The 57,671-nt window shown below is 52.6% G+C and carries 44 protein-coding genes (1 of these 44 running past the window's edge); 21 read left to right on the top strand and 23 right to left on the bottom strand.

Annotated elements, in window-relative coordinates; all coding sequences use genetic code 11:
• The 3 genes from GJJ30_RS17795 to GJJ30_RS17785 form a co-directional block, all read left to right on the top strand.
• A protein-coding gene (locus GJJ30_RS17795) for a sensor histidine kinase (RefSeq protein WP_154176534.1) crosses the window boundary here: on the top strand, positions 1 to 1,099 show its 3' portion. The gene continues 641 nt to the left of window position 1, outside the view; the window shows 1,099 of its 1,740 coding nt (coding positions 642-1,740); its start codon lies beyond the left edge, outside the window; the stop codon is at positions 1,097 to 1,099.
• Between the two features lie 45 nt (positions 1,100 to 1,144).
• The gene (locus GJJ30_RS17790) at positions 1,145 to 1,738 is read left to right on the top strand and encodes an SGNH/GDSL hydrolase family protein (protein ID WP_154176533.1); all 594 of its coding nucleotides are present in this window, start codon (positions 1,145 to 1,147) and stop codon (positions 1,736 to 1,738) included.
• Positions 1,739 to 1,857: 119 nt separating this feature from the next.
• Positions 1,858 to 2,538 (top strand): esterase family protein, encoded by a 681-nt coding sequence (locus GJJ30_RS17785; RefSeq protein ID WP_310588326.1) that lies wholly within the window; start codon positions 1,858 to 1,860, stop codon positions 2,536 to 2,538.
• On the opposite strand, the gene GJJ30_RS17780 is transcribed toward GJJ30_RS17785, so the two are convergent.
• From GJJ30_RS17780 to GJJ30_RS17740, 9 genes are all read right to left on the bottom strand, one after another.
• On the bottom strand, positions 2,533 to 3,471 hold the full coding sequence (locus tag GJJ30_RS17780; RefSeq protein WP_154176531.1) for a ring-cleaving dioxygenase: 939 nt from the start codon (positions 3,469 to 3,471) through the stop codon (positions 2,533 to 2,535). The genes GJJ30_RS17785 and GJJ30_RS17780 overlap by 6 nt on opposite strands.
• Positions 3,472 to 3,559: 88 nt before the next feature.
• On the bottom strand, positions 3,560 to 5,053 hold the full coding sequence (locus tag GJJ30_RS17775) for a serine hydrolase domain-containing protein (RefSeq protein ID WP_154176530.1): 1,494 nt from the start codon (positions 5,051 to 5,053) through the stop codon (positions 3,560 to 3,562).
• 184 nt (positions 5,054 to 5,237) lie between these two features.
• The gene (locus tag GJJ30_RS17770; RefSeq protein ID WP_154176529.1) at positions 5,238 to 5,717 is read right to left on the bottom strand and encodes a DUF6252 domain-containing protein; all 480 of its coding nucleotides are present in this window, start codon (positions 5,715 to 5,717) and stop codon (positions 5,238 to 5,240) included.
• A 333-nt stretch (positions 5,718 to 6,050) separates the two neighbouring features.
• Positions 6,051 to 6,776 carry an RpnC/YadD family protein gene (locus GJJ30_RS17765; RefSeq protein WP_229313214.1) on the bottom strand — a complete coding sequence of 242 codons (726 nt, stop codon included), beginning with the start codon at positions 6,774 to 6,776 and terminating at the stop codon, positions 6,051 to 6,053.
• A 177-nt stretch (positions 6,777 to 6,953) separates the two neighbouring features.
• Positions 6,954 to 7,760, bottom strand: a complete 807-nt coding sequence (locus tag GJJ30_RS17760) for a LytR/AlgR family response regulator transcription factor (protein WP_154176527.1) — start codon at positions 7,758 to 7,760, stop codon at positions 6,954 to 6,956.
• A gap of 3 nt (positions 7,761 to 7,763) precedes the next feature.
• The gene (locus tag GJJ30_RS17755) at positions 7,764 to 10,781 is read right to left on the bottom strand and encodes a sensor histidine kinase (protein WP_154176526.1); all 3,018 of its coding nucleotides are present in this window, start codon (positions 10,779 to 10,781) and stop codon (positions 7,764 to 7,766) included.
• A 73-nt stretch (positions 10,782 to 10,854) separates the two neighbouring features.
• Positions 10,855 to 11,286: a hypothetical protein gene (locus GJJ30_RS17750; protein WP_154176525.1), complete on the bottom strand. Its 432-nt coding sequence runs from the start codon at positions 11,284 to 11,286 to the stop codon at positions 10,855 to 10,857.
• Positions 11,287 to 11,733: 447 nt separating this feature from the next.
• Complete coding sequence (locus GJJ30_RS17745; RefSeq protein WP_154176524.1) at positions 11,734 to 13,098, bottom strand: enolase C-terminal domain-like protein; 1,365 nt, start codon at positions 13,096 to 13,098, stop codon at positions 11,734 to 11,736.
• Positions 13,099 to 13,240: 142 nt separating this feature from the next.
• Positions 13,241 to 15,448: an outer membrane protein assembly factor BamB family protein gene (locus tag GJJ30_RS17740; protein ID WP_154176523.1), complete on the bottom strand. Its 2,208-nt coding sequence runs from the start codon at positions 15,446 to 15,448 to the stop codon at positions 13,241 to 13,243.
• 532 nt (positions 15,449 to 15,980) lie between these two features.
• Here GJJ30_RS17740 and GJJ30_RS17735 point away from each other — a divergent pair.
• A complete protein-coding gene (locus GJJ30_RS17735; protein ID WP_154176522.1) occupies positions 15,981 to 16,211 on the top strand; it encodes a hypothetical protein in 231 nt (76 codons plus the stop codon).
• A gap of 60 nt (positions 16,212 to 16,271) precedes the next feature.
• Here the strand turns inward: GJJ30_RS17735 and GJJ30_RS17730 are convergent, their stop codons facing one another.
• From GJJ30_RS17730 to nirB, 7 genes are all read right to left on the bottom strand, one after another.
• The gene (locus GJJ30_RS17730; protein ID WP_154176521.1) at positions 16,272 to 17,681 is read right to left on the bottom strand and encodes a GDSL-type esterase/lipase family protein; all 1,410 of its coding nucleotides are present in this window, start codon (positions 17,679 to 17,681) and stop codon (positions 16,272 to 16,274) included.
• 41 nt (positions 17,682 to 17,722) lie between these two features.
• A complete protein-coding gene (locus GJJ30_RS17725) occupies positions 17,723 to 19,879 on the bottom strand; it encodes a glycoside hydrolase family 31 protein (RefSeq protein WP_154176520.1) in 2,157 nt (718 codons plus the stop codon).
• A 3-nt stretch (positions 19,880 to 19,882) separates the two neighbouring features.
• Positions 19,883 to 22,720, bottom strand: coding sequence for a hypothetical protein (locus tag GJJ30_RS17720; RefSeq protein WP_154176519.1), 2,838 nt, complete (start codon positions 22,718 to 22,720; stop codon positions 19,883 to 19,885).
• Positions 22,721 to 22,849: 129 nt separating this feature from the next.
• Positions 22,850 to 23,536 carry a response regulator transcription factor gene (locus GJJ30_RS17715; RefSeq protein ID WP_154176518.1) on the bottom strand — a complete coding sequence of 229 codons (687 nt, stop codon included), beginning with the start codon at positions 23,534 to 23,536 and terminating at the stop codon, positions 22,850 to 22,852.
• 2 nt (positions 23,537 to 23,538) lie between these two features.
• The gene (locus GJJ30_RS17710; RefSeq protein ID WP_154176517.1) at positions 23,539 to 24,996 is read right to left on the bottom strand and encodes an ATP-binding protein; all 1,458 of its coding nucleotides are present in this window, start codon (positions 24,994 to 24,996) and stop codon (positions 23,539 to 23,541) included.
• A 7-nt stretch (positions 24,997 to 25,003) separates the two neighbouring features.
• A complete protein-coding gene (gene nirD / locus GJJ30_RS17705) occupies positions 25,004 to 25,360 on the bottom strand; it encodes a nitrite reductase small subunit NirD (protein WP_154176516.1) in 357 nt (118 codons plus the stop codon).
• 99 nt (positions 25,361 to 25,459) lie between these two features.
• Positions 25,460 to 27,994, bottom strand: a complete 2,535-nt coding sequence (gene nirB / locus GJJ30_RS17700; RefSeq protein ID WP_154176515.1) for a nitrite reductase large subunit NirB — start codon at positions 27,992 to 27,994, stop codon at positions 25,460 to 25,462.
• A gap of 277 nt (positions 27,995 to 28,271) precedes the next feature.
• Here nirB and cobA point away from each other — a divergent pair, with 277 nt between their 5' ends.
• From cobA to GJJ30_RS17670, 6 genes are all read left to right on the top strand, one after another.
• Positions 28,272 to 29,027: a uroporphyrinogen-III C-methyltransferase gene (gene cobA, locus GJJ30_RS17695; protein ID WP_154176514.1), complete on the top strand. Its 756-nt coding sequence runs from the start codon at positions 28,272 to 28,274 to the stop codon at positions 29,025 to 29,027.
• 365 nt (positions 29,028 to 29,392) lie between these two features.
• A complete protein-coding gene (locus GJJ30_RS17690) occupies positions 29,393 to 30,916 on the top strand; it encodes an alginate export family protein (RefSeq protein ID WP_154176513.1) in 1,524 nt (507 codons plus the stop codon).
• Positions 30,917 to 30,991: 75 nt separating this feature from the next.
• Positions 30,992 to 32,293 (top strand): NarK family nitrate/nitrite MFS transporter, encoded by a 1,302-nt coding sequence (locus tag GJJ30_RS17685; RefSeq protein ID WP_154176512.1) that lies wholly within the window; start codon positions 30,992 to 30,994, stop codon positions 32,291 to 32,293.
• Between the two features lie 93 nt (positions 32,294 to 32,386).
• Positions 32,387 to 36,001: a nitrate reductase gene (locus GJJ30_RS17680; protein ID WP_154176511.1), complete on the top strand. Its 3,615-nt coding sequence runs from the start codon at positions 32,387 to 32,389 to the stop codon at positions 35,999 to 36,001.
• A gap of 85 nt (positions 36,002 to 36,086) precedes the next feature.
• The gene (locus GJJ30_RS17675; RefSeq protein ID WP_154176510.1) at positions 36,087 to 37,550 is read left to right on the top strand and encodes a rubredoxin domain-containing protein; all 1,464 of its coding nucleotides are present in this window, start codon (positions 36,087 to 36,089) and stop codon (positions 37,548 to 37,550) included.
• 35 nt (positions 37,551 to 37,585) lie between these two features.
• On the top strand, positions 37,586 to 38,086 hold the full coding sequence (locus tag GJJ30_RS17670) for a nitrate reductase associated protein (RefSeq protein ID WP_154176509.1): 501 nt from the start codon (positions 37,586 to 37,588) through the stop codon (positions 38,084 to 38,086).
• Here the strand turns inward: GJJ30_RS17670 and GJJ30_RS17665 are convergent.
• On the bottom strand, positions 38,065 to 38,610 hold the full coding sequence (locus GJJ30_RS17665; protein ID WP_154176508.1) for a DUF4833 domain-containing protein: 546 nt from the start codon (positions 38,608 to 38,610) through the stop codon (positions 38,065 to 38,067). The genes GJJ30_RS17670 and GJJ30_RS17665 overlap by 22 nt on opposite strands.
• A gap of 162 nt (positions 38,611 to 38,772) precedes the next feature.
• On the opposite strand from GJJ30_RS17665, the gene gldG reads away from it, so the two are divergent.
• The 3 genes from gldG (at position 38,773) to GJJ30_RS17650 (ending at position 45,044) form a co-directional block, all read left to right on the top strand.
• Positions 38,773 to 40,428, top strand: a complete 1,656-nt coding sequence (gene gldG / locus GJJ30_RS17660) for a gliding motility-associated ABC transporter substrate-binding protein GldG (RefSeq protein ID WP_154176507.1) — start codon at positions 38,773 to 38,775, stop codon at positions 40,426 to 40,428.
• Positions 40,429 to 40,608: 180 nt separating this feature from the next.
• Positions 40,609 to 41,745 carry a DNA polymerase III subunit beta gene (gene dnaN / locus GJJ30_RS17655; protein WP_154176506.1) on the top strand — a complete coding sequence of 379 codons (1,137 nt, stop codon included), beginning with the start codon at positions 40,609 to 40,611 and terminating at the stop codon, positions 41,743 to 41,745.
• Between the two features lie 287 nt (positions 41,746 to 42,032).
• A complete protein-coding gene (locus GJJ30_RS17650) occupies positions 42,033 to 45,044 on the top strand; it encodes a DEAD/DEAH box helicase (protein WP_154176505.1) in 3,012 nt (1,003 codons plus the stop codon).
• Between the two features lie 5 nt (positions 45,045 to 45,049).
• On the opposite strand, the gene GJJ30_RS17645 is transcribed toward GJJ30_RS17650, so the two are convergent.
• Positions 45,050 to 45,538: a GtrA family protein gene (locus GJJ30_RS17645; protein WP_154176504.1), complete on the bottom strand. Its 489-nt coding sequence runs from the start codon at positions 45,536 to 45,538 to the stop codon at positions 45,050 to 45,052.
• 360 nt (positions 45,539 to 45,898) lie between these two features.
• Here GJJ30_RS17645 and GJJ30_RS17640 point away from each other — a divergent pair, with 360 nt between their 5' ends.
• The 6 genes from GJJ30_RS17640 to GJJ30_RS17615 all read left to right on the top strand — a co-directional run bounded on the left by GJJ30_RS17640 (position 45,899) and on the right by GJJ30_RS17615 (position 50,030).
• The gene (locus tag GJJ30_RS17640; protein ID WP_154176503.1) at positions 45,899 to 46,342 is read left to right on the top strand and encodes an Xre family toxin-antitoxin system antitoxin; all 444 of its coding nucleotides are present in this window, start codon (positions 45,899 to 45,901) and stop codon (positions 46,340 to 46,342) included.
• Positions 46,342 to 46,854 (top strand): RES family NAD+ phosphorylase, encoded by a 513-nt coding sequence (locus GJJ30_RS17635; RefSeq protein WP_154176502.1) that lies wholly within the window; start codon positions 46,342 to 46,344, stop codon positions 46,852 to 46,854. Before GJJ30_RS17640 ends, GJJ30_RS17635 begins: the two co-directional genes overlap by 1 nt.
• Positions 46,855 to 46,936: 82 nt before the next feature.
• Positions 46,937 to 48,088: a 5-(carboxyamino)imidazole ribonucleotide synthase gene (locus tag GJJ30_RS17630; protein WP_154176501.1), complete on the top strand. Its 1,152-nt coding sequence runs from the start codon at positions 46,937 to 46,939 to the stop codon at positions 48,086 to 48,088.
• Positions 48,089 to 48,191: 103 nt separating this feature from the next.
• Positions 48,192 to 48,674: a 5-(carboxyamino)imidazole ribonucleotide mutase gene (purE, locus tag GJJ30_RS17625; protein WP_154176500.1), complete on the top strand. Its 483-nt coding sequence runs from the start codon at positions 48,192 to 48,194 to the stop codon at positions 48,672 to 48,674.
• Between the two features lie 76 nt (positions 48,675 to 48,750).
• Positions 48,751 to 49,569: a LysM peptidoglycan-binding domain-containing protein gene (locus tag GJJ30_RS17620; RefSeq protein WP_229313212.1), complete on the top strand. Its 819-nt coding sequence runs from the start codon at positions 48,751 to 48,753 to the stop codon at positions 49,567 to 49,569.
• Positions 49,570 to 49,679: 110 nt separating this feature from the next.
• The gene (locus GJJ30_RS17615; protein ID WP_438821605.1) at positions 49,680 to 50,030 is read left to right on the top strand and encodes a Dabb family protein; all 351 of its coding nucleotides are present in this window, start codon (positions 49,680 to 49,682) and stop codon (positions 50,028 to 50,030) included.
• A 78-nt stretch (positions 50,031 to 50,108) separates the two neighbouring features.
• Here the strand turns inward: GJJ30_RS17615 and GJJ30_RS17610 are convergent, their stop codons facing one another.
• Complete coding sequence (locus GJJ30_RS17610) at positions 50,109 to 50,678, bottom strand: YcxB family protein (protein WP_154176498.1); 570 nt, start codon at positions 50,676 to 50,678, stop codon at positions 50,109 to 50,111.
• 180 nt (positions 50,679 to 50,858) lie between these two features.
• Here GJJ30_RS17610 and GJJ30_RS17605 point away from each other — a divergent pair, with 180 nt between their 5' ends.
• Positions 50,859 to 51,368, top strand: coding sequence for a phosphoribosyltransferase family protein (locus GJJ30_RS17605; RefSeq protein WP_154176497.1), 510 nt, complete (start codon positions 50,859 to 50,861; stop codon positions 51,366 to 51,368).
• A 47-nt stretch (positions 51,369 to 51,415) separates the two neighbouring features.
• Here the strand turns inward: GJJ30_RS17605 and GJJ30_RS17600 are convergent, their stop codons facing one another.
• On the bottom strand, positions 51,416 to 52,063 hold the full coding sequence (locus GJJ30_RS17600) for a hypothetical protein (RefSeq protein WP_154176496.1): 648 nt from the start codon (positions 52,061 to 52,063) through the stop codon (positions 51,416 to 51,418).
• 229 nt (positions 52,064 to 52,292) lie between these two features.
• Entirely contained in the window at positions 52,293 to 52,640 is a 348-nt protein-coding gene (locus GJJ30_RS17595; protein ID WP_154176495.1) for a carboxymuconolactone decarboxylase family protein, read from the bottom strand.
• Between the two features lie 251 nt (positions 52,641 to 52,891).
• On the opposite strand from GJJ30_RS17595, the gene GJJ30_RS17590 reads away from it, so the two are divergent.
• Complete coding sequence (locus tag GJJ30_RS17590; protein ID WP_154176494.1) at positions 52,892 to 53,947, top strand: ligand-binding sensor domain-containing protein; 1,056 nt, start codon at positions 52,892 to 52,894, stop codon at positions 53,945 to 53,947.
• A gap of 42 nt (positions 53,948 to 53,989) precedes the next feature.
• Here GJJ30_RS17590 and GJJ30_RS17585 read toward each other — a convergent pair whose 3' ends face one another.
• Together GJJ30_RS17585 and GJJ30_RS17580 are read right to left on the bottom strand one after the other, a co-directional pair.
• Positions 53,990 to 55,723: a M14 family metallopeptidase gene (locus tag GJJ30_RS17585; RefSeq protein ID WP_154176493.1), complete on the bottom strand. Its 1,734-nt coding sequence runs from the start codon at positions 55,721 to 55,723 to the stop codon at positions 53,990 to 53,992.
• Positions 55,724 to 55,827: 104 nt separating this feature from the next.
• Positions 55,828 to 57,507, bottom strand: coding sequence for a M14 family metallopeptidase (locus GJJ30_RS17580; RefSeq protein WP_229313210.1), 1,680 nt, complete (start codon positions 57,505 to 57,507; stop codon positions 55,828 to 55,830).
• Between the last annotated feature and the right edge of the window lie 164 nt (positions 57,508 to 57,671).

The following is a 57,671-nucleotide window of genomic DNA, read 5'->3' as shown; positions in this document are numbered from 1 at the left end:
CGATGAATACGAGCACACCAAACTGGCCGATGTGCTGTTCGAGAAAAAACGCATCGATACGCTGATTCAGTTGATGGACAACGGGATTATCGGTCTGGATGAGAAGAAAAAAATCCGGTTTGCCAACCCTGTTGCCTGCCGGTTGCTGGGCGTTCAGGAGGCCGAGGTGGTGGGCCGGTACGCACCGGATGTGGCCCTGACCAACGATTTGCTGCGGACGCTGATTCAGAACCTGATGGAAAAACCGTCGGAAGCTGCTGCCGACCGGAAATTTCTGAAAATTTTTGACGAAGGAAAAGAGAGCTATTTTAACCGGCAGACGCACGAGGTGACGCTGACGCGCACCGGCGAAGAGCAGCCCATTGCCGCCGGTTGGGTAATAGTTCTCGAAAATATCACCGCCTACCAGGAGCGCGACCTGGCCAAAACCAACTTCATCGCCACGGTTTCGCACGAATTGAAAACGCCCATTTCGGCCATTAAAATGAGCCTGAAACTGCTGGACGATCAACGCGTTGGTGCCTTGAACGAAGAGCAGAAACAACTGGTCGATCACGTTCGCAACGACGCCGACCGCCTGCTGAACATCACTGGCGAACTCCTGAACATGGCCCAGGTCGAATCGGGCCAGATTCAGTTGACAATCCGGTCTGTTGATCCGGGCGATCTGGTTCATTACGCGACCCGGGCGCTGGAAGTGGCTGCCAGTCAGCGACATATACGGTTTGCGGTTGCCGATCCGACCAACCTGCCCGCTATCAAAGCCGATCCGGACAAAGCTACCTGGGTGCTGGTTAATCTGTTGTCGAACGCCATTCGGCACAGTCCGGAAGAGAACGCGGTTGATATCTCGGTTCGGCAGATGGGCAAGGAAGTGGAGTTTACGGTTCGGGATTTTGGACCCGGTTTGCGCCCCGAACATCGCTCCAAAGTGTTCGACCGGTATTTCCGCGCACCCGGTCAGAACGGGCAGGTCAGCGGAACGGGCCTCGGGCTGGCCATTTCCAAGGAGTTTATTCAATCGATGGGTGGGGAGATTGGGCTGAAAGAAGGCGTTGAACCGGGCGCGGCCTTTTATTTCCGATTGCCCGTGGCCTAAAGTCCGTGGGTACGCGTACTTTTGTCGGAACCATTCCCGAAACCCATGATCTGGTACGAAGACGAAGTCCATCAACTCGAAAAAAAGGTCCGATCCACCGCCGAAGTCACCAACCGCACGGTTTTTTACGGCAGTTCCTCCATTCGGTTGTGGAACACGCTCGATCAGGATTTTTCCGGAAAACCGGTGTTGAACATCGGGTTCGGTGGTTCGACGCTGGCGGCTTGTGGCTGGTTTTTCGAACGACTGGTGGTGCCGGTTCAGCCGCGCTCGATCGTGTTCTACGCCGGTGACAACGACCTGGGCGACGGCCGCCATGCGGAGGAGGTCTACCTGTTTTTCTGCGCGCTGACGGCTAAAATGCAGCGCCATTTGCCCGAAGTGCCGTTTTCATTTGTCGCCATTAAACCGAGCCCGGCGCGCTGGCACCTCATCAACACCATCCGGTTTGCCAATCAGCTCATCCGGCAGAAAATCGAACGAATGCCCGGTTATCATTATGTGGACATTTTCACGCCCATGCTCGACAACAGCGGTCGCCCCCGCTGGGAATTGTTCGAATCGGACGGTTTGCACCTGAGCCGGAAAGGGTACGCGCTTTGGCAACAGGTTATGTTACAGCATCCCGAGATTTTTTAACAAATTCTTTAAGAAAAAATCTGTTCGGTAACTGAAAATCTGTGCAAATTGCTTATTGAACAGGGGCAGTTATGCATCGGGAATACCACAAATGGTTCAGTCCTCGATTGAATCGCGATATGGAGTTACTGGTTTTCGGCCATGCCGGTGCGCGGGTGCTGGTTTTCCCGACCCGACGCGGGCGGTTTTTCGATTTTGAAGACTTTGGTCTGGTCGATGCGCTGTCTGATAAACTGGACAATGGCAACCTGCAACTGTTCTGCGTTGACAGCGTCGACGCCGAGAGTTTGTACAGCCGCTGGATTCCCCCGCACGAACGCGTTTCCCGGCATTTGCAGTACGAGCAGTATATTCTGGAGGAAGTGCTGCCGTTTACCCGCCAGAAAAATCCGCAACCGTTCATGATCTCGTTTGGCTGTAGTTTTGGTGCCTACCACGCCGTAAACATTGCCCTTCGGCATCCTCAGTGGTTCGGTAAAGTGGTGGCACTCAGCGGTCGATACGATTTATCAAAACCGGTCGACTGTTTTCGGGGATTGTTCGACACCTATTACGACGAAACGATTTACTTCAACACGCCCACGCATTTTCTGCCCAATCTGCACGACGAATGCACGCTGGCCCTGCTCCGCCGGATGCATTTCCTGATCGCCATCGGGCAGGACGATCCGTTTATCGACAATAACCGCGAATTGAGTTCATCGCTGGGTGAAAAGCAGATCCCGCACGATCTGTATGTCTGGGAAGGCCGCGCCCACAAGGCCGAATACTGGCAGCAAATGGTGAAAGTGTATTTATAGCAAAACCGGTAAATGACGCTCAATCTCAGCGCGCCGGGGCTCGTATTGAGCGGGTAACTTCAGGTGCGTTCCCAATTCGCTGACGGATTCATCGGCGGTAAAACCGGGGTTGTCGGTGGCAATTTCAAACAACACCCCGCCCGGTTCCCGGAAATAAATCGAATGAAAATAATTCCGGTCGATCTGTTCGGTGACTTCAAATCCTTTGTCGGCGATCCGCTCCTGAAAAACTTTCTGAACCGCTTCATCCTTGACCCGGAAAGCCACGTGATGAATGGTTCCGCCCGCAACGTGTCCCTGGTTTTCGCCCGGAACTTCCACCAGATCGACCAGCGACGCATTTTCGACCGCGCTGGTCGCAAACCGGTAGCGATTAACGTGTTGGTCAATGAGCTGATAACCAAAAAGTTCGGTCAGAACATCGGCCGTGTCTCTGATATTTCGCAGCGTTAATGTTACATTGTGAAACCCTTTCGTCGCCACCTCCGCTTTGACGTCGCTCGTCTCCCAGGGCGTCCGGTTGTCGGCGGTTTTGGAAACAATCAATTCCAGTTTCAGCCCGTCGGGGTCCAGAAAAGGCAGGTAGGTTTCGCCAAACCGCTGCGTGGGTTTGTTGTAAATGACGTTGTGATCCGCAAACCGCTTCTGCCAGAACTCGAGGCTGCCCGCCGGAACCGAATAGCCGATTTCGGTAGCCATGCCGGTTCCGCGTCGGCCCGGCTGAACGGCACTGCCCCACGGGAAAAACGTCAGAATGGTGCCTGGTGAACCGCCTTCGTCGCCAAAGTAAAAGTGGTACGTATGCGGATCATCGAAGTTGACGGTTTTTTTGATAAACCGCAGCCCCAGCACTTTGGTGTAAAAATTGACATTTTTCTGGGCATTTCCGGCAATGGCCGTAATGTGGTGAAGACCTAAAATCTGATTTTCCATACGTGAGAAATTTTCCAGACGGAGAAACGTGGCCCGCAATATAGCTCATCGGGCTGGAAGTAATACAACAAAACCGAGGCAGTTTTCCTCACTTTTCCCGGGTAAATACATCACCGTACACTTTTATCGCCTTCACGTCGGTGTTGTTTTCATAGATCATATCCAGTCGATATTGCCCGTCGCGGTCCAGGAAACGGGTTCGGTTTTCGGGAATGATCTCCATGACGGCTTTGTCCCAATGCGGTTGCAGGTAAAGTTTTCCGTTGGTCTGAACAATATCAAACGTGTAATCGGGCATGCTGTATTTACCGACGATTCGATGGATCTGTTCCGCGCTCAGGTTGTGTTTTCTGACGACGGTCGGTTTATAAAAATTCCAGCCATCCCCCTTCGGATTGTAAAAATTCCAGCCGTAAGCCTTCGAAACGCTTCGCAGAAGTTCGTAGATAATCGTAAAACCGTTGTCGGAATTGGTCATGATCACCACGCCATTGCCGTGGTAGACCTGCGCTGCGTACAGGCTGCGAAAACCGTTGTTGGTTCCGCCGTGAATAAACAGCATGGAATCGCCCTCGTTTTGCATCATGGGGCCAAGACCGTACTGATCCAAATGTTTGGTCATCATTTGATCTGCCATCTTTTTGGAAATCAATCGGTTGGATTTACCTTGAACGGATTTTTGAATTTCGATCACGTAACGCGCCAGATCCGACGGGGTTGTCCACAATCCTGCGGCTGCCATTTCGGGATACGTATGCCAGTTGCCGCTAATCGCCTGTCCGTTCAGTTGATAACCCGTGGCCGCGAACGGCCGAAACCGATCGGACAGTGGTTGTTCGTAGCTGCTGTGCGGCATTCCGATTTTTGAAAAAACGGTTTCCTGCATCAGAACCGGGAACGGCTGGTTAAGCTGATCGACCAAAGCTTTTTGTAAAACCGTATAACCACCACCCGAATACCGGAAAACAGAGCCAGGAACCGTATCCGGAACTACCGCCGGTGAATTGGCAGGTTTTTCCCCATTCAATAGTTGAAGAAGTGACGGTATTTCTTCGCCGTTGGCATACCCCCGAAAACCGTGTACGGTTAGCCCGGCCGTGTGGCTCATGATCCGACGGAGTGTTACCTTTTCACTGGTAGTGTATTTATTTTCAGGTAGTTGCCAGTCTTTCAGGTACGTATTAACCGGTTGATCCAAGGAAAATCGCCCTTTTTCAACCCAGTGTAAAGCCGCCAATGCGGCCACTGGTTTACTGATCGAAGCCGCCTGAAACATCGTGTTTTCATTGACCGGGCGGTTTTCCTCCCGATTGGCAAAACCGTATCCTTTCGTCCATTCCACTTTCCCATTTTTGATAACCGCAATGCTGAGCCCGGCAACCTTGAGTTGCTTCATCCGATCGGTCAGATTAAATGGCTGTTCACCTTCGACGACGATGGCGGGTAAAAGGTTGTTTTCAACCTGCCGGATTTTGTCCGATAAAGCAGTTTGTGCCAGCGTAATTTGACACCAGCCAGCAAGCCATAAAAACAGAGAATGATAAACCCGATTAGGGCGGAGAGAAAGGTTCAGAATCAGCATAATAGAATAAAGTTTTCTGAAATATATAATTAAATTATATATATGATTGTTTATTTGATTTTGTATTCGGAATTTTTTCGGTCTGATCAATAAATTCGCCAGTCAATTGGGCAGGAAATAAAAAAAGCCAGTCTTGCGGACTGGCTTTGTGGATATGGCCGGGACAGTAAATCAGGCGGTTTTTTTACCGGAATGCCACGTTGAAACTTCCTTCCGTTAATGCCTTTTTCTGGGCACCAGCGGGGTCGTAGGCCGTAAAGCTGAAGGTTCCGGCCACATTCGTTGCGGTTTTTGTCGTAATTGTAATGGTTCCTGTTCCGCCGTTGATGGTCGAAAAATTTTGTTGGCCGAGATTCATCACTCCAAATGTAACATTACTGATTTCGTGGGTTCCTACCCCAGCGGTATTGGGCAGCGCAATCGCTACCACATCGTTGGTTTTGCTGTCCAGGCCGTAAATGGCGTAGTATTTGTCATTGCCCGGAAAATTAGTCAGGGCGTACGAAAAATCCGGAGCGTAGCTTTTGCCGTCAATTTTGACCCGGAAACCGGCGGTACCTGTTGCGGCTTCCTGCGGAGATACATCGTCCGATTTTTTACTGCAGGAACTGAAACCGACGAAAGCAATGATGGTGAGGAGAGCGAAAAATTTTGACGTTTTCATGACTGAGAGAGTTGTTGTTAAGAGTTTGAATCGGGCGTTTGCAAGGAAAATTTATTTGTTGTGCTGTCCTTGTTTCCCTTTGATGATTCAAAACTACAACCTGTGGGAGGGGCAGAAATGAAGACTATGCAGGAGGAGGGTTTGGCTTTAAACGCGGAGGAAATTGCCCTACAATTGGCTGGAGATAAAATGGAATGCTTGTCTGATAATAGCGCCAGATTGTTGGAGGATCGGCAAATTATAAGCAAGAAAAATACGGCCTTTTAGAAAAAAGCAGAGCGGAAAACAGATGCCGGAGCGGATTTTGAAAACGGCATGTGAACCTCAAAACCGCTATTTACTACCAATTTTCTGTTGAATTGCTTTGACAAAATCAATGGATACATCAGTAATTTCGGCAATTCGTTCTACTGAAAAATCAGTTTTTAAAAGCAAATTAGTTACAAACTTAGTTTGTGTCTGCTTTTTTGCTTTCTCCTCGCCTTTGTCAAGCCCGCGCAGATAAAGAACATCCCTTTCTTCGCTGATGAATTTTTCAATACTGTCCATGGCTTCTTTGAATGTTAGTTCCAAATTACGCAACTGCGCCAAAACGCGCAACTGGTTGAAATATCTTTTTAACGCGAGATCCCCGGTTGTCGTTTCTTCGATCCGATGAATAATCTGTTGCAAGGCTTTGTCGGGAGCTTCGCCTTGAAAATCAGCCAGGATGCTTAAAACGATTTCTTCCGGGTGGGTTGATTTGAGAAAAATGTGGTAGTCGAGACTGGCCAGTGAAATCAGCGGAAAGTCAAATATCAGGCGTTTGCGGGCCAACTGCGTAGGCATTTGCGGTTTGGGCGGACCCAAGAAAATGACAAACTGTTCAATCGGTAACTCATACTTTCTTTCCAGCATGATGTAATATTCAGCCATTCGATACACCATTTTCGGTTCGTCGGCAACCTGAAATTCAATCTGTAAAATGAAGGTGTTGCCTTGAATGTCGGTGATTTTCTTCAACACGTCCGGTTTTCGCTCTTTCGTGTGCTGAATATCATCAGGCAACTCTTCGGACAAAACCGCAATGATTCCCAGGACGTTTTGCATCAAACTAGGTATGACGGCTTCTATATTTTCCCGAAAAATCTTGTCATACTGATTTGATTGTTTGCTCATGCAGTAAAAATAGGAAAAAGAACGAATATGTATTGATTCTGAAACAACTGGCTCACTCTGATAGCAATGGAACCGGTTTTACTTCAACTTCCCCGAATTCACGTAAAAATCCGATAGCAGCGACAGGAACTCATCCTTGCGCCGACGCGATACTTCGATTTCGGTGTTGTCGCTCATCCAGACCTGACCGCCATCGCCCTTGACGTACCGCTTGATGTGTTCGAGGTTGATGATGTTCGACTGATGGACGCGGAAAAAATAATAGTTGTCCAGAATCTCTTCGTACTCCTTCAACAACCGCGACACGACAATCGCCGGGCCTTTAACGAGGTGAAATTTGGTGTACGACCCCAGCGATTCGCACTGAATAATTTCGGTCATCTGCACAAAATGAATGCCTTCGGCGGTGGGCAGGGCAATGCGCTGATTGTCGTTTTTCTTGCGCTGAACCAGCCGCAGACTGGGCGAGGTTTCGATCTGTTCCTGCAAAATCTGCAACTGCTGCGGATTGACGCTGCTTACTTTCGATTTAAACCGCTCAACCGCCGTCTGCAATTCGTCCGGATCGATCGGTTTGAGCAGGTAATCGATCGCGCTGAACCGGAACGCGCGAATGGCGTATTCCTGATACGCCGTGGTGAAAATCACGCCAAAATTCACGTTTCCGAAACTCGACAGCATTTCGAAACCGGATTTCCCCGGCATCTGAATGTCGAGAAAAATCAGGTTCGGACGCTCTTTTTTGATTAGTTCGATGCCCAGATCGGCATTTTTGGCTTCTCCACAGATTTCAACTTCCGGGCAGATCAGTTTGAGCAGGTTGGTGAGTGCTTCGCGGGCGTTGGTTTCGTCGTCAATAATAACCGCACGGAGTTGTTGGCTCATAAGTTATACGTTTTCAATGGGAATGACCATGTTCACCCGCGTTCCGGCGGGCCTGTTATCGGCATCGAACAGGTCGATCAGTTCAATTCTGGCTTCGCTGTCTTTCCGGCGCAGGGACTCGAAAATACCCCGGGTCATTTCCTGACCGCGCGAAATATGGCCTTCGGCGCGGGGGGCAAACGTCCGCCCGACGCCGTTGTCCTCGATGGTGCAAACGATGTGGCGGTTCTGAATCCGGGCCGTAATCGTTAGTTTCTTTTCGCCTTCTTTCGGCATTAAACCGTGCCAGATGGCGTTCTCGACGTAGGGCTGAAGGAGCATCGGCGGCAGTTGCGCATCAAGCAATGTTTCGTTATCCTCAATGTCGAATGCATAGCTAAACTCGTGATTGAAACGGAACGATTCGATTTCAACGTACATGCGCAGCGTGTCGATGATCTGCTCGAACGAAAGGTACGGATGGTTCGAATTTTCCATGATCCGGCGTACCAGCTTGGAAAACTTCGACAGGTATTTGGCACCCTCGACACCGCGATTCGTCAGCAGATAGTTCTGGACGGAATTGAGCGAATTGAACAGAAAATGCGGATTCATCTGCGATTGCAGTGCCTTCAGCCGCCACTCCGTAATTTGCAAATCCAGCCGGTTTCGTTCGGCAAGCGTGTTTACCCGCCAGCGCATCATCCCGACGATCAGGCCCGCGATGGTGAGACCGATGAGCGTTCGGAAAAACCAGGTGTTGATAAAATACGGTTTTATCGTAAAGTGAATCACCAGCGGTTTCTGGCTTGTAATCCCAAAACTGTTGCTGCTGCGGACGCGCAACGTATACGATTTGGCGGGCAGGTTGCTGAACGAAACCGTGTGCTGCGTGCCCAGATCGACCCAGTTTGGCTCCAGCCCTTCCAGTTGGTAGCTGAACAAATTGCGGGATGTGGGTTCGAAATCGAGGGTCGAAAAATTGAGCGTAATGGCGTTCTCGTCCGGCTGAATAACGATCTCCCGCGTCAGGTTCTGATGAATCATTTTCCCCTTCACCTCCACCGAACTGATGGCGATGCGTGGAACGGCCTTCGCCTGATTCAGGGTGATCATATTCAGCATATTGACCGTATTGAGGTGGCCGAGAATCAACTGATTGTCCGGGGTTTTCAGAAAACCGACCGGATAATTGCTGTACAATCCGTCGATGGTAGACAGGTACTTGATCTTCCGGGTTTTCGGATCGGCAATGTGAATGCCTTCGTTCGAACTGAACCAGAGGTTGCCGGCCTTGTCTTCGCAGATGTTGGAACAGTACGTGTCGCTGAGGTTATCGTGCTGGTAATCAAACGAAACCAGAATCTGACCCGTCGGCGAAATCTTGTTGACACCGCCCCAACTGGCCACTAAAACCGCCCCGCCGGAGCCAAGTTGCAAGGCATTGATGCACAAACCGCTCAGTCTCCTGTTCCGGTTGGCGGGCAACGTATGAATATTGACAAACCGCCCGCCGGGTTCATCAAAGTAGTACAGACCGTTGGGGCAGGTCGCCACCCAGATTTTGCCGTCGGCCGCTTCGATGAGCGTTCGAATGTAATTTTTGTGGCTCAACTCCTGACCTACTTCCGCCGACCAGAGTTTGATTTCGATATTCGTTTGAGGGTCAATGACTTTTAACCCTTCCGTCAGGCTGGCGATCCAGAACCGCCCTTTCCGATCCTGAAGACCATCCCGAAACTCCGTGGATTTGAACAACTGCTGGGCTTTCGACAAAACCGAAAATGGTTCACCAGCCGCATTTCCGGCGAATAAACCTTTGTCCGTAAAGGCCACCGGGCGGTTTTGAATCAGCCGAAGCCGGTAGGTATAGGCGCTGACGGGATAGGAGCTCAGGCGAAATTGATTCGTGGAAGGCTGCCAGGCCAGGGCGCCGGTGTGTGAAAGTCCCAGCCAAAAATTTCCATCGGCAATCCGGAGTGCGCTGGTCATTTCCACCGGCAACCGGACTACGCTGGCCGGAATATTAACGGTTTGAATGCCCAGATTGCGGTACCGGTATTTGAAGATTCCCTCGCGCGTACCAATCCACAGAATCCCGTTGTCTTTGTCGTTGTAGGTATCTTTGACGTGAATTCCCTTGTCGTAAAATTCGGGCAGGTTATACAGCTTGTCCTGATCGGGATAATAGAGACTGGCGCCTTTTTCGGTCCCGATGAACAACACTCTCCGACCATTCTCATCGACGGTTTCCTGACCGCAGATGACGTTCTGATTCTCAAGTCCTTTCGTGATAAACTGAAAAGACGAATCGGCGGGCGAAAACCGGATCAGACCCGAGTCGTAGCCGCCCATCCAGATCGTTCCACTGGCATCTTCAAACGCTTTTTCGAGCCGGACCGGTTTTTTGTTGGCGGGCAGCCGGGCTTCGCTGCCCAGCAAACACGTCAGCCGGTCGTTTCGCCGGTCGTAGCCGTACAAACCAATCTCCGAAATGATCCAGAGCCGGTGTTTGCTGTCTTCAAAAAAAGTAGCATCGTGATGAACATTCGCTGCGGAAGTCAGGGCGTAGCGCCGGAGTTTTTTGCGGGCCGGGTCATACCGTTTCACCGCCGTGTAATCGCTCATCCAAACCTGCTGGTGCGAATCAACAAACACCCGGTCGTGCGTGTCGTTGGTCGGATCGCTGTCGTCGAAATTGTTGCGAAGGATGTTTTCAACCGTTAAGGTTCCGGGATCGATCCGGCATAAACCGCCGGTTGCGATGGAAGCGTAGACGTTACCCGACGAGTCGGAAGCGATACCGGAGCAATAACCCAGCTTCAGACTGTCGAGCCGAAGGAACGTGTAGCCGTCATAGCGGCAGATGTTCCGGCCCGTGCCCACCCACAAAAAGCCCTGCTTGTCTTTGTTTAAACACCAGATGTCGTTGGATGGCAGACCTTCTTTGGTGGTCAGGAGTTCGAGGGTTAGGGTTGGTGTTTGGGCGTTTGATTGCCAGCAGGCAATAAAAACCAGCAAAAGACCCCAAGTAAACCGCATAAACCGACGCCTGATTGATACGCTGTAATAGTAGTGGATAAAAACCGCATTTTCGTAACCGAATTCTCACTCCTTACCGAACCTCATCGACCGAAAAAGGTCGCAGTTTCCCGTTGCTGGCGTTCGACCAAACCCCGGATAACCGCAGGCTGCTTTCGTCTTCCTCCAGCATGCCCTTAAACGCTCCGGTGGTTTTCCCGTTCGCGGATTCAATCAAGATCAGTTCGTGCTGGTTGCTCACCGCGCCAACCAGTTCAACGTCAATCTCCGAATGCGCCAGCCGGTACGACCCTTTGATAAAACTATCGGTGATCCGGAGCTGCATCTGGAAGGTTGAAACGCTTGCGAAACTGCCGTTTGGTTGAAACCGCCCCGTAAAATACCGGATGCTGTCGGCGGGCGGCAACTGCCGGTTCGTGCCGGTGTATTTCGTTTGAGCGGTAACAAAAATCGAACCGGTTAGAAACAAGATACTCAGTGTCAGGTAGGTAAAGAATGGTTTCATAACCGGCGTTGGGTGTGGAAGCGTTAAAAAAATACTAAACTAAACAGGATAATCAGGGTGATGAATAACAGGGCAATCCAGTCAAACCGTTGTTCCAGAAACCGCTGTAATCCGCTTTTGACCGTTCTCAAATTGTCTTTTCTGGTGAAATTTCCGCCACGTTCCATACTCGTATCTTTATAAATGGATAGATATAAGCTTAAAACTGACGCAAAAAACGGAGCGAAATCAGTTCGATTGACAGACGGGCCGAAAACCCCAAAAACCGGTAGAATTGAATTGATATGCGGATGGCAGAACGGCCGGATCAGCTTGACCAAACCGGCTGAAAATAAGTGCAGTGAAATCAAATTCACTGCACTTTGAAGCGAGGGAAAACCGCCGGTGATTGAATGACCGACGAGTGATTTTTGGGCGGTTTTTGATTAAAAACGCGTGAATCCGGCGTTACGGTTTCAGAATCGTGCCGTCATTCTTTCGAACAGTCCACCGCGATTTGGTTCCGATCGGGTATTTGGCGGCTTCTTTTTCGTTGATATCGATTCCCAAACCGGGCGATTCGCTGACCTGATAATACCCGTTTGTGATCGTTGGGCACCCCGGAAATACTTCCTTCACCCGGTCATTAAACATTTGCGATTCCTGAATCCCGAAATTCCAGACTGCAATGTCGATGCTGTTGTTGGCTGCGTGCCCCACCGGCGAGGTGTCGCCCGGACCGTGCCAGGCGGTTTTGACGTTGAACCACTCGCCCAGCCGGGCCACTTTCATGGCGGGCGTGATGCCGCCAATCTGCGAAATGTGAATCCGGATGAAGTCAAACAACTGCTCGGCCATTGGTTCCTTGAACTCGTTGATGTTGTTAAACAGCTCGCCCATCGCAATCGGCACCGAGGTTGATTGTCGTAACAGCTTGAACCACTTCATGTTTTCGGGCGAAAACGGATCTTCGATGAAGTACGGCCGGTATTCTTCCAGCCCTTTGATCATGTTGATGGCGTCGATCGGCTCCGTCAGTTCGTGCATGTCGTGCAGGAGCTGAACGTCTTCTCCGCAGCGTTTCCGCACCACGTCGAACATTTTCGGCACGCGTTTCAGATACGTCCGCTGGTCCGAAAAATCGTCGGTTTCGCGGCCAAAACCGGCGGTTTTGAAATCCGGCTTGAGGTCGTTCATCGCGCCCACTCCGCCGTAACCGCCCTGCTGAATACGAATGTGCCGGAACCCCATTTCCATGAACTGCTGCACTTTGTCGGCAATGGCTTCGGGTGTCGGGCCGCTGGCGTGCGTGTACGTATCGACCGCAATCCGGGCTTTTCCGCCCAGCAACTGATACACCGGCATGTTGGCCCGTTTGCCTTTGATGTCCCACAACGCCTGGTCCAGCCCCGAAAGCGCGTTGTTCAGAACCGGGCCGTTGCGCCAGTAGGAACTGACGTAAGCCGACTGCCACATGTCTTCGATGTTGTCGACATTTTTGCCGACACAAAATTCGTTCAAATAAGTATTAATGGCCGGAACCACCACCAGCGCACGCTGGGTAAACGTCGCGCAACCCAGCCCGTATAAGCCGGGTTCGGAGGTTTCGACTTTGACAATCACCAGGTTGGAGCCGCCCGGTGCGGTCGTGATTGCCCGGACGCTTTTGATGGTGACGGGCGCGGCTGCTTTGGCGTAAGCCGGTGTTTCGTACTTTTCGGCGCGGGCTTTGGGGCTGTCGAACAGGCCGAAAATTCCGGCCGTGGAGCCTAACCCCAGCATTTTGAGGGCTTTCCGGCGATTGTTTTCTGGTACCATTTCAGGATTTTTCATATGCGGGTTTAGACGGTTTTTCGGTATTCGGTTGACGGTTTTCGGTTCACGGTGAGCTGACGCATTCTGTGTTCGCTGTTCAATATTCGTTATTCGATATTAAACAGGAATGCGTCAGCCCACCGTGAACCGAAAACCGAACTCATTTCAACGCAAAAGCAATGTAGTTTCCTCCTATTTTTTGACCCCGGCCTCCACCGGCGGCAATCACAACGTACTGCTTTCCGTCGATTTCGTAGGTGATCGGCGTGGCAAAACCGCCCGCCGGAAGCTGGTATTCCCAGACAATCTTTCCGGTTTTTTTATCGAAAGCCCGAATGCGTTCGTCTTTCGTTCCGGCAATAAACACCAGACCGCCCGCCGTTGAGAGTGGGCCGCCGTAACTGTCGGTGCCGGTAATCGGAATGCCTTTTTTGGTCAGTTCGGGATATTCGCCCAGGGGAACCCGCCAGAGGTATTCCCCGGTATTTAAGTCGATGGCATTCAGCGTGCCCCAGGGAGGTTTGATGCCGGGATAACCGTCCTGATCCGTAAACCGCTGCCATACTTTACTCACGTAGGCCGGAACGTACGGAAAACCATCTTTACTGGCCGGAGTTGCGGAGGAATTCGGCGCGCTGGCCACATTGGCCGGACCGGTTTCTTTATTCAGGATGAAATTGACAATCGCGTCGCGGTCTTTATCAGACAAATGCTGGAACGATGGCATGCGGCCGCTACCGGTTTTCAATAGATTTTTGATGTCGTCCGCCGACCGTTTTTTACCAATGTCGATCAGGCTCGGCAACTCCGGTCCGCTTCCTTTCCGATCCTGCCCGTGGCAGGCCGAACAGTTGGCGGTGTAAAGCGCATTGCCCGCCGTCACCGGGTTTTTCTGGGCGTTCAGTCCCGCCCGCTCTGCCATGATCAATTCCCAGGGTTCTTCGTTGACATTCTGGTACAGAACCCCGCCCGGGTCGATGGAGTTACCGCCCCATTCGGCGCCCCCGCTGTAGCCAAAAAGCAGGGTTCCGGTAGTGTTGGGTGGCGCAAATTTGTGGTCGGTTTTGATTTTCAGAAACCGCTCTTTCACAAACGCACGCGCTTCCGGCGAAATGTTGGTCAGATCGGCTTCGGTATAAACCTGCCGGGAAAGCGGCAGCGGTTTGGTCGGGTATTTCTGCGTCGGATAGGGCGACTCGCCGGGCAAACCGTTCGTCGGAACCTTGCGTTCTTCCACCGGAAACAGCGACGTACCCTTGTCACGATCCAGGACGTACACCATTCCGTCTTTCGTGGCCTGAACCACCGCATCAACGGTTTTTCCGTTGCGTTTCAGCGTGATCAGATTGGGCGGACAGGGATGATCGCGATCCCACAAATCGTGGTGGATTGTCTGGTAATACCACTTCATTTTACCGGTTTCGGCCTCCAGCGCCATGATGCAGTTGGCGAATAAATTGGCCCCTTTGCGATCGCCCCCGTAGAAATCGGACGCGGGCGAACCGGTGCCGAAATACACGACGCCCCGGTTTTCATCGAGTACCATGCCGCTCCAGTTGTTTACCGCGCCGATTTTTTTGTAGGCATCTTTCGGCCAGGTGTCATAGCCAACTTCGCCCGGCTGCGGAATGGTATGAAAAACCCACTTCAGTTTACCGGTAAGCACGTCGAACGCCCGGATGTGGCCGGGAGCCGCATCGCCGGACTCGGACACGCTCGAACCCATCACCACCGTGTTCCGGTAAATGATGCCGGGTGAGGTGGCCGTTACCGACAATTTGCTCACGTCGTGGTCCATATTGGTCTGGAGCCCTTCGTGCAGATCGACTTTTCCGTCGGTTCCGAAATTGCTCACAATCTGACCGGTTTCGGCATTTACGGCGTACAGGCTTGAGCCGACGGTGTACAAAATGCGTTTATCCGTTCCGTTTTCCCAGTACATCACGCCCCGGTTTGAATTCCGCCGGTCGTTTTTCGATGGTTCAAATTTCCAGAGTTGTTCGCCCGTTCCGGCCCTGAGCGCAAAAAGATTCAGGTCGGGCGTGGTGCCGTAGAGGATGCCGTGGACCACAATCGGCTGACACTGGATGGCCCGCCCGCCCCGCCGACCGGGGGCGTTGGGGTCCGGTTTTTCGGACGCATCATACATCCAGGCCACCTGCAAATTTTTGACATTCTCCGTGTTGATCTGGCTCAGGGGCGAATACCGGTTTCCGGCTTTGTTGCCGCCGTAATTGGGCCAGTCTTTTCCGGTATCTGGTGCGGTATTCCGATTTTCCATGCCATAGAGCAGGCAACTTCCCAGAACCAGCCCGGACACAACCAGCTTTTGCGCAGTTGTGGTGAGCGGTTTTTTAAAAGAGTTCATTCTTTAATTTTTAAAGGCTTAGGAGACCCACGTCTTCGGGTGGTCGACAGCGGTTTTTGAACATCGGCAATCACGCTACCAAAATGCCCGTCCGAAAGTACGTATTAGCGGTTTGAATTAAAATGGAAATCCGCTTCTTTCTGGCGACACGTAACTATTGTCGCCGATTGGGTACCTAAAGCAGAAGATTCGTTGTCGATAAAGGCATATGGGTTACAATGGAACTATAATGCGACTAAAAAAATGCATGGTCCGCGTTACCAGGAGTCTTGTCAATGGGAGAAACACTGAAACGATTTTGACCGTAAAATAAAAACAGAACAATTTAGCTCCGTAACCAGAACAGGAAACCGAAGTCTGCGTTACATACATTAAAGTATGGCTCCATTTTTGAGGTATCAAATCGTCTCATACGCGTATTTCATCGGCTTAAACCGCCATTTCAACCACTGACACATAATTAGTTAACATCGTATCGCTCCGAAGTCTATCTTCGAACCACGAACATTAAACAGCTCCCGCAAAAATCATCATGAGTGTCGTTCTTAAACCAACCGTTAACAACATCATCAATCTCTGGTTTGGCGCAGATACCCCCATCCGCCAGTACAAAATCAAGTTGAACCCGGATTTGTGGGGCGCGTGCCAGCAAATCAATCAGGATTTTTATCCGCCTTCCAAAAGCCAGTACATCGAGCAATACCGGAAATCCGACAAAGTAGCTTTCGCCAAAGCCGTTCTGGAAGAACTGGACCGGAACTAACAGGACAATGCCAATAAGGCCTTGTGGCTCAACTAACTAAACGGCTTTGTTGCCGGATTTTTAAAAACCGGTCGCTTTCAGAATAAAATCGACAATGGGTTGTGGGTTGGGCAAACTATGCGGATGGTGGCCGATCAGCGGCTTATGAATCACCTGAATCTGCCCACCGGCGGCTTTGATTTTCTGCTCGAACGGATTGGTATTTTCGTCCACCGGCACGGCTTCGTCCGCGTCGCCGACGACGTGTAGCAGCGGAAAACCGGCTTTGACAATCTCGCTGGTCAAATCGATGGGATTTCCTCTGAATGCCAGAGCTTCTTCTTCGGTTTTCAGGTTGAAATCCTTTTTAAACGTTTCCCAGTCTTTCGGTCCGCCCGACCCTTTGCCTTTCCCGCCCGGCCAGCTTTTCAGGTCGAGAACGGGCGCATCGGCGTAAATGGCCGCCACGCGATCGGGATACCGGACGGCCCAGCGATAAATATACACGCCCCCGCGACTCATGCCTTCCATCGCCGACTTCGGCGCCAGCCCGGCTTTGGTCAACAGCTTGTAATAAGCATCCCAGGTCGCGATGGCTTCGTCATTCCCGAACAACTCGGCCACGTCGCAATACACGACGTGAAAACCGCGCTCCAGCAGGGCGATGTCCGTTTGGGGTTCGTGGCCCCAAAACCGGGCGCGCCAGATCCAAGGATGGCCGGGAGCCGCCCGTTTCGGCGTTACAATCTTGGCATTATGGCCCTGAAACGTAAAATCGTGCCCCTGAAAACCGTAGAAATTAAACCGCTGCGTCGTCAGGTTCGCGTTTTTGATTAAATCAAAACCGGTTTCTTCCTTCCGGCTGATAAACTCGCTGATCCGCCGGGCTATGCGGGCGGTTCCTTCGACATTCGGGTGAACCTTGTCGGGCACCAGTTCCGGTGCATCCAGAAATAAATTATACAGATTGATCACCTCACAACCGGTTTCGTAAGTTACCTGCCGCACAGCGGGAATGATTTGTTTTTCCACTGCGCTGGCCGTAATTCCGGTGGAATCTGTGGAAAAAACCGGTACCGGCGTTAGCAAAACCACCCGCGGCCTGTTTGGCAATTGCTGAAACGAAGCAATCAGGTCTTTGTAATCCTGTTCGTACTCTTTCAGATAAACCCGGTTCATCGGTTTGCTATCGTTGGTGCCCAGCTTGATAAACACCCAATCGGGCTGAAAATCAAGCGCCTGCCGGTATTCGGTGCTGGTCCAGTAAGGCAGATTGCCCTTGCGCAATAACGTCGCCCCGCTCTTTCCGAAGTTTTTAACCTCATACTTTTCGCCTAATAAAACCGCCAGTTGGGCGGGATAGCTGTTCTTCTCCCGTTCGGGCAGTACGGTTCCGTGCGTGATGCTGTTGCCGACGCAGGCAATCCGGACTTTCGGCTGGGAAAAACCGGGCAGGGAAAGCAGGAGGAAAAGAAGGAGTAAGAAGCGCATAACTCAGGTTTTAAGGGCTCAGTATTCGTAAAAAGGGTACGTCAGGGCGTCATGAATTGCCAGGAAATGGTCGTGTAGTGAAAACCGGGGTCTTTGGGGGCGGTCCAACTGCCGGTCAGTTCGCCTTTTTTATTCTTTTTAACTTCCAGTTTTGTCCACGTCAATTTTCCGCGATCGTAATCGAAGGTTTTGCCGTCGTCGTCGTACAACGTTGCGGTCGCTTCCGTTTTTCCGTAAAACCGCACTGTCAGCGGCAGCTTTTCTGTTTCCGTCGGCGTGTGCAAAACCGGTGGAATCATCGGAATAATACCGCCTTCCTTCACAAATACCGGTATTTTTGAAAGTCCCGGGGTGATCTCAATCACTTCGCTTTCGCCGACCGGTTTTCCGGTGTAAAAGTCGTACCATTTTCCGCGGGGCAACACCACTTTTCGACTCGTTTCGCCCGCAAACAGGGGCGCTACCAGCAGGTAATCACCGACCATAAACTGGTCTTTGATGTCTTTTTTTACCGCCATCGCGTACGGATTTTCGGTGGAATTCAGTTGCCCGGCAGTCGCCTTGTCGTCGAACGAAAAACCGTCGACCAGATTCATCGCCCGGATGGGCGGTTTTCCCTCAAAATGATATTGCGCAAACGTCGTGTAGAGATACGGCAAGAGTTGCATCCGCAGCAGCATCACCGCCTTCACTTCCTCCGCCACATCGGGAAACGTCCAGGGTTTGGTGCCGTCGGCCCAGGCATTCAGCATTGCCATCGGGGAAAAGCAGACCGTCTGCATCCGGCGCAGCCACTCTTCCGAGGTTTTGGACGAACGGGCTTCCGGTGTCCATAAAACACCCGCAAAACTGCTGGTACACAAGGCCGTAATGAAATCGCGGTGATCGTAATAATCGTTGTAAATCACGTACGGCAGCGCGGGCGACCCGGCGTTCGAGCCCCGCACCAGCCCGTACGTTCGCTGGTTCTGTTCCCGAAACCAGTTGTCGGTCATTTTCTGGAATTGCAGGCCGTAAATCTGCCGCATCTGCTCCGCGCCGATGCCGGACGGAAATTTGGCGACATCCGGCCAGAGCCAGTGATCGTAGCCGTCGACTTCATCCACTTTATACCCCGAAACGCCGATGGTCAGGTGCTGCTTCGCGAACAACTCCTTGTACAACCGGCGGGCGGGTGCGGTATTGAAATCCGGCACGCGGCCCACCCAAACCGTGTGCGAGCCGGTATACGGCAAGACGTCCTTAAAAATGGGCGAATGCGACGAAACATACGGGTTGATCCACAGATTGGAACGAATATTTTTCTGCGCCAGCTGCGCCAGAAACCGCGCGGGCTGCGGAAAGCGGGTGCTGTCCCAGACGAAGCTGTTCGGATACGAATGCGACTGCCAGCCCGGTTCCAGCCCCACAAAACTCAGCGGATAGCCTTTGGCTTCAAACTCTGCGACTTCTTTCAGGATTTGTTCGTCGGTAAACAGGGTTGGTGTCCGGTGCGTAAAACCCAGCCCCCATTTGGGCGGCAGCGTACCTCCTCCGCAATAGAGATTGTAGCGCTGCATCACCTCCATCGCGTTGCGACCCGCGAACACGTAAACCTCCGTCCCGGCGGCCGGAACCACCATCTCCACGGCATCGGAGTACGGCTGCGGATTCCAGTTGCGCTGGGTGTTGCGGTTCATTTCGGGGGGCGCATTTTTCCCCTCCGCCAACACGCCCGAACCGGCATAAACCGTGATGTAGCGCGCCGAATTGATCAGCACGCCGTAGCCCAGGCTGGAGACGTAGAGGGGAACCGGCGCGTGCGTCCGGCCGTTGTCTTTGCCGTTGTAATGATCGACGTGCAGCGTTTTGATCGTGCCCCGTTGCTGCACGGTTTTGAAGTTGAGTCCAAGCCCGAAGAGTTGTTCGCCTTGTTGGAGCGGAAACCGCAAATAGGTTTTTCCGTCGGTTTTTTCGTAAACGCTTTCGGCCAGAACCGCCGGAAACGAAATGTCGCCCAGTTTCTGAAGACCTTCCAGACGCGGTTTTACCTCCGCTACGCCCAAAGGAGTTATCCCGTCGGAACTGCCCACTACGGATTTCCACACGCCCGGCGCAACGGGCTGCCACTGAAAAACCGCCTGCTGCGCAAAACCGCTACCCGAAATGAACAGAAAAACCGCCAGGGAACCGATCGTTAAAAAGGAGAATTTGCTCATAACTCATTGAAAAACATACCAGGTTTGACTTTTGGCGGGAATTCGAACAGTCAGCGTGAGCTTGGTTCCGTCCAGATTTTGACTCACAAAAGCGCCGTCCTGCCTGCTGACCGAAACCCGGTTTTTCAGGCCGGTATAATACAGATCCACCGTCAGCGTTCTGGTAATGGGTTCATTCAGTGGATTATACACCATTAACAGACCTTTCTCCGGACCGGCGGCATCGACGTGCAGAATGGCGTCGTAATCCCGCCCGTCGGGTCGGCGCAGGTGAATGAGATCGGCATCCAGAATCGGGCGGTGTTTCTTGTAAAAACTGACCCATTTTTTCACCACGGCCTTTGTTTCCGGCGCGTCGTAGAGCTGAGGTCCGCGGTAACAGGCCTGTACGCCCGCACCGAACAGATTCGCCATTCGCTGTTCATAATGCGGCAAATGATCCTTCAGCGGTTCGATGGTCGCGGCTGGCCCCCCGCCGTGGTATTCCACCAGCGGCACGAACATCCAGCCCATCGACGGCGTTTTTTCCCAGGTGCCGTCGTAAATGTTCTGGCGTTCGATAATTTCCTGGTATTCACGGGGCAGCGACCAGTTCGTTTCGCGGTAGCCCATCGCAATTTTGCTGCTTCCCGCCAGAAAATACCAGTCGGGCACGTTCAGGTAAATGCCTTTTGCGCGGCACCAGCGGTAAAAATCCCGGATGCGGACAAACTGTTTCCACTGCGAATCTTCCAGTCCGGCGTGGCCCGGATGCGCGGTGGAAGCGCAGATATCGCCCGGATACGAACCGTCGTGTTCCAGCAAATCCATGCCGGTTTCTTTGTAAAAACTGTATAAATTCTCGAAATACCGCTGCCCCCAGGCGCTCTCCAGACAGGGCGAATGGCCGAAAGTCGGCGTCATACCCGGTTTGGGCATCACCACGTCGTTCGTCGCGTCAATCGACCGGCTCGCCAGCAGCGAGTAACCGCCAATCGCAACGCCCTTCGAAGCCGCATAGTCTTTTAGCGCCTTCATCCGCTGGCGGTTTTGGCGGGTCGAATCTTCGATGTTAAAACCGCTTCCAAACGTCAGAATCGCCATTTCAAAACCGGCTTCCGCGCACTGATCGACGGCTTTTTTGACGTCCGCATCGGCCGAACTCCGGATGTGCATGATGATCGGATTTTCAGTTACCCAGGGCGCAATCGTTCGGTACATTTTGCGCTGGGCCAGCCCGCGCCGTTCGCGGTCCCAGGAATCGTAAAGCAATTCCCACATCCGCATGCTCTCGAACGGCTGCCCACGAACGATCTTCTGCCCAACGCCCTGGCGCGGCTGACAAACCAGCACCGAGGGCGTTTTCAGATTGTAATTGACCTGCGTCCGGTACGTCGCATCTTCCTGCCATTCGATGCAGGCATTTTCGGATGCGTTGGGCGACATCGACTGAAAGGCAAAGTCGCTCTGGGCAAAAATCGGCGGCAACTCCCAGCGCTTTTTGCTTTCCACCGCGCTTTCCGCTTCCGTTACGGCGAGGTGTTCGGTTTTGAGATTATTCAGGATAAATCCGGCACTGGAAGACGTTTCAACCGTCACCCACTTGCTGAGGAGCGGCAGGCCATCGTAGAGTTCATAGTGGACTTTGACATCCAGCCCGTTCAGAAAATCGAGGTCGGCACCCGGATTCTGCGGACCGCCGAGCAGAGTCAGTTGCTCGATCCGGCACCGGCCCACCGGTTTGGGGGGATTTTGTTCCGACGTGCCGCCTTTCTGATCGGTTTTGCCGATCCGGATGCCGTTCGGTGCCGAAGTCAGGTCGAGTGTGCGGAGCGGTTTGTAGCCAATGCCATCTTCCGAAACCGATAAAAGCAGTTTGCCCAGGGCCAGTTCCAGCCGCAGATACCAGGATTTGGCGGGGTCGAAACCTTCAAAAAACTCGCCGGAATCGCCGTTTTGCAGGCCGAATTGCTGATTTCCGGGCGAGAGAAAGAACTTGATCGGGGATCGATCCGCAAACGTCAGCGCAACGCCGGGTCCGTAGGAAACACTCTGATCGGTGCCCGAATTGAGTTTGCAAATGACGACAGCGGTTTTTTCGGGCAGCGGCCGCTCGGCGAACAGGGTGCTGCTGGCCGGAATCTGGATCTCGCCCGGTTTGCCCTCGTTCCGAAACGACGCCGACTGATTGCCGGGCGACGCCACCACCTTCCAGTCGGGCGACAAACTGCTGAACGAATCGTCCAGGAGTTTAACCCGCCGATCGTCGGACGTCAGGCGGTTGTGGTTGTTCCGAATGATTTCGTCCGTGGTTCCGTAGGTGAACGTAACTTCCAGCCCTTTCGGCGGCCAGTCAGTTTTCTGCGTCGACCAGGTCGTCCGGCGGTTCCATTCCATCCGTTTTTTGATCGGCGAAACCGCGTAGCTCTTCAGTTTCAGGCTGTACGGATCGGCTTTCATCGTCTTCGTCCAGTCTGCCAGCAGGTAATTCTGGATGGGCTGGCCGGTCAAACCGCCGACTTTGATTTCGTGTCCGTTGATCCAGAGAACCGCTTCCGGCGAAACCGCCCGCAGCAGGGCTTCCCCCGTCGTCAGGTTGTCCAGCCCAACCGTCGCGCCGTTGGTCTGGATCGAAAACGAACGGGTAATCAGGCCGTTACTCAGGGCCAGAAATCCTTCTTTTGTCTGATAAACGGCCGATTTCCGGGCGGCTGGTGAAATCAGCCAGTCGGTTTTCGTGCGCAGATTTTCGCTGGAATAGGGGGGAAGAGTCGCAACGGAAAGAGATTGCGCGTGCAGCTTGAAACCGCCTATCGTCAGGATCGCAATCGCAAAAGCTCGTCTAACGGCTGAGTGGGTCATGTATGTGAGCAATAAAGAAATCCGCTACGGTGCAAAAGCTTTCGGAAAGAAGCGAAATTAGAGCGATTTCTCCTTCCGGAGCGGCTTTTTTTTATTGCAACAGACGAGAATCCCGGTTGCCGGGCAGCCTCACTTTTTCGATCCGCTATTTTTCTCTTCCAGCGCCAGCCGAATCAGATCGACGGTATTTTTTACGCCCACTTTTTTCAGGATACTGGCGCGCTGGTTGGCCACGGTATTCGTGCTGATGTCGAACTTTTTAGCAATTTCCTGGCTGCTCATGCCTTCGGTCAGACAGGTCAAAATCTGGGCTTCCCGCGAGCTGACTTTGTTCCAGATCGACGATTTTTTGCCGGAATGATAGCTCACCGGCTCGCTCTGCGTCGCCACCAGGGGCACAATCAGGTGCTGGATGATAACCGACGACGCGCTCGGCGGGTAATAGAATTCGCCGGTACTGATCGCCCGCACGGCCCGCAGAATTTCTTCCCGATCAGTGTCTTTCTGCAAATAACCCGCAGCGCCGTATTTCACCGATTTCAGGATGTAATCCTTGTTGTTGTGCATGCTGAACATTAAAATCCGGATTTTCGGATACTGCTGGTTGATGATCTGCAGGGCTTCAATACCCGACATTTTGGGCATCGTAATGTCCAGAAACAGCACGTCCGGTTTGACGACCGGAATCAGATCGATCGCTTCGTCGCCGTCGGGCGCTTCGCCCACGATCTCAATATCGGTTTCATCTTCCAGCAACGTCCGGATTCCCTTTCTCACCACGGAATGGTCGTCGGCAACAAGGATGCGTATCGGCATAGTCATGAGGTTGTATCCGGTAATTGAACGGTTACTTTGGTTCCTTTTTTCGGCTTCGACGAAATCGTCAATTCGCCATTCAGCAAACGGGCGCGGGTGCGCATGTTTTCCAGCCCGTGCGTGGCCCGAATCGGGCGGTTTTCCTGCGGGGGCGATTTCAGGGAAAAACCCTTCCCGTTGTCTTCAATGAGCAGGGCTGTTTTGCTGTCCGAATGGTGCCAGCTGATCCGGATGCGCTGGGCCTCCGCGTGCTTGATGGCGTTGTTGAGGGCTTCCTGCGCAATCCGGTAGAGGCCAATTTCCACGGCCGGATTTAACCGGTTTTCGTCGTCGCTTCCTTCAAAGATAACCTCAATCCCGGACGATCGGGTGGTTTGCTCGGCCAAAAATTGCAAAGCCGCTCCCAGTCCGAAGTCGCCCAGGACCGACGGCATCAGGTTGTGCGACGTCTGTCGGGTCGATTGAATCACGTCGTAAATCTGTTCGCACAGTTCTTCGAACCGCTGCCGGTGTTTGGGTTCGGGAAACGGAACCACCTTCAGCTTTTCGGCCTGCAGCTTCAAACCGGTCAGCATCTGCCCAATTCCGTCGTGGAGTTCGCGCGCAAACCGGCGCCGTTCCTCTTCCTGCCCTTCCAGCAGCCCCGCCGACCGCACGGTATCTTCGGCAATCTGCAGGCGGTATTTTTCTTCGGTAGCCCGCACCAGTTCGTGCTGCGTTTCGATCAATTGCTGGTTGGTCATGGCCAGGTCGGCGTTCGCCACGGCCAGATTGCCGTTCACGACGCGCAAAGCCTCGTCCGACTCAGTCAGTTTCCGGATCACGTTTTTGGTGTGCGTCACCACCGGCCGGAAAATCAGCAGCGCTTCGATCAGCAGCGTCACCAGGGTTGCCACACTTAAAATCCATTCAATCTGTTCCAGCGACTTGACCCGTTCAAAGCTCTCTTTATCAAACTGAAACACAATAGCGTTCATCTGTTCCAGAAAAAACGGCTCGTTTTGGAGAACGGTTTTCAGCGCGGCTTTTTTCTGATCCGGCGTTGTGGAAGCGGCATTGATGCGGGCCAGACTCCCGTACATCGATTGAAAAAACGGCTCAATTGTCGTAAACATGCGGTCAATCTGCTTGCTTTTTCGAACCAGATACGTTTTTTCCATGTGCAGGCTGCCCCGCTTCAACTGCCTATGACTCTGGCCCCAGGTGTTCAGTAGGGCGGCAAACGAAGCCGTGTCGGACGTTGGAATGCCCGAAATCCGCAGCAGGGCCAGCTTGGTCAGGCGCTGGCTCAACATGCGCTGCCGACCCGCTACGTTTACCACCCGGCCGTCGTTGTTATGATCGCTCAGCGTCCGCCGGATAAACAGCAGACCGGTGATCGACAAAACCGCAATGACCGTCAGGGCCAGAATGTAAAACCGGGTTAATCGCTGCGCTACCTGCTGATCGAGTTGATTCATTCCAAGCTTATTCTACCCCAATATACACGTTCCCGTCGGTTACTTTGACCGGGAAGGTCGTAATTTGGTAACCGTCGTCGTTCAAACACTGGCCATTCCGGAGCGAGAAAGTCTTTTTGTGAAACGGACACGCCACCTTGGGCTCGTCGTTCTGGCTGCCGATCATGCCCCGCGAAAGCGCCATCTGCTGGCGGTGCGGACATTCGTTGTCCGTCGCGTACCATTCGCCCCGCCGGGCAAAATGAAAAATGGCAATCTGGTGGCCGTTGATCAGCACACAGGCTCCACCGTCGGTCGGAACATCGTCGACCCGGCAGGCTAAGTGCCACGTAATTTCTTCTTTATCAGCAACTAACGCTTCCATGATTTTTATGTTTTTGAAAAATCGAAACAACAATGTTTTAGTTATTAGCTTACGGTTTTAACCGTGGGCTGAAAATCCAAATGCCAACAATGAGGTACGTTAGCGCCACTCCTTCGCCCGTTTCTGATCGCGCATCGTTTCGAAAACGACGGTCGGGTCTTTCTGCTCGGGAACGTTGACGAAGTGCGTAAACCGCTTACGGAGTTCCGGGTTGTCAATCACTTCTTTCCACTCGCATTTGAAGGTGTCGATCAGCAGTTGCATTTCGCGCTCCAGCTCGTCGGCAATGCCCAGCACATCGTCGACCACCACGGCTTTCAGGTACGTCAAACCGCCTTCCATCTTGTTCATCCAGGTTGCCGTACGCGTCAGTGGATCAGCGGTTTTGATGTAAAACATCAGGAAACGGTCGATGTATTGGAGGCAGGTTTCCTTGTCGATATCCGAAGCCAGCAACTGGGCGTGCTGCGGTTTCGAGCCCCCGTTGCCCCCGACGTACAGATTCCAGCCTTTTTCGGTCGCGATAATCCCGAAATCCTTGCTTTGCGCTTCGGCACATTCGCGAATGCAGCCCGACACGCCCGACTTGATCTTGTGCGGAGACCGGATGCCCTTGTAGCGATCCTCCACCTCGATGGCAAACGAAACCGAATCCTGAACGCCAAACCGGCACCAGGTGCTTCCTACGCAGCTTTTTACCGTCCGCAACGACTTGCCGTAGGCGTGGCCGCTTTCAAAACCGGCGTCGATCAGTTCCTCCCAGATCAGCGGCAGATCGCCCACGTGCGCGCCGAAGAGGTCGATGCGCTGCCCGCCGGTTATTTTGGTGTATAAACCGTATTTCTTGGCCACCTGACCAATCACAATCAGTTTGTCGGGCGTGATTTCCCCGCCCGGAATGCGCGGCACCACCGAGTAGGTGCCGCCTTTCTGGATGTTGGCCAAAAACCGGTCGTTCGAATCCTGAATAGTTGCCCGGCCTTTTTCGAGGATGTTTTCGTTCCACAAACTCGCCAGAATCGACGCCACCGCCGGTTTGCAGACTTCGCAGCCGTCGCCCTTTCCGAACTGGTCCAGCACGTCGTTGTACGTTGTCAACCGGTTGATTTTCACCAGGTCCAGCAGCTCCTGGCGGGTGTAGTCGAGGTGTTCGCACAGCACGTTGCGGACGTAGTGCCCCTGCTGTTTCAGCACGCCCTGAATCAGGTCTTTGACCAGGGGCGTACAGCCGCCACAACCCGTACAGGCTTTGGTGGCTTTCTTTAGCGAATCGATCGTCGTATGGCCATTTTCGCCAATTTCGTGGCAAAGTTGCGATTTGGTAATCGCTTCGCAGGAGCAGATCAGCGCATCGTCGGGCAGGCCCATGACGCCCGCGCCTGCTTCTTCGCCCCCCCGCGAACCCAGGATCAGGTCTTCGGGATCGGGCGGCAGAATGGTTTTGTTCTTGCAGGTTTGCAGGAGCATATTGTATTGCCCGGCATCGCCCACAAGAATACCGCCCAGCAACTCCTTGCCGTCCGGCGAAATATTGATGCGTTTGTAAACGCCTTTGGCTTTGTTCTCGTACGTGATCGTCCGGCAGGCCGGTTCCGACACAAACGGGTCGCCAAAACTGCCGACATCGGTGCCAATCAGCTTCAGTTTGGTCGACATATCGTACGGTTTGAACTCCTTGTCGTCGCCCATCAGCCGGGACGCCACCACTTCAGCCATCTCATAACCGGGCGCCACCAAACCGTAAATCATGTGGTGAACGACAGCGCATTCGCCAATGGCAAAAACCGCCGGATCAGACGTTTGCAGAAATTGGTCGACCACAATGCCCCCGCGCGGGTGCGTGGTCAAACCGGCCAATTTCGCCAGTTCGTCACGCGGACGAATACCGGCCGAGATGATCAGCATGTCGACGTCCAGCGCGCTGCCGTCCGTAAACTGAATGCCGTTGATGGTGTCTTCGCCGGTGATCTGCCGGGTATTTTTGTTAAGATGTATCTGCAACCCCAGCGACTCCAGTTGCCGCTGCAGGATGCCGGAACCCGCGTCGTCGATCTGCCGGGGCATCAGCCGGGAAGCAAACTCGATGACATGGGCTTCTTCCAGCCCCAGATCCAGCAGCGCCTTGGCCGCTTCCAGCCCGAGCAAACCGCCCCCCATCACGGCACCCCGGGACGCCGGACCGTTGCGGGCTTTTTTCGCGTACGATTGAATGAAGTCCAGATCCTCGATGGTGCGGTACACGAAAACGCCATCTTTTTCTACGCCATCCACCGGCGGCACAAATGCACCGGAACCGGTCGCCAGAATCAGATAGTCGTACGGCACCACAACGCCGTGGTGGGAACGCACCTCCTTCCGCTCCCGATCGATGTCCACCACCGGATCGGTCAGGTAAAGGGCAATACCGTTTTCGGCGTACCAGCTTTCGGGCGCCAGGGTCAGATCATCGGCGGTTTTTCCGTCGAAATACGCGCTCAGGTGAACCCGATCGTAGGCTACACGTGGTTCTTCCCCAAAAACCGTCAGTGTAAATCGTAGTCCATTTTTTTGTTTGGTGACCAGCTTCTCACAGAATTTGTAGCCCACCATGCCGTTGCCGACAACGACGACACGCATCATTTTGTCCGTGTTCATAGTTAATGATAACTATAGTTATAAAACAAACCCGTTTATTAATTGAACTATTTCAATAAAATTCCCCAATTGTCATTGAAATAATGTGATTCAAATTTAAACTGATTTTTTCGTATTTTCTATGTTTTTATTCCGTATTGATTAAAATTTAATCTAATTTTTATTGAATTAACTTGTTTTTCAAAATTGTACCCTTAATTTTGAACCAATATTTTGATAGTTATCAATTACTAATAATAGTACATTTTAACTATTAACCATTCTAAATCGTAAAGCGATGAAGCCAAAGCTTACACTCGTGGGGGCGGGTCCCGGCGACGGCGAATTGATCACCTTAAAAGGGATCCGGGCGCTCCAGCAAGCCGACGTTGTTTTGTACGACGATCTGGCGAACGATACACTGCTGGATTTTGCACCCAAACACGCCCTGAAGACCTACGTGGGAAAAAGAGCCGGAAAAGCCTCTTTCACGCAGGACGAAATCAACGCACTGATCGTGCGGATGTCGCAGGAACACGGGCATGTGGTGCGGCTCAAAGGCGGGGATTCTTATGTATTCGGACGCGGATACGAGGAATTTGAATACGTCCGGCAGTACGGCATTTTGTGCGAGGTTGTTCCGGGTGTTTCCAGTTGCATTGCGGTTCCGGCTTCGCAGGGAATTCCGGTTACGTCGCGCGGAGTGAGCGAAAGTTTCTGGGTCATCACCGGCACCACGCGCCACGGCGAACTATCCGACGATCTGCGGCTGGCCGTTCAGTCGAAAGCCACGGTGGTGGTGCTGATGGGCCTGAATAAGCTGGCGGAAATCTGCGCGCTCTACTGCCAGGCCGGGCGGGGTCACGTGCCGATGGCGGTGGTTCAGAACGGAACGCGTATCAATGAACAATGCGTGGTGGGGCAGGTCTGGAAAATGCCTCATCTGGTCGCAGAGCAGGGCGTGGGGGCGCCCGCTGTGCTGATCATCGGCGAAGTAGTTGCCCTGCACCCGACCTACCTGGCGGAGTGCCTGCGCAGTCTGTCGGTGGCTTGACGGTATGCGGTTTTTGGTGAATGCACCACGGTTGGTTGCTTTCGTTATTCGGTGTTCGTTATTCAATATTCGATATTCGGCACTACCGAAAACCGCAAAACAAAAAAGCCGATCCGGTGTGGGGGCACCTTTGGATCGGCCAAAACGGGTTTGTCTATGTTAAACACAAACGGTTCAAAGAAAATGAAAATAAAGACGTAAAGCAAATTCTGCCACCTTCACCGCGCGGCCTCGCTTATAGTTGATCGTAACTATGGGTTTGTACGGCCGGCCTTCTCAGGTGATTGCCTTTCAGTTTCCCGTTCCGGGCTCTCCGGATGTTTTTGCACTGGCCGCTTCTTTTTCTTTAAACCACCATCGATGCCATGAAATTCTACTTCAGGCTACTCGGATTCGTATGCCTTTTTCTGACTATTGTCCACTGCCATCTCTACGCCCAGGTATCGCTGATCGGCCAGCTCCGCACCCGCACCGAACTGCGCGACGGCTACGGCAATCTGACGCCCAAAAATAGCCGCGCGGCTGCTTTCACCTCACAGCGAACCCGGCTGACGTTCGGTTACAAATGGAACCGGGTCAACTTCAACGTGGCCGTGCAGGATGTGCGGGTGTGGGGCCAGGACGCTTCCACGATCAGCAGCGCCGACGGAAACCGCCTGATGGTACACGAAGCCTGGGCCGAGCTGACGCTCATCAATAGCGCCGATAGTACGCTGAAATTCAAACCGATACAGAATCTGTCCTTAAAAATCGGTCGTCAGGAACTGGTGTACGACGATGTGCGGCTGTTGGGCAATCTCGACTGGCTGCAGCAGGGCCGCCGGTTTGATGCGGCTTTACTGAAAGCCCAGCACCACGGCTGGTCGCTGGATCTGGGCCTTGGTTTTAATCAGAATTCGGATGCGTTCGGAACAACCGGCACGGCTTATACGCCCGCCAACGCCCCGGTTTCGGCGCTGTCGGACAAAAACGTCACGCTGGCAATTCCGGGCGGTTTTCTGCCCACGGCGGGGAAGGGTGGTGCTCCGATTGTTGCCAATGCCGTCAGTACGAACGGCCAGAATCAACAGTTTAAGTCGTTTCAGATGGCGTACCTGAGCCGCAAGTTTAACCAGACCAGATTCTCGGCTTTATTCTTCAAAGATGATTTCTCGAAATACCGGATCGACTCGCTGGGCAGTGCCGCTACGGGTTACGTATATGGTCGCCGTTACGACGTTCCGGGCACTCATTCCCGGCTGACCTACGGCGCGATGCTGACGGGTCAGGCCACGATTTCCGCCGTGAAAACCGGTCAGATTCTGTGGCAGGCATTCGGGTATCTGCAAAGCGGCAAAGACCGCGACGGGCTGCGCATCCGGAATGCGTACCACTACGGCGCGAATGTGACATTCCAGAAAGGTCTACTGAGTGTCAGCCCCGGATACGAAATTCTTTCGGGTACGAATGCCGCCACCGTCAAACCGGGCGAAACCGGGCGTTTCGATCCGCTGTATGGAACTCCGCACAAGCATTGGGGGTACATGGATTACTTCTACGTCGGCACCGGTTCGCCCGCCGGTGGGCTGAAAGATGCGTTTCTGAAGTTCAAATACGCTGGTAAACGCCTGACGACCGCCTTCGATGTCCATTATTTTTCGCTGGCGGCCACCACGTTTAACAAAATGCCGGATGCCGCAACCGGTGCCAAACTGGAGTCGAAGCTGGGCATGGAATACGATTTTACGGCCACCTACGGGCTGAACAAATTTACGACGCTGGAAGCCGGTTACGCCCTGATGAAAGGCACCAATTCACTGGAATATACGAAACAAGGCACTATGAATCAGAAGGATAAGCTCGGCACCTGGGCCTACCTGATGATCAACATCCGCCCGGTTTTCTTCTAAGTACCCGCGAATACTATTCAGTAAAAACACAAATAACCAAAATCTCACGGACTAGCGCCTGTAGGTACGAAACATATGAACTCACTCGCCAATAAACCACTGGAAACCCTTTCCATCTTCCGTTTCAAAGGCATCCAGATGCGGACTTTCCACATCACCTGGATCACGTTTTTCGTCTGCTTTTTCGGCTGGTTCGGTCTGGCACCGCTCATGCCCGCTATCCGCGCGGATCTGGGCCTCACCAAACCGCAGGTCGGCAACACCATCATTGCGGCCGTATCGGCCACGATTTTCGCCCGGCTGATCGTGGGTCGCCTGTGCGACACCTGGGGACCCCGCAAAACTTACACGGCGCTGCTCGTCCTGGGCGCATTCCCGGTTATGCTGGTGGGGCTGGCGCACGACTACGCCACCTTTCTGCTTTTCCGGCTGGCGATTGGCGTCATTGGGGCGTCGTTTGTCATCACGCAATTTCACACCTCGATGATGTTTGCCCCGAAAATCAAAGGAACCGCCAACGCCGTTGCTGGAGGCTGGGGAAATCTGGGCGGTGGCATCACGCAGCTCGCCATGCCGGTTATTATGGCGACGATCGTAGGGTTTGGGTATACCAAACCCGAAGCCTGGCGGCTGGCGATGGTGTTTCCGGGCGTCCTGATGTTGATCATGGCATTTGTATATTTCCGATATACAAAAGATACCCCAAACGGTAACTTTGATGAAATTCAACGCACAACAAGCAAGGGCGAAAAAGTCAGTTTCTGGAAAGCCTGCGCCGACATCCGGGTTTGGGCGCTGGCGCTGGCCTACGCCTGCTGCTTCGGCATGGAAATCACTTTCGACGGGATAGCGTCCCTTTACTTCTTCGACAATTTCGACATGAAAGAAACCGAAGCCGGTTTTTGGGCCATGCTGTTTGGTTTCATGAACATTTTTGCCCGCGCGCTGGGCGGTATTGTCGCCGATAAAGTCGGAAATAAATTCGGCCTGCGCGGCAAGGGGATTCTGCTGGCGGGTTTGCTGTTGCTGGAAGGGGGCGGAATCATGCTCTTTGCCACCTCCGGTAACTTACCGCTTGCCATTCTGTCGATGATCACCTTCGCGATGTTCCTTAAAATGGCCAACGGAAGCACGTACGCCATTGTTCCGTTCGTCAATCCCAAAGCAGTTGGGGTCATTTCGGGCGTGGTCGGCGCGGGTGGTAACATTGGCGGCATGATGATGGGCTTTCTGTTCAAGTCGCAATCCATTAGCTACGGCCAGGCTTTTCTGTACATCGGAGGCATCGTCGCAGCCACCGGTTTACTCCTTTTCCTCGTCAATTTCGGCAAAACCGTCATTCTCAAACCCGCCGAAACCGAATTGCAAACCGCTTAAAGAGTTAAGAATAAAGAGTTATAAGTGAAGAGTTAAAAAAGCACCCTGAAAAATAACTCTTAATTCTTAACTCATAACTCATCATTCAAAAACATGTCTCATCAAACTACTTGTTGCTATTGCGGGGTTGGCTGTGGAATCGTAGTCAAACAGGAGCCGAACGGTCGACTGACGGTTGAGGGCGACAAGCAGCATCCGTCCAACCACGGTATGCTGTGTTCGAAAGGCATGAATTTGCACTATACGGTGATGGACCAGTCGGATCGGTTGCTGTATCCGCAGATGCGGTTGAATCGGGCGATGCCGCTGCAACGGGTGAGTTGGGATGCGGCCCTGGAACGCACAGCTGCGGTTTTCAAAACCTTCATTCAGAAATACGGCCCTGATTCGGTCGCATTTTATGTATCGGGCCAGTGTCTGACGGAAGAATATTACCTGGTCAATAAACTCATCAAGGGGTTTATCGGCTCCAACAACATCGACACCAACTCGCGGCTTTGCATGAGTTCGGCGGTGGTGGGTTACAAACTTTCGCTCGGCGAAGATTCCGTACCGGTTTGTTACGACGACATCGAGGAAGCGGACGTTTTTCTGGTTCAGGGTGCCAATCCGGCCTGGTGCCATCCCATTCTCTGGCGACGCATCGAAGCGCACAAAACCGCCAATCCGCACGTCAAAATCATCTGCGTCGATCCGCGTCGGACCGACACCGCCCGTTCGTCGGACCTGCATCTGCCCATTCGTCCCGGCACCGACATTTTGCTCAACCACGCGATCGGGCGGTTATTGATTGAAAACGGGTACGTCGATCCGGATTTCATCAGCGATCATACCGACGGTTTTGCCGCTTACCACGCACTGGTGATGCAGCGTTCGGTGGCTGAAGCGGCCGAGTTGTGCGGCATCGATCCCGAAGCGATTCACACGGCTGCGACCTGGATCGGCCGCTCCAACGGGTTTCTGTCGCTCTGGACAATGGGCCTGAACCAGTCGGCGGTTGGCGTGAATAAAAACCTGTCACTCATTAATTTACACTTGATTACCGGTCGAATTGGTACACCGGGCAACGGGCCGTTTTCGTTGACGGGGCAACCCAACGCGATGGGCGGTCGCGAAACGGGCGGTTTGGCCAACATGCTGCCCGCCCACCGCGACGTTCTGAATGCGGCCCACCGCGCCGAAGTGGAAGCGTTCTGGAAAGCCCCGGTCAAGATTGCCGCCAAACCCGGTTTGACGGCCACGGAAATGTTCGAAGCGCTGGCGGATGAGCGTTCGGGCGACGCTTCGCTGAAAGCCATCTGGATCATCAACACGAATCCGATGGTGAGTATGCCGGATGTGAACGCGGTTGAACGTGCGCTGAAAAACGCCCGGTTTGTGGTGGTGCAGGATGTTTCGACCCGCGCCGATACCGTTGCTTTCGCCGATGTGGTGCTGCCCGCAGCCGCTTGGCTCGAAAAGGAGGGCACGATGACCAACGCCGAACGGCGGATTGCGTACCTTCCGAAAGTCATCGACGGCCCCGGCGAAACCCTGCCCGATTCGGAAATTCTCTGGCGGTTTGCGCAGAAAATGGGTTTTGGCGACGCTTTCAATTACACCAGTTGCGCCGAAGTGTATCAGGAATACGCCCAGCTTACCGCCGGAACGAACGTCGATGTAACGGGTGTGACGTATGAATTGCTGCGAAAAAACCGCACGATTCAGTGGCCGTTTCCGCAACAGCGAATAACGAATACTGAATATCGAATAGCGAATAGCGAAGTAAAAAACGCGTCAGCGGAAAACCGAAAACCGTACGCCGAAAACCGTATCTCTGAAACCGGCACGAAGCGGCTTTTTACCGATCACCGGTTTTATACGGCTAACCAACGCGCCCAGATTCACGCGGTTCCGGACGGAAATGCCTCCGAACCCACGGACGAGGATTTTCCACTGGTGCTGACGACCGGCCGGATTCGCGATCAGTGGCATACGATGACCAAAACCGGTCGGGTGGCCAAGCTGGGGCAGCATATTCCGCACCCGTTTCTGCAGATTCATCCGGACGATGCCAAAGCCCGTGGCATTCAGGAAGGGCAGTTGGTCGTAGTTCGCGGTCGGCGGGGCGAAGTCCGCGTGAACGCCCAGCTCACCGACGACGTGCGACCCGGTTTGTGTTTTTTGCCCATGCACTGGGGGAAGATTCTGAATAACAATCAGGTACGAACCAACAACCTGACCAGTTCCCTTGTCGATCCGCGCTCGAAGGAACCCGATTTCAAGTTTTCGGCGGTCGACGTGTTGCCCTACCAAAAACCGGTCGAAAAAATCATCATCATCGGCGCCGGTTCGGCGGGCCTGGGCTTTATCAATTCGTATCGGACCTTCAATTCAGAGGACGAGATTCACGTTTTTTCCAACGAAATCTACCCGTTTTACAACCGGGTTTTGCTGCCCGATTACATCAGCGGGGCGCAGTCGTGGGAGCAACTGGTCAAACTGCGCGAGGAGCAGTTCGCCGAAAACCGCATTGTGGTGCACAAGGGCGTCGGCATTGCGCACATCGACCGGCAGGCCAAAATCGTAACGGACACCAACGGCCTGGAACATTCGTACGATAAACTCCTGATTGGCACGGGCAGCCGGGCCTTTATGCCCAAAGGCGTACCGCGTCTGCCCGGCATTTTCAACATGCGGTCGCGGCTTGATGCCGATTCGCTGCTGCCGTTTCTGAACCAGCCCAATCCCCACGCGGTCATTGTTGGCTGCGGTTTGTTGGGCCTTGAACTGGCGGCATCGCTGCGCCAAATCGGCGTGCGGGTTACCCTGATTCACCGGTCGGGGCGGGTGATGGAACGCCAGCTCGACCCGTTGGCCAGCGAATTGTTGTACCTGGAACTGCTCGACCGGGGCATTGAGATTTACTTCAACGAAGAAGTTCAGACGTTTTCGGGAACCGACCGGCTGGAGAGTGTTCAACTGAAATCGGGCCGGAAACTGGCCTGTCAGGTGGTGGTAATGGCCATTGGAACGGAGCCGAATATTGAACTGGCGCGGTCGGCGGGGCTGGTTTGCAACCGGGGCGTCGTGGTCAACGATTACCTGCAAACGTCCGATCCGGCCATTTTTGCCGCCGGTGAAGTGGCCCAGTGGAACGGGCAAATGTGGGGCATTACACTCGCGGCCGAGCAACAGGCCGAAGTCGTCGCCCGTTTCGTTGCCGGGGATATTTCCCAGCCCTACCGGGGCAGTTTATCCATCGGTATTCTGAAAATGGAAGGCTTGCACCTGTGCAGCATGGGCCTGACGGAGGTTCCGTCGAACTCCGGGTCCGAGTATGAGGAGATCATTTTTATCGACAAAGCGAAGCGGTATTACAAGAAATGCATCGTGCACGGCGACAAGCTGGTGGGCGCGATTCTGGTGGGCGACAAAAACGAATTTGCGGAATTCCGCGAGCTGATCGCCAAAGGCACCGAACTGTCCGAAAAACGGCTGCAGTTGCTGCGGGCGAGCAAAAAAGTAGATCCGATGGAAGGCAAACTGGTTTGCTCCTGCAACAGCGTCGGGCAGGGAAATCTGGAACGCGCCATCGCAGCGGGCTGCTCCGATTTCCAGCAACTGTGTCAAAAAACCGGTGCCGGAACCGGCTGCGGTTCCTGCCGCCCGGAGGTGCGGAGTATTTTGGAGAAAATGAGTGAAGCTATGTTAGTTAATGAACAATGAAAAATGAACAATGAAAGATCTGTGATGCGTTTTGCCCGGTTTAATCCCTTCATTATTCATTGTTAATTTTTCATTTCGAAAGCTTATGCGCGATTATTACACCCTGAAAATCAACCTTCCGGCGGGGATTGTTTCGCCGGGGACGTTGCAGCATGTATTGGCTGCGGCCCGCATGGCCCATGTTCGGAAGGTGCGGTTTGGCAGTCGGCAACAGTTGCTGATGACCGTGCATTACGAAGATTTACGAGCGTTGGAAAAAGAGTTGAAAAAACAGCCCATTTTCTACGAAATCAATTCCGATCAGTATCCCAACATCATCAGTTCGTATTGTGGGGAGGATGTTTTCCGGACGGGGGCGTGGCTGCGCGAAAGTGAGTACCATACGGTTTTGGATCAGTTCGACTATGAGCCGACGCTGAAGATCAATCTCTCGGATTCGAACCAGAGTTTTACGCCTTTCTTTACCGGAAATCTCAATTTTATTGCCTCGCCGGAACCGCATTTCTGGTTTCTGTACGTTCGCCCGAAACAGAGCAACCGCGTATTCCGCTGGCCGGACCTCATTTATACAAACGACCTCGGCCGTCTGGCCCGAACCGTTGAAACCGCTCTGCTCGAAAACCGCTTCGATACCGACGAAATGCTCTACCAATCGGTCAGCAGTCAAAACCGGTTCATCACCCAGCCTGCCACGCAGGAAATCGAATTACCGGACTTCTCGTTGCCGTATTACGAAGGATTTAACCGCTACGGCGAACGTTCGTGGCTGGGTTTGTATCGCCGGGATGAACTGTTTTCCGTTGATTTTTTGCTGGATATCTGCACCCTTTGTCTGAAAACCCGGATTGGCGAGATGTGCGTGACGCCCTGGAAATCGCTGATTATTAAAGGGATCGAAGAAAAGGACCGGGCGGCCTGGTCGCATATACTGGGCAAGCACAACATCAATGTGCGGCATGCCGCCAACGAACTGGCCTGGCAAACCGAGGACCACAGCGACGAGGGAATGCAACTGAAAAACTACGTGATCCGGTATTTTGAGAAATACGACATGCGCACGTTCGGTCTTTGTTTTGGGGTGCAAACGCGGCCAAAATCGGAGGTATTTGGCTCAGTACTGGTGCGCAAACGACCGGTGCTGCAAATCGGGCAGCTGGCCTTATTCAGTCTGTACGATTTGTATTACACCGAAAATTTCAACCCGAACAGCCGGACTTATGTCTCCTTCGAAAAAGGGTTGTTCAAAGCCTTTCTGCCCAACCAGATCGATCGGTTGTGTCGTCAGTTCAGCAACCGCCGTGCGCTGGAAAACGGAAAAACCGGTCGACTGGAAGCGGAGCCAACGGAAACGACGTCCCAGCCGGTCGGCTTCGTTCACCAGTGTCCGCACTGTCTGACGATTTACGACCCGCAATTTGGCGACGAACGGCGGGGCATTTTGCCGGGCGTTCCGTTCAGCCAATTACCGGCCAATTATTTGTGTTCTACCTGCGACGCTCCCAAAAGTGCACTGCACGAAATTCCGATGTCCTTTACCAATTTCGTTTAACGATCAATCCTTCAGTTATTCATTCGTTTGCCAATATGAAACCGCACGCACTCGAAACCGTTTATTTTGATTTTGAGAACGACTTTGTCGACACGTTCCGCTGCATTCCGATGATTGTTCGCTATAAACTGGATACGTGCCTGATCAAACTGAAACTCCCCGAATGGGTGAAATTGACAGTTGAGGAAAAGCGGGAACTAGCCACCCGGCCGTGTTTTACGGAAACGGAGATTGCGCGGTATCGCCGGTTTTTGATTCAGCTCGTGGCCGAGCGCTGCGGAAAAACCGTCAGTGAATTACCGCCGGTCGACGCCAGTTGGGATGCGCTGGAGGAGGTCCCGGACGAGGTGCAGCACAAAGCCGCCGAATTCAATTTCGTCCCGCTGACCATCCGGCAGTGGATTCAGTTCGATGTGCTCCAGCGTTTTGCGCTGGTCAAACTAAGCCGTTCGGGGCACGAAGGGAAAAACTTTCCGCGCGCTCTGAACGAGTTTGGCATTCAAACCGGCCGAAATTACACCAGCATCCGTTCGTAAACCGGTACGCCCGCAACGGGGTCGATGCCAAACAGTTCGACGTACAGAACCTTTGGAATCAGGCCGGAACCGGGTTCAATCTGCACAAACACCTTCTGCAAACAGGCTTTCCGGCCGTTGATGGTGGTTAAGGCCATCGGTTTGCCCTGCTGAAAATCGACCCAGATCGTGCGTTTTTTGAACGCATTCAGGTAAATCTCAAAACGGTTCTCGCTGCGGTTCACCGCCTTGTGTTTGTAGCCGTAGGCCATCTTCCACTGCAACATCGACAGCGATTCGCGCTGGCCCCGTTCGGCGTACCGAATCCAGTAGACATTCACCGGATCGTCGGCGTCGAGTTGCCGATTGCCGGTTACATTCGCTTCGTAAATAACGGTATTGGTGTTGTTGCTCCGCTGAATGTAGAACAGCCGGTTGGGCGCGGGCGGTGGAACCGGAAATTCGCGGGTTTCGGCAAACGCCGGGATCAGTGCGCTGGTCAATTCCAGCAAAAACAGAAAGAAAAACGTGTGACGGTAGTTCATAACAATGATTCAGTCGTATTGTTGTTTACGAACCTAAGACCGCTACCCCGGGCGTTACCCCTACGCCGGTTTTGAAAAAATTAGCAGAAAATCAATCGCGCGGGTCGTCATTTTTTCTTCTACTTTCGCACAACTTAACTGCTTTCAGCGTTTTACGCAGGTATGAAGTCATTTGTTTTTCGTTTCGGGCTTGTTCTGGCCGTTCTGGTTGCTGTCAATTTGCTGTCGTCTTTTCTGTTTTTTCGGGTCGATCTGACGCAGGAAGGCCGGTATACGCTGTCGGAAGCGACCGAAAATCTGCTGACGAACCTCGATGATGACATCCACGTCAACGTTTACCTGACGGGGAATCTGCCTCCCGCGTTCAAACGCCTGGAAACCAGCGTTCGGGAAACACTGGCCGAGTTTCAGGCCCGGGCCAGCCAGGATCTGACCTACCGGTTTATTGACCCGACTGCCAATCCGGACTCGAAGAAAAGAGCTGAATTACAAACGCAACTGATCCAGAAAGGGCTCTCGCCGACCAGCCTGATTTCTAATACCGATGGTAACCAACGAACCGAGCAATTGATTTTTCCGTGGGCGGTCGTGTCTTACAAAGGCCGTGAGCAGACGGTTTTATTGTTGCGGGGAAACCGCTCCAGTTCAAAGGAAGAGCAACTGAATCAGTCGATTGAAAATGTGGAATACGAACTGGCGTCGGCCATCCGGCGGCTGACGATCCGGGAGAAAAAGGTGCTGGGCGTGGCGGTTTCCTACACGAACGTCGAGCCGCTCCGGCTGTCGGATTTGCTGGCTACCCTTCAGGAATTTTACGACATCAAGCTGATCAATCTACAGGATTCGCGTGATCTGGTGGGCCTCGACGGTTTGATTGTTCCCAAACCCGACCGCGCGTTTTCGGAAGCCGATAAATACAAAATCGACCAGTTTGTGGTCAACGGCGGCAAAGCGCTGTTTTTTGTCGACGGCCTGAAAATCGATAGTGTCGGCCGGGAAGGAACCTACGCCCAACCGCTGGACCTGAACCTGAACGATCTGTTTTTTCGCTGGGGCGTTCGGGTCAACAACGACATTATCAAGGACTTGAGCTGCGCGTTGATTCCGCTGAACGTCGGCGATATGGGCGACAAACCCAACGTTCAGATGCTGCCCTGGCGGTTTTTTCCGTTGATCAATACCTTCGGCAAAAGTCCCATTGTTCGCAATCTGGACGCAATTTACAGCCGGTTTACCAGCACGCTCGATACCGTTCAGGCCGTGGGTATTGTGAAAACGCCCCTGCTGATGACGTCGCAATACACCAAAATCCTGAAAGCGCCCGCGCTGGTGAGTTACAACGAAGCCCGTCAGCAACCCGATCCGCGGACCTACAACGACGGCGTCAAGCTCGTTGCCTGCCTGCTGGAAGGGCGGTTTCAGTCGCTCTACACCAACCGGATTCTGCCCGGCGACCCGCGCGCTGCGGCCTTTAAAGCGCAGGGAGCGGCCGCAAAAATAGTGGTCTGCACCGACGGCGATCTGCTCGTCAACGACATCAACTACCGCACCAACACGCCCTATCCGCTCGGCTATGAGCGGTTTTCGAAAAACACCTTCGCCAACAAGGATTTTGTGGTCAATGCGGTGAATTACCTTATGGACGACAACGGCATCATCACCGCCCGCACCCGGCAGGTGACAATCAGGCCGTTAGATAAAATCCGGCTGCGGGAAGACCGGCTGTCGTGGCAGCTTCTGAATCTGCTGGGACCAACGGTTCTGGTGGCTTTTGTGGGTATTTTGTGGCAATTCGTCCGCCAGAGAAAGTACGCGTAGGAGTTAAAAAGTTATTTCGCGGAGCTTAGCGGAGAAAATTAGAGATACGCGGAGATTTTTTTTAATAAACTCTACTTAGCTCTAATTTTCTCCGCTAAACTCCGCGAAATAACCCCTAAAATTTCGACTATTTTTCCTACTTTTGTTCTCATTGGACTATTGGCCCCAAACATATTGCATATGAAATTCATCGTTTCCTCCTCCGTATTACTCAAGCAACTTTCGGCCATCAACGGTGTGGTGGCAACGAACCCGATTGTGCCGATTCTGGAAAACTTTCTGTTCAAGTTGGAAGATGACGTCCTGACCGTCACGGCGTCGGATCTGCAAACGACCATGATTACGAACATCGCCGTGGAGTCGTCGGAGAAGGGAGCTATTGCCATACCGGCCAAACTGCTGCTGGACACGCTGCGCGGTTTGCCCGAACAACCCATCACGTTCAACGTCAATACCGAAACGTTCGGAACGGAAATTCTGACCGACAACGGTCGCTATAAATTGTCGGGCGAAAACCCGATTGATTTCCCGAAAATCCCGGCGGTGAATCGGAGCCTGTCGGTCGAAATTTCGTCGGACGCCCTGCTGAGCGCCATCAACAATACGGTTTTTGCCACCAGCACCGACGACCTGCGCCCGGCCATGACGGGGGTATATCTGCAGCTGACGGACGAAAACGCTACGTTTGTGGCCACCGACGGCCACCGGCTGATTCGCTACCGCCGGTCCGACATTAATTCGCCGAGCAATTCGTCGATGATTATTCCGCGCAAAGCCCTGACGCTCCTGAAGGCGTCGCTGCCCGAAGCGGCTCCGGTGAAGGCCGAATTCAGCCAGTCGAACGCGTCGTTTACCTTTGCCGGTTCGCCCGCCGGTTCCACCCAGATGATCTGCCGGTTAATCGATGAGCGGTTTCCGGATTTCGAAAACGCGATTCCGGTCAACAACCCGAACGTGATGACCATTGGCCGGACGGATATGCTGAATTCGCTGAAGCGGATCATGATTTACGCCAACCGGACGACACACCAGATCCGGCTTTCGCTGAAAACCAACTCGCTGACCATCTCCGCCGAAGACCTGGACTACAGCAACGAAGCCAACGAAAAACTACTCTGCGACTACGACGGTGATCCGCTCGAAATCGGCTTCAACGCCAAGTTCCTGACCGAAATGCTCAACAACCTGAGCGCCAAAATGCTCTCGTTCGAAATGTCGGCCCCCAACCGCGCCGGCCTGATCATTCCGGCCGATAAAGAAGAAAACGAAGACATCCTGATGCTGGTCATGCCAGTGATGCTCAATACGTACGCATAGTCTGAACTGGGATTACGTGGATTAAAGGATTAAGAGGATTAGCTACCGCAATCTTTTTTTACATCCCAGTGAATCCTTTAATCCGCGTAATCCCAGTTCAAGACCCATTTAATCATTTCTAGCCCGGAACCTGCGTTTCGGGCTTGTGTTTTTTGTGCCAATTCGTATATTTGAGTTTGTTGCTCATTCTAACCGGACCGCAAACCGTTCATTTTGCTTTCTTTTTGAAAGCTTATCTGTTCAGGATTTACCCGGTTTTGACGCAGCCCGTCAGTAACCAAATTGCTATGAAAGTCTCTCCCGCGGAACCGTTTCAACTGGTCTACTCGCTCCTGGAACACGAGTTCCTGGGCTATCTGTTTGAAGCATTCGTCGTGCAGCTGAATGCCCGGGGTGAATTGACATTGCAAAACCAGACGCTGTCGGCAAAAAACGCCGGAGAGTTTGCCAGTGAATTGGATGAAGCTGATTTTGAGCTGGTTCGCATTATTGACGAAATTCAGCAGGACGTTATTCTGAAAAAATTCAACGCGAAAAAACTTCCGGCCGTCGATTTTTTCCTCAAGGTTTACGACACCCAGAAAGGCGATAAGGAACTGCGCGACCGGATTTGTGAATACCTCGAAGTGCGTCGCGCTTTGATCCTGGAACGTCTGGCCGACAAGCAGTTATATGTGATGGGCAACGATGGCAATCCGGCCTGGATGTCCGTGGAGCGCATGCCCGAGAAGGCGCGCGTCTTTTTCAATTTTGTCCGGACCGAAACCGCCACCGAATATTTTCCCATTATCAAATACCAGGGCGAACGGGTCGAATTTCAGTTCAAGGATGCTCTGCTGATCTGCGACGAGCCAGCCTGGATGATGGTCGGGCAGCGGCTTTTTCATTTCGACAAAAACGTCGATGGAAAAAAACTGCGCCCGTTTCTCCAAAAACGCAATATCGTTATTCCAAAAAATATTGAGGATCAGTACTATCACCGGTTTGTTGCCCCGCTGATTGCGTCCTATGACGTATATGCCCGGGGGTTTGAAATCCGGAGCGAAGTGCTGCCGCCCGCGCCCGTGCTGACGGTTTCCGAGCATGCAACGGCCCAGCGCGCCGTGCCTGCCCTGTTCGACCAGTCGGGCTCGAATGGCGACGCCCACCGGAACGGGCATGGCCCCGCCGAACGCATGAATACCGTGTTGACAGAAATGGCCCATGCCGCGCCCGTCGACGACTCGCAGGTGGTTTTTGACTTGTTATTTCAGTACGGCCAGTTCACCTTTCGTTACGATGGTTTCACGGATTCGTCCAACGTCAGCATCGAAAAGAAGGGCGATGACTACGTTTTTCACAAAATTCGCCGGGACGTTCGGAAGGAGAAATCGACGCTTTTCTGGCTCAAGGAAAACGGGCTCGAACTGAAAGATAACGGCCATTCCAAACTCGGGAAAGCTGCGGCTTTCGAGTGGCTTCAGCAGAATCACAACCTGTTGATCGAGGCCGGTTTTCAGATTTCGCAGCACGCCAACGACGCCAAGCGGTATTTTCTGGGCTATTCGTCCATCGTGGTATCAATCAACGAAACCCGCGACTGGTTCGACATTTACGCCAAAGTACAGTTCGGAGAATTCGAAATTCCGTTCATCAAGCTTCGGACGCTGATTCTGAACAAGAAACGGGAGTTTGCCCTGCCGAATGGTGAGATCGCGGTAATTCCCGAAACCTGGTTTACGAAGTATTCAGAGCTTTTTGCGTTCATGGAACACGAGGTCGACAGCGATCGGCTGGTGCTCCACAAACACCACATTGCGCTCGTTCAGGAATTGCAGGAAGAAAGCCTGGCGTCGGCGGTCATCAGCCGGAAACTGGAGAAATTGCGGAGTTTTGAGGAGATCAATTCGCATCCGCTGCCTGCCGGTTTCAAGGGCGAATTGCGGCCGTACCAGAAAGCGGGCTACGACTGGCTGCAATTTCTGAATCAATACCGGTTTGGCGGCTGCCTGGCCGATGATATGGGTCTGGGCAAAACCGTGATGACCCTCACGATGTTGCAGTCGCAGAAGGAAGCCGGATTTACGGAACCGACGCTGCTCGTTATGCCCACGTCGCTGCTGTACAACTGGGAACTGGAAGCCAAACGGTTTACGCCCGATTTGCGCGTGATGGCGTATACCGGCACCTATCGCGATAAAAATACCGCCCAATTCGACGGGTATGACGTCATTCTGACTTCCTACGGGATTGTCCGGATCGACATCGATCTGTTAAAAATGTACCGGTTTCATTACATCATTCTGGACGAATCGCAGGCCATCAAAAACCCGTCGTCGCACATCACGCGGGCGGTGATGCAACTGAATTCGGCCCACCGGCTGATTCTGACCGGTACTCCGCTGGAAAACAGCACGATGGATTTGTGGACGCAAATGACGTTTATCAACCCCGGTTTGCTGGGAAGCCAGACGTTTTTCCGTAACGAATTTCAGATTCCGATCGAGAAAAAGAACGACGAGCAGAAGACGCAACGGCTTTACGGGATCATCAAACCGTTCATGCTCCGGCGCCACAAGTCGCAGGTAGCGCGGGATTTGCCCGAAAAGGTGGAAAGCGTTCACTACAGCGACATGTCGCCGGAACAGGAAAAGCAGTATGAGGAAGCCAAATCCTACTACCGAAACCTGATTCTGGAGCGCATCGAGGAGGAAGGCGTTGCCAAATCGCAGATGGTAGTTTTACAGGGTTTGACCAAACTCCGCCAGATTGCCAACCACCCGCGGATGATCGACGAAACCTACGAAGGCAATTCCGGAAAGCTCGACGACATGGTGATGCGGCTGGAAGGCGCAATGGCCGACAATCACAAAATCCTGGTATTCAGTCAGTTTATTAAACACCTGGACGTTGTTCAGGAGTATTTGCAGGAACGCGGCATTCAATATGCCTACCTCGACGGATCGACGCAGGACCGGCGCGGGCAGGTGAATCTGTTTCAGAACAACGACTCGATCAAGCTCTTTTTAATCTCGCTGAAGGCGGGCGGTTTGGGCCACAACCTGACGGCGGCCGACTACGTGTTTATCCTCGATCCCTGGTGGAACCCGGCCATCGAAGCTCAGGCCATCGACCGGGCGCACCGGATTGGGCAGAAGCGCACGGTTTTTACCTACAAGTTTATTTCCCGCAATACCGTTGAGGAAAAAATTCTGGCGTTGCAGCGTTCGAAGCAGAAACTGGCCAGCGATCTGATTACGACCGAAGAGAACTTCATGAAATCGCTGACGAAAGAAGACATTCTGACGCTGCTGGAGTAACCGGATTATTCCAGCCCCAGCAACGATTTCAGTTTTTCGTAAAAGCCGGTATTCTTGAAAGTGAAGGTTTTGTGCAGAATGTAATTCGAGATAAAGCTCAATCCCATTCCAAAGGTGTGCGATACTAACTTGTTCACATTCACGGTTTTAACCGAGCCCGGAAGCGTGAACTGGTAGATGCCGCGGCTGATCGAGAGATTATACAAAGCCGATGCACCGTAGACGGTAATGAGGCAGGAAATCACCGAAACCATCGCAAATTTTGTCATTTCCCGCCGGGTTTTTGCCGAGTTTTTGGCGTTGAAAGCCAGCAGTTTGGTGAGAAAAAAACCGATAAAAAAGGAGGTAACATACCCAATTAACACCCCATTTTCGTACGAAACCTGAAACCACTCCTGAAGCAGGGCACTTACTACAATTTGCAGGGATGCCCCAATGGCCGCTACAATGAAATAGGCAATTAAATCCTTTTGGTTAAATAACTTGTCCGACATGTTTTAAACAGAGAGGTAAGTAGTTAGATGTGAGAAACGGGAACAAGTGTCTTGGTGATCAGTCATTTAAAATAATCTTTTGTCTCTTGCCTATTCTCTTTCATCTCATTTTGGCACTTCCAGATTCGCGTATAAGTGTGCAAATTAGCAGGAAGAGTTGAGATTGTAGTAAATATCCGAAGTTGCCGGAAGAAGGAATCACCTGGATTCGGCCTGGCTGACCGTTAAAAAATGCCTGAAAAGCACCAAAAAGGCCTTGTTTGAAGTTGGCAGGACCGCATAGTAAAAAACTTTTTTACCAATGGCCGCGTTAACTTTACGTAAAATGTCAGTAATGTTACTGACATTTTGTAAGTAGTCATGGAACGAAAGAAAAGCAGTGCGACCCTGATGCCGTCGGCTAATCCGGCGGTTCGTGTTCTACCGGAGCAAACCAGCCCGTTTGACCTGATTGCAAAGTCGCGTTCGGGCATCGCCCATGCTGAAGTCCGTGAGTTAGCTACGTTGATGGAACTGACCATTCGGGAACTGGCTACGCTGCTGTCGATGAACGAACGAACCATGGCCCGCCGGTTGGTATCCGGTTCGTTGAACAAAGTTGAGTCTGAGCGGCTTTTGCTGCTGAAAGCACTGACCGCGCACGGTTTTCGGGTGTTCGAAGATCAGGGCAAATTTAACCGGTGGCTGCGTCGGCCGCTGGAGATTCTGGAAGGCCAGTCTCCGCTCCAGCTATTGGATACGGCAACGGGTTTTCAGGTTGTGGATCAGATTCTTGGACGCATCGAATACGGTGTCTACAGTTAATGGCGCTGGTTTACCGCATTCAGAAACGACAGTTTGTCGATTCGATCTTAACGGGCGAAGGTGCCCGGCTTAATGGCGGGCGCTGGAATCCACTGGGTACTCCACTGATTTATACCTCCACAACGCCCGAACTGGCTTTGCTGGAAACGATGGTTCACCTGGACGGTACGCCCGTTCGGGAACTGCCTCCTTTTGTTCGGGTGACCATCGAATTGCCCGATGCCATTGAAGAAATAAACGTTGCCGACTTACCGCTTGGCTGGGATCAAATCCGGTTTCCCGATCAACTTCCTTATTTTTTTGTACCTAAACTGACGCCTGCGTATCCGGTTTTAGCTTTTTCGGTGCCTTCAGTGATTCTCAAAGGTTCGCCTTCCCGCAATATTCTGATTAATCCGCTTCATCCTCTGATGAGTCAGGTAACGGTTTTGGACGTAACTCCGCACGAGTTTAACGAGCGGCTGCAAAGGCAATCCATTCCTTCCGGTATAGCGCCCAAGAAGAACCGTTGATTGCATTGTGCTGGAATATAGTCCATCAAAAAGTAAAATAAAGCCGTAAATGGGGCTACTTTTGCGGACGGATTTTTAACGTATGTTAACATTTAACCCCAACACCCGCATTGGTATCCTCGGTGGAGGTCAACTGGGCCTGATGCTCCTTCAGGCCGGGATCGACTGGAACCTGATCGTTCATATTCTCGACCCCGATGCCGATGCGCCCTGTCGTCACCTGGCGACGACGTTCACCCAGGGCTCGCTTACCGATTACGATACGGTTTATCAGTTTGGTCAACAGGTTGATGTGCTGACGATTGAAATTGAACGGGTGAACGTCGATGCCCTCGAAGCGCTCGAACGCGAAGGAAAGCGGGTTTTTCCGCAACCGTCGGTGATCCGGATTATTCAGGACAAACGGGCGCAGAAGCAATTTTACCGCGATCATAAGCTGCCCACTGCCGATTTTCTTCTAACCGAAAACCGCGCCGATGTGCCGCAGGTTTTGGCTGGTCAACCCGGTTTTCTGCCCGCTTTTCATAAACTGGGCCGCGACGGGTACGATGGGCGCGGAGTGCAGCGGATTGCCACGGCCGACGATGTCGACAAAGCCTTCGATGCGCCGGGCGTATTGGAAAAAGCCGTTGATTTTGAGAAAGAACTCGCGGTGATCGTCGCCCGCAACGAACAGGGCCAAACCGCAACTTTCCCGACGGTCGAGATGGTTTTTCATCCCGAACAAAACCTGGTCGAATACCTGTTTGCGCCCGCAGCCGTTTCCGAAACCGTCGATCATCTGGCGCAGGACGTGGCCCGAAAAACCGCTCAGGCATTTGGAATTGTCGGTTTGCTGGCCGTTGAACTGTTTCTCACCAAAACCGGTGACATTCTGGTGAATGAAGTGGCACCCCGGCCGCACAACAGTGGTCACCAGACGATTCGGGCCAACATCACTTCGCAGTTTGAACAGCACTGGCGGGCCATTCTGAACCTGCCCCTGGGCGACACAACGGCCCTTTCGCCAGCCGCGATGATCAATCTGCTGGGCGAGCCCGGCCACAGCGGCCCCGCCCGGTACGAAGGCATGGAAACCCTGCTGGCCATGCCCGGCGTGTTTCCGTTTCTTTACGGTAAAAAAATCACCCGCCCGTTTCGTAAAATGGGGCACATTACCGTTATTAGTTCGGATTTAGAACAGCTTCGGCAAAAAGCCGAAACCGTGAAGGAAAGCATAAAAGTGAAGAGTTAAGAATGAAGAGTTAAGAGTTATGAGTTATGAGTTGGCTGGCGCGAGTTAAATACAATGCGTCAGCCAACTCTTGATTCTTAACGCTTAGCTCTTAACTAAAAATATGGTTGGAATTATCATGGGGAGCAGCTCGGACCTGAAGGTCATGCAGGAAGCTGCCGATATGTTGGCGGAACTGGGCGTATCGTACGAAATCGATGTCGTATCGGCCCATCGGACGCCGGAGAAAATGGTGGAATACGGCAAAACCGCCCGGAAGCGTGGCCTGAAAGTGGTCATTGCCGGCGCTGGCGGAGCCGCTCACCTGCCGGGAATGGTTGCTTCGCTGACGACGCTGCCGGTGATTGGTGTGCCGGTCAAATCCAGCAATTCGATCGACGGCTGGGATTCGGTGCTGTCGATTCTGCAAATGCCGTCGGGTGTTCCCGTTGCAACGGTGGCCCTCAACGGCGCCCGCAACGCCGGAATTCTGGCCGCCCAGATTGTCGGCACGTTCGACGAAAAAGTAGCCGACCGCTTGCAGGCCTACAAGGAGGACATGAAAGCGAAAGTAGAAATAATGAGTCAGGAAGTGAAGAACAAATAATAGCATGGGGCAGAGGGGTAGGGGCATAGGGCAGTTGACGCCTTTTTGTTACCCTGTGCCCTTACCCCTCTGCCCCATGCCAACCCCCACTATGGAAACCGAAAATGCGAAGCGTAACCCCCGGCCGACGGAGGGTTCAAGTCTGCCAACCATTACGCTGGCCGTGCTGGTGCTGACGATTCTGGCGTTGTTATACGTTGGGTATGAGTACGTTGCCGATGATGTAAAAGGTTCGGAGGAAATGACCAATGTGGCGCTCGATACAACCGTTCAGAAACCGGTTGAATTGCCGCTGGAACCGGAGCTGGCTGCGCCCATCGAAATTGACACATCCAGCCGCAATGCGCCGGTAGACATGTCGCAGAACACGCCCGTACCTCTCGAAGAAGGAAAAGAAGAGAGTAAAAAACCGGCGCCCGCTCTGGATTCGGAAGAACGCCCGGCGGTAGGAAAACCCGCTGAAAAACCGGTGGCTGAGACCCGCGTCGAAAAACCGAAGGAAGAGAAACCGGTGGAGGAAAAGCCGAAAGAAGAAAAGCCCAAAGAGGAGAAAAAAGAAACGCCGAAGGTCAACCTGCCGGCGGGGGGCGTTACGGTTACGCACACGGTAAAACCGGGCGAAACGATTTACAGCGTTGCAACAAAATATAATCTGAGTATCAATACGTTGAAAGCCCTGAATCCGGATTTGAAAGACAATTCGGTGAAAGCCGACGTGACGAAACTGAAAGTGAAAGCGCGGGCGTATCACACCGTCGGGGCCGGGGATATTCTGCGGGTCGTGGCCGAAAAATACGGCGTGACGGTCGATGCGCTGATGAAAGCCAATGGAAAAACCAAGAATTACGCGGCCCGGGGGGAGAAACTGGTTATTCCGTACGCTGAAAAGCAGTAGGCAGTAGTTTCGCGCCGGAATTGGCTTTTTCCAATCGTTCGGCAATGGCCGATTCAATCTTTAAAACCGATTACATGAAAACCTTTTTTGCCACTCTTTTCCTCATAGGTATGGCCCTGACGGGTGCTACCGCCCAGAACAAAATGACGAAATCCGATCTCACGCACGTCGTACTGTTTAAGTTCAAACCGGAAGCTACGCCCGCGAAAGTGCAGGAAATTATTACCGCTTTTGAAGCACTACCGTCGAAGATCAAGCAGATCAAAAGCTTTAAGTGGGGAACCAACAACAGCCCGGAAAAACTCAATAAAGGATTGACGCACGCCTTTGTCCTGACGTTCGACAACGAAAAAGACCGGGATGATTACCTGCCGCATCCGGCCCACAAGGAATTTGGCAAGATCGTCGGCCCGTGGCTCGACATTGTAACGGTGGTCGATTTTACCAATCAGGCGAAGTAAACCGGACCAACAAAAAAGCGGGTAAAAGAAGAACCGGTTTTGACCCAACTCTTCTTTTACCCGCTTTTTTATGGCCTTCTATTTTTCGGCTTCACTCAGAAAACCCTTCCGTTTCAGGAGTGTGTCCATGAACTTCAGTTCGTTTTCGGTCGTGAAAATCGAATACGGCAGGTACAGAAACTGGGCATCCTTCATGCCTTTGGCCACGATTTTCGCCAGCCAGTTTACTTTCATTCCGTTCATGGCCTGATCGTTGGAAACGACCATGACGTAGGCGGTTTTGTCTTTGGTAACGCTCCGGATCTGGTCCCACTTCAAAATACCGCCTTCGCGGGCGTTCAGTTTGAGCATGATCTGGCGGCTGTCGATTTCGTAAACGTATTTCTGAAACAGCGCTTTGGTCTGTTCCATCTGCGTGATACCCGTAAACTGCACCGCCCAGAACAGCACGTACAGAATGGTGAGCAGCACAATGACGAGGTAAATCCACCAGTTCGGATAAACGCCCGTAATGTTCAGAATGGCATTGATAAAAATAAGCCCCAGCGGAACGAAGCCCCAGTACCAATTGTGTTTGACCCAGCTACGCATCGCCAGACTGATGTAGGTTTTCTGGTCGAGTGCGTATTTTTTGGTTTTAATAATCATTGAAATAGATAAACTTTTAAGACAAAAGAGGATAGACAAGAGAACAAAGAAAAGAAACCAAGCGTCTTTTATCTCCTATCTTACTTCTCTTGTCTAACGAAGTTGCAAAAGTACGAAAAGGCTTCGTTTATTTTGTGCATTCGCCCATTTCGGTTAATTTTCATTTTTAATAAGGAGTGTATGACGGCCGAGGTTACCCAGATTCTGACGCGCGTGCAGGTGGAGCAAAAAATCCGCCGGATCGCGTTTGAAATATACGAGAACAATTTCGAACAGTCGGAGGTGATCCTGGCCGGTGTTTCGGGCGAGGGGCACGTGCTGGCCCAACGGCTGGCGGAGGTGCTGCAGCAGATTGCCCCGCTGAATGTCAGGGTGATGAAAATCATGCTCGATAAAACCACCCGGCAGCAGCCCGCCATTCACCTGGATGCCGACGAAGCGGTTTTTACGGACAAACCGGTTGTGGTCGTCGACGACGTGCTGAACTCGGGCCGGACGCTGGCGTTTGCCCTGCAGCCGTTTCTGAACGTTCCGCTGATCAGTCTGAAAGTGGCGGTTATTGTCGACCGCGACCACAAACGCTACCCCATTGCCGCCGACTACATTGGCTACAAACTATCGACCACGCTGACCGAGCACGTGCAGGTGGTGCTGAGCGACGAGGAAAAAATAGGGGTTTACATGCGGTAACAAACCGGCAAGTGGAGAATTACATCCTTGTTGATGCGTTGATTTGCTCAATGTGCTGGCGTTATCCGGAGGTCGGAAAAATCACCGCTTAATCCATCGGCCCATAAACCGATCAGGCCTTCCGACCGTTGATTGAGCAACTGGACGCTCAGCGAGGGAGTGGGGGCATGATTAACAAAAACGCTGACGGCGGTTTTGCTGATTTGGATTTTGCAATGAAACCACTCATCGGCCCGTGGCACTGGATGAACCTTGCTTTCATACGTTAACGGCGAATCTTTCCGGAGTTGCGGCCAGCCGTGATCGGGCGAACTCATGTACTGAACCGACCAGTTTCTCCGCAGCGTATCGCTGTGGCTGAAATTGAAAGGGCGGAAATAAACGACATCGTAGACGAGCGTATCAACCCCGTGGAAGGCAATTCCCAGAAAACTTTGCAGAAAGACATCCTTGCCGCGCAGGTCGATGTCGATCGTTCCCTGCTTGAAATTGACATCTTTCAGCCACACAATTCCTTTGGAAGACACCCCCGGGTGTGCGTCTTCCTTTATTACTTTGATCTCGTTAGCCGGTGTCGTAATAAGCCGGTTTTCCCGAAGCAGGAGCGGCAGGTTGTAAGCGGTTTGTGCCGTGGCAGCCGGGAAGTTGCCGAAAAAAGCGAATACGACTGCCAGCGCGGTGATGATTCGTTTCATATGCATCCTCGTTCTGTTGATTCGACGAAGATGCAACCCGTTCTGGTAATCGAAAATTCAATGCTGACCAAATCTGTTCAATTTGGTTCAAATGCTATTTGATTGATTAATAATTAGTTGTGGTTAAATGGCTTTGGTAGTTTAGTTGATTCATACCCGCAACTGGAGGTGCCAATCCAATTGAAAGCAGCACATGATTAGGCGTAGCAGAAAAATAAAACTAAACCGCTCAGCGTTTGGCTTCGGTTTCGTCCTCGAAAAGACGCATCGCCATCAACCCATTGCCGACGGCGCCACCCGCCCGGAGCGCGGCCGCAATGAATACGGTTTCGGCAATTTCTTCACGGGTTGCTCCGGACTCAACGGCATTTTTGATGTGTGATTCAATGCAATAGGAACACTGAGTGGTCAGGGCGACCGCTACCGACATCAACTCCCGGTATTTGACGGGAATGACGCCATCTTTTCGCTCGGCGGTGTATTTGAGGTTCAGAAATGCCGAAGCTTCTTTGGGGGCAGAATTAATCAGCAAGTCTGTATACGCACGATCTTTCGGGGTTTGATACTCTTCGGTCATGGGGTTTAGGAAAAAAGAATGAACTGCTTACCAAGCAACATCAACGACGGGTTGATGGCATCATACAAGGTAGAAAAAATCGACGAATTTGCTGGCTTTTGAATAAATATCTGATCATTTATCATCCCACCATGCAGTACAGCCGGTAAAAAATGCTTTTACATTTCATTCATATTCTTTTACAAGCTCAGAGCCAGATCTAATCCTAACGGCTTGTAGATTGGTGAAAATTCCAGATAAGAAAAAGAGAAATGACGAAGCTCGTGCACGTATGTGCTTTATTGATGTTTGTTTTTTGCGCTTTCTGTCAAGGTAAAACGGACCTGACCAAAGATGAGACCAAGTCCGAAACGAAAGACACAAGCACTTCCCGGGTGCCTACTAGAATGGTTCGGAATGTAAAGCAAGCCAGGAACGGAGATATTTTGATTGCTTCATTCAATGCCGTGTATCGATATGACGGGAAATCGTTTACCAATTTAACCAGTAATATACCTTCGCCCAGTTTCTGGGATGTGCTGGAGGATCGCAAGGGAAATCTTTGGTTCGGCACCCTGAATTCCGGTGTTTATTATTACAACGGTAAATCCTTTCAACATTTTACAACCGAAGAAGGACTTGCCAGTAATTTCGTTGGGTTTATCCATGAAGATAAAACCGGTATGATCTGGTTCGCTACCGGAGGTGGCCTGACCCGTTACGATGGGAACTCTTTCCGAAATTTTACAACGAAAGACGGACTTCCCACGAATGACATTACTACGATCATGGAAGATAAAACCGGAAAATTATGGATTGGCACCAGGGGCGATGCCTGTTTTTATGACGGAGAGAAATTTACGGTTTTCAGAAACAAGGACGGTAAAACCTTTTACAATGTCTGGTCGATCATCGAAGATCGGAAAGGCATCATATGGTTCGGCGGCTCGATCATCAAAAATCGAAAAAGAATAGCCCCCAAAGGCCCGATTTTGACCGTTGAAACAGGTCTTTGGCGTTATGACGGCAGTACCTACACCAAGGTATCGCAGAGAGGTGCTTCTGCCATAATGGAAGATAAAAAAGGAAACATCTGGACTACTGGTGAAGTGAAACTCAATGGCGATTGGGCACTTTCCCGGTATGATCAAAAGTCCTTGTACACTGAAAAGCCCGCTGTAACCGAAATAATGTCGATAAAAAAAGGAATGCTTTGCCGGATGTTGGAAGCGAACGATGGAAGTATTTGGTTTGGATCTTTGAACGGCGTGTATCGGTATGATGGAAAGACCATCACAGACTTTAAAAGTAAAGAGAGACACCAATAATGCGTAGGCCATCGCTTGAAACGCCCCACCGGTGGCCCCACCTTACAGCGTCTTCTCGACCAAGCCCCCCTTCCGGCTGTCAACCGAGACCGTGTATTTCCCGCTGCCTTTCACAATCCAGCGGACCTGCACGTAGCCCATGCCCGGAATGTTCGGAACCTCAACCGTGGCCGGATTGTATTTTTGTTCCCGCGTGAGGTTCAGATCGGCGTTTTCAACAACCATGGCTGCCAGCGGGGCAGCACCTTTCAGCGTGATGTAATCCGGTCGTTCGATCTTGTATTTGATGTCGTGCGACGAACGCGTGGGAATCACACGCTGGTTAACCACCGTGGCCGTTACTTCTGTCAGCCCATTGCCCAGCGGTTTTGTTGTGATGGACTGAACGTCCAGCTTCGGCGTCTGGTAAGCGTGAAAAAGGGTAAACGACATGTTGCGGTGGGCGTCTTCTTCGAGCATAAAACCGGGGTGGTTCCGGATGTAATTCTTCTTCGGCCCGCCGATTTCAATGTCGCCGTACTGCGGATGCTTGAACGGTTTCCAGGCGACATAAGCGTCGTCGAACAGCAAATACTTGCCGAACTGGTTAAAGTCGTCGTTCTGCGTCTGTTTTTGCCGGAACAGCAGATACGGCGTCATCAACTCCGTCGAGAACGTAAACACGCCCCGACCCAGCGCCAGCCAATCGATTTCCCCGCCGTAAACCGTATACAAGTCCTTGTAAATCACGAAATAATTGTAACCGGGAATGATTTTCTCGCCGGTTCGCCCAATGATGTCATAAACCGCCACATCGCTCGGGTTGTAGTACTGCTGATCTTCCTCGGCACCCGGCCCCCGCAGAAACATGCCGCCGTAATTGTGATAACTCTGCGCCCCGGCGATGTTCGGATGGCTGAGGATAAACTTCTTGACGGCCTGCGTCTCGGGCAGGGTTCCCGGATAAAAAAGCGCGCCATTTTGAACGTAGTCGGGTTGCCAGTTCCAGGCCCAGTCGCGGTTGGGGTCATAGCGCCCGGCCAGGTCTTCGTTCACCTGCCCGTCGCCGTCGTTATCGATGCCTTCGTAACCCAGCATTTCGTATTCACCCGGCTCGTCGGCCTTGGCCGGAATCATGCGCGTCGGATCGTTGGGGTCCTGCTTCATGCGGCCCAGCGGGGTTTTCCGGCGCATCAGCACAATGTTACCGTCGCCGTCCAGATCGTCGTATTTGTCCTCGTCGATTTCGCCATCGCCGTCGTCGTCAAACGGCATCATGCCCGAGCGGGGCGAGTTGGGGTTATTGGGATTTTTGATGAAATCCTCCCGCGCGTCGAGGTTGATGCTGGGCGCAATGTAAAACACCTTGTCTTTCAGCAGTTGCGTCGTAAAGTCGACCGTGCCGAAATTCTCGGCCAGGTACCAGGCCGTGTACATGGCGATTTCCGAACCCTGCAACTCGTTGGAGTGGATGTTGCCGTCGATGTAAAAACCGGGTTTGCGCTCGGCGTTTCCGGTTTTGAAATCACTGACGACCAGCACCCACAGATCGCGGCCCTGAAACGTTTTGCCCATCGACTCGATTTTGACGAGGTTGGGATGCGCTTTCGCCATATCCTGGCAGAACTTCGTAATGCCCGCGTAGTCGTTGTAATGGTTCCAGCGCATCGGCACCTTCGGATTCGCGGGCGAACCCACGGCCCGCAAACCGGTCAGATCGTCATTCTGTGCCGGTTTCTGCTGCGCGTAAACGGCAAGCGGTATAATTACCACTATAAGGAAAAATAACTTTTTCATATCTTTTTTCTCCGCTTACCTCTCCTTTTCTCCGCTCAACTCTGCGAAACAACTTTAAAACTTTTTCGCGGAGTTAAGCGGAGTAAAAAGAGTTGAGCGAAGGTCTATTTGAGGGTTATGTCGATTGATTTAGTCCCGGTCATGGCATTGCCGGCTTCGAGGGTGGCGCGGCCGGTGCCGGAGACGAGGAACGTTACTTCCATTGATTCGCCAGCCGCCATTGGGCTCCGCAGAATCCGCTTCCGGCCGGAGACAACGGTTTGACCCGTACCGGTTTTGAGTTCGATTTTCATCTTCGGCACAAACCGCACCCGGTCGCCGATTTCCGAGCCTGTTGGCAGCAAACCCCGGTTGACAACCTGCGCCGTGACGCGCGTCAGCCCGCCCGACAACGATTCGGTTCGCAGATTCACCACGTCGATCACTGGCATTTGGCGGGCAAAGGCCGTTACGAATTTCAGGTGTCTGTCCGCAATGTCGTTCAGAAACGAAACCGGTGGATTCAGTCGGGCGAAGGGTGCAATACCGCCCACTTCCGCTTTGCGGCCCGGAAAATCGGGATGCTCGATGGGTTTCCAGTCGACAAAAACGTCGCTGACTTTATTGGCATCGGCCCATTTCAACAACTTTACATCGTCATTATCCGACGGTTTTGGCGTGCTTTTCCCTCTTGCGGTATCTGCTGAGGCTGCGACTTTGGGAACCCACCAGCCCGGTGTCGAGAAGCTGAAGCGGCCGTAATGGTAATAAGCGGTTTGGGCAAAATTGCCCCTGGTCGGCGGCATTGGTGGAGCGTCTTTCAGCGCTGTCTGGCTGTTATAAAGCTTCGAAACCTGATCGCCAACGGTGGCGTCTTTCTCCATGACGCCGGTAATGATGCGTTTGGTGGTTTTCGTCCGATCGAATTTCGGCGCTTCCGCGAGGTTGTTGTGAGGACCCAAAGTAAAAACCGCATAGACGTTCGGAGCTTTGTACAGAAAATCGAGCAAAGCCCGGTTTTCCGGTTCCGAAACCGCCATTTCGCCCGAACCCGGCACGAAAATGGGGTAATCGAAGGTAAAGTTTTTATCCAGCGCCACGCCACCCGCGCCGTCTTCGTTGAAAGTGCCGTCTTTATCGTTGTCGGTTCCTTCCGAAATCACCAGATAACGACCGGTTTCCGCCTTGGCCGGATCGGCTTTCACCAGTACCCGCGGATCTTCTTTGCTGGGAACGAATGTGCCGGTTGGGTCTTCCACGCGGATTTGCGTGATCAAGCCGTCCTTGTTCAAATCTTCAAACGGATCTTCGTTGAGTCGGCCGTCGCGGTCATCGTCGGTATCGGTTCCGTTGCCGCTGCGTTCGTAGCGCGGTTTGGCCACAAACTGCTCCTGCGCGTCGGGATTGACGCTGGGAAAAATATAGAACGTCTTGCTGTCGAGCAACCGCGCCACGCTATCCTGATTCGAAGTCGCGAGGAGCTTTTCGGCCAGTTGAACGGCCAGTTCGGTTCCGGCCAGGTGCGCGCCGTTCAGCCCGGCCACAATTGCAAGGGCCGGTTTCTGGGCGGTTTTCCCGCGACCAACCGTCAGCAGCCAGACGTCTTTTCCCCCGGGCGATTTCCCAATCGACTGAAGGTTGGTCAGCGTACCGTATCGACTCGTAATTGCCTTTAATCGGGTTGAAAGCTGGGCCGCCGATGGGTAGGTCCCGGCGGGTGGCGTTTGCGCAACGGCATTGAAAACAACGGCAAAGCAACTGGTCAACATCCCGGCCAGAATAACCGGAAGGAAACGGTGTTTCATGAAAAACGACTAAACAAAGTTCGAATGATGGAGCAAAGCTATAAATTTAAATAAATTGCCGGAAATTCACCCTGTCAGCGCCGGGCCGTCGTACGGTCGAAGACCCTGACAGCGGCACAATAAGATTTGATTTTTTCAGGAAACCCAAATCAAACCGCTGTCAG

Origin of the sequence: Larkinella terrae (assembly GCF_009668025.1) — a bacterium.
Taxonomy (GTDB): Bacteria; Bacteroidota; Bacteroidia; order Cytophagales; family Spirosomataceae; genus Larkinella; species Larkinella terrae.
This window is presented reverse-complemented; position numbering and strand designations above follow the sequence as displayed.

Coding starts and splice junctions, on each gene's coding strand:
- GJJ30_RS17790 (WP_154176533.1), top strand. CDS start 1,145: ATGATCTGGTACGAAGACGAAGTCCATCAACTCGAAAAAAAGGTCCGA.
- GJJ30_RS17785 (WP_310588326.1), top strand. CDS start 1,858: ATGGAGTTACTGGTTTTCGGCCATGCCGGTGCGCGGGTGCTGGTTTTC.
- GJJ30_RS17780 (WP_154176531.1), bottom strand. CDS start 3,471: ATGGAAAATCAGATTTTAGGTCTTCACCACATTACGGCCATTGCCGGA.
- GJJ30_RS17775 (WP_154176530.1), bottom strand. CDS start 5,053: ATGCTGATTCTGAACCTTTCTCTCCGCCCTAATCGGGTTTATCATTCT.
- GJJ30_RS17770 (WP_154176529.1), bottom strand. CDS start 5,717: ATGAAAACGTCAAAATTTTTCGCTCTCCTCACCATCATTGCTTTCGTC.
- GJJ30_RS17760 (WP_154176527.1), bottom strand. CDS start 7,760: ATGAGCCAACAACTCCGTGCGGTTATTATTGACGACGAAACCAACGCC.
- GJJ30_RS17755 (WP_154176526.1), bottom strand. CDS start 10,781: ATGCGGTTTACTTGGGGTCTTTTGCTGGTTTTTATTGCCTGCTGGCAA.
- GJJ30_RS17750 (WP_154176525.1), bottom strand. CDS start 11,286: ATGAAACCATTCTTTACCTACCTGACACTGAGTATCTTGTTTCTAACC.
- GJJ30_RS17745 (WP_154176524.1), bottom strand. CDS start 13,098: ATGAAAAATCCTGAAATGGTACCAGAAAACAATCGCCGGAAAGCCCTC.
- GJJ30_RS17740 (WP_154176523.1), bottom strand. CDS start 15,448: ATGAACTCTTTTAAAAAACCGCTCACCACAACTGCGCAAAAGCTGGTT.
- GJJ30_RS17735 (WP_154176522.1), top strand. CDS start 15,981: ATGAGTGTCGTTCTTAAACCAACCGTTAACAACATCATCAATCTCTGG.
- GJJ30_RS17730 (WP_154176521.1), bottom strand. CDS start 17,681: ATGCGCTTCTTACTCCTTCTTTTCCTCCTGCTTTCCCTGCCCGGTTTT.
- GJJ30_RS17725 (WP_154176520.1), bottom strand. CDS start 19,879: ATGAGCAAATTCTCCTTTTTAACGATCGGTTCCCTGGCGGTTTTTCTG.
- GJJ30_RS17720 (WP_154176519.1), bottom strand. CDS start 22,720: ATGACCCACTCAGCCGTTAGACGAGCTTTTGCGATTGCGATCCTGACG.
- GJJ30_RS17715 (WP_154176518.1), bottom strand. CDS start 23,536: ATGCCGATACGCATCCTTGTTGCCGACGACCATTCCGTGGTGAGAAAG.
- GJJ30_RS17710 (WP_154176517.1), bottom strand. CDS start 24,996: ATGAATCAACTCGATCAGCAGGTAGCGCAGCGATTAACCCGGTTTTAC.
- nirD (WP_154176516.1), bottom strand. CDS start 25,360: ATGGAAGCGTTAGTTGCTGATAAAGAAGAAATTACGTGGCACTTAGCC.
- nirB (WP_154176515.1), bottom strand. CDS start 27,994: ATGAACACGGACAAAATGATGCGTGTCGTCGTTGTCGGCAACGGCATG.
- cobA (WP_154176514.1), top strand. CDS start 28,272: ATGAAGCCAAAGCTTACACTCGTGGGGGCGGGTCCCGGCGACGGCGAA.
- GJJ30_RS17690 (WP_154176513.1), top strand. CDS start 29,393: ATGAAATTCTACTTCAGGCTACTCGGATTCGTATGCCTTTTTCTGACT.
- GJJ30_RS17685 (WP_154176512.1), top strand. CDS start 30,992: ATGAACTCACTCGCCAATAAACCACTGGAAACCCTTTCCATCTTCCGT.
- GJJ30_RS17680 (WP_154176511.1), top strand. CDS start 32,387: ATGTCTCATCAAACTACTTGTTGCTATTGCGGGGTTGGCTGTGGAATC.
- GJJ30_RS17675 (WP_154176510.1), top strand. CDS start 36,087: ATGCGCGATTATTACACCCTGAAAATCAACCTTCCGGCGGGGATTGTT.
- GJJ30_RS17670 (WP_154176509.1), top strand. CDS start 37,586: ATGAAACCGCACGCACTCGAAACCGTTTATTTTGATTTTGAGAACGAC.
- GJJ30_RS17665 (WP_154176508.1), bottom strand. CDS start 38,610: ATGAACTACCGTCACACGTTTTTCTTTCTGTTTTTGCTGGAATTGACC.
- gldG (WP_154176507.1), top strand. CDS start 38,773: ATGAAGTCATTTGTTTTTCGTTTCGGGCTTGTTCTGGCCGTTCTGGTT.
- dnaN (WP_154176506.1), top strand. CDS start 40,609: ATGAAATTCATCGTTTCCTCCTCCGTATTACTCAAGCAACTTTCGGCC.
- GJJ30_RS17650 (WP_154176505.1), top strand. CDS start 42,033: ATGAAAGTCTCTCCCGCGGAACCGTTTCAACTGGTCTACTCGCTCCTG.
- GJJ30_RS17645 (WP_154176504.1), bottom strand. CDS start 45,538: ATGTCGGACAAGTTATTTAACCAAAAGGATTTAATTGCCTATTTCATT.
- GJJ30_RS17640 (WP_154176503.1), top strand. CDS start 45,899: ATGGAACGAAAGAAAAGCAGTGCGACCCTGATGCCGTCGGCTAATCCG.
- GJJ30_RS17635 (WP_154176502.1), top strand. CDS start 46,342: ATGGCGCTGGTTTACCGCATTCAGAAACGACAGTTTGTCGATTCGATC.
- GJJ30_RS17630 (WP_154176501.1), top strand. CDS start 46,937: ATGTTAACATTTAACCCCAACACCCGCATTGGTATCCTCGGTGGAGGT.
- purE (WP_154176500.1), top strand. CDS start 48,192: ATGGTTGGAATTATCATGGGGAGCAGCTCGGACCTGAAGGTCATGCAG.
- GJJ30_RS17620 (WP_229313212.1), top strand. CDS start 48,751: ATGCCAACCCCCACTATGGAAACCGAAAATGCGAAGCGTAACCCCCGG.
- GJJ30_RS17615 (WP_438821605.1), top strand. CDS start 49,680: ATGGCCCTGACGGGTGCTACCGCCCAGAACAAAATGACGAAATCCGAT.
- GJJ30_RS17610 (WP_154176498.1), bottom strand. CDS start 50,678: ATGATTATTAAAACCAAAAAATACGCACTCGACCAGAAAACCTACATC.
- GJJ30_RS17605 (WP_154176497.1), top strand. CDS start 50,859: ATGACGGCCGAGGTTACCCAGATTCTGACGCGCGTGCAGGTGGAGCAA.
- GJJ30_RS17600 (WP_154176496.1), bottom strand. CDS start 52,063: ATGAAACGAATCATCACCGCGCTGGCAGTCGTATTCGCTTTTTTCGGC.
- GJJ30_RS17595 (WP_154176495.1), bottom strand. CDS start 52,640: ATGACCGAAGAGTATCAAACCCCGAAAGATCGTGCGTATACAGACTTG.
- GJJ30_RS17590 (WP_154176494.1), top strand. CDS start 52,892: ATGACGAAGCTCGTGCACGTATGTGCTTTATTGATGTTTGTTTTTTGC.
- GJJ30_RS17585 (WP_154176493.1), bottom strand. CDS start 55,723: ATGAAAAAGTTATTTTTCCTTATAGTGGTAATTATACCGCTTGCCGTT.
- GJJ30_RS17580 (WP_229313210.1), bottom strand. CDS start 57,507: ATGAAACACCGTTTCCTTCCGGTTATTCTGGCCGGGATGTTGACCAGT.